Genomic DNA, 56139 nt, shown 5'->3' with positions numbered 1-56139 from the left:
GTGAAGCGGTGCCCTGTGCTGCCGGACTTCTCTGCAGCGTGCAGGACGGAAAGGTTTCGCTCGCTGTTTTTGCCTCCGACAAGGCAGTCAAAGAGCTTGGCATTGATGCCGGAAAACTTATTCGTGAAGTCGCCCAGCATGTGCAGGGCGGAGGCGGAGGCAAACCCGAGTTCGCCACCGCCGGAGGAAAGAATCCGGATGGAGTTAACAAGGCGCTCGAAGCTTTCACCACCGCGGTCAAAGCTCAGCTTGGGTAGAGAGCAATATTTATAATCAGGTGCAGCGGTTAATTGTTATGAAAGGTTGGATGTTCAAGCCCCGGAGGGGCGAAATATTGGTAGCGCAGTCCCAACGAAGTTGGGGCTGGGGCAGAATAGCGAACACCACCAAATCCCGACGCAGTCGGGACGGAGTAAATTAATAGCTGTACCCTTATGCGCGTTTTTGACTGTCTCTCAGGTAGCTGCACTCGGCCTTCGTGTGACGGCTGTATCTTCCGGCCTGTCCGTTCACTGCGCATAGCGCTCAAGTCGCGTGCGATCGAGAAAAGTGATGAGACCGCCGACGCTCCGGTCGGGAGTTGGGAGCGCTCTGAACCGGTAACCCCGATTCAGAGGCCAACGCCCCAGAAAGAGGCTTCTTCGAAAAAACGGAAGCGGCTGCTTGCTCCGAGAGAGGAGATAGCCTGGTTTCCCGTCATCAAGCCGGAACTCTGCAACGGCTGCGGCGACTGCAAGGTGCTCTGCAAACCCGGCGTCTTCGAGCTTGGAGAGCCCGACCCCGCTGGCATCCACCGCCCCAAACTGATTGTCGCCCATCCATACAACTGCCTCGTCCTCTGCAACCGCTGCGTCCCGATCTGCACCTCCGGCGCCATTATTCTCCCCCCGAAGGAGGAGTTTGAGAAGTACATAGAGTATATTGATTGACGTAGGGGCGATCCTGCGTGATCGCCCTTCTGAAGAAAAAGAAAGTGGACTGAGTGGACGGGGGAGATGGTGGACAGAAGTGGACGTGTGTGGACAAGAGGAAAAGATTTTTGATTAATCTTCGTCATTGCTGTCCCTGATGTCCTTTTAGTCCTTTTTATTCTCTCCGGGGCAGGGCATGACAGACAGAATAATTCCTCTTTTAGCCCCGGAGGGGCGCAATGCTGGCAGACAGGATAGAACGTGAATAAACCAAAAAAGCGCAGGTTGCTTGTTCCGAGAGAGGAGATTGCGTGGTTTCCGGTGATTGATACGGAGGCGTGTAACGGTTGCGGTGACTGCGAGAGCTTCTGCCGCCCCGGAGTCTTTTCGCCCGGTGAGAAGGTCGGCCCCAAGCGGCCGAAGATGACCGTCTCCAGCCCCTATAACTGCGTTGTGCTCTGTGAACGGTGTGCGCCCAAATGCACCTCGGGAGCCATTACACTCCCTGACTCTGAGGATTTTGAGCGGTTTGTGGAGTACGTGGAAGCGTAACCGAGAGGTCGTCGCGGTCCCTGAATCCCATCAGATAGAGAATGGCGTCAAGTCCGAGTGTTGATATCGCCTGCTTTGCGCTCTCCCGCACAATCGGTTTTGCCCTGAAGGCGATACCGAGCCCCGCCTTGCCAAGCATCGGCAGGTCATTGGCTCCGTCACCGACCGCAATCGTCTGTTCCAATCGAATGTTCTCCTTCTGTGCAATCAGTTCAAGCAGATCCGCCTTGCGCTTGCCGTCAACCACCTGCCCGAGCACCTTCCCCGTCAGTTTGCCCTCGATGATCTCAAGGGTGTTGGCATAGACGTAGTCGATGTTGAGCTTTTTCTGGAGGTAGTGGCCGAAATAGGAGAATCCGCCGGAGAGAATGGCGGTTTTGAACCCCAGGTTGTGCAGGTTGTGAAAGAGCGTTTCCGCCCCTTCGGTGAGCTGGAGCCGTTTGGCTATGGTCTCAAGCACATGCTCGTCAAGCCCGTTCAGCAGTGATACCCTCCGCTGGAGGCTGCCGGTAAAGTCGATCTCCCCGCGCATTGCCTGCTCGGTTATGGCTGCAACCTCTGCTCCTACTCCCGCTTCAATGGCCAGCTCGTCAATCACTTCGGAGGTGATGAGGGTGGAGTCCATATCAAAAACCACAAGGCGGCGGTTGCGGCGGAAGATGTTGTCCTCCTGGAAGGCGATGTCGATACCGAGGCTGTCGGTAATGGCAAGCATCTCTTCGCGGAAGCGGTTTTCGTTCTGCACGGTTCCGCGCATGGAGAACTCCACGCACGCCTTGGTGTGTCGGTCGGCTTCAAGGGGAATACGCCCCGAGAGGCGGTTGATGGTGTCAATATTGAGGCCGTGGGAGGCGATGATGGATGATACCCGTTCAAGGTGTTCGGCGGTAATGCGTCTGGCGAGCAGCGAGAGCAGGTGGCGCGGCTTGCCCTGTTCATGCACCCAGTCGTTGTATTCGATGTCGGTAACGGGGGTAAAGGTGATCTGTATGCCGAGCGTATGAGCGCAGAAGAGCAGATCCTTCAAAACGGGAGAGGATGCGGACTCCTTGGGTACTTCAACCAGCATGCCGAGCGAGAGGTGGTTATGGATAACCGCCTGACCGATATCGAGCACCGGCACTTTGTAGCCGGAGAGGATCGCAGTGATTTTCGACGTCAGACCCGGCTTGTCCTGGCCTGTAATATTGATCAAGAGAAGCTCGCTCATTGTAGCCTGGTAAGGTTATGCGCACCGGTCGCGGTATCAACAAAACATTATATCGCAATACGTTGATACTCTTGCCCGACACTCAGCAAAAACATCAATCAAGATAGTGTTGTTTTCCGAACCTTCAAAAATAGGGGGAGATAGCTGGCGCGCAATTTTAGGGGTGGCATTCCAGGTGCTCCGGTAATATTTTCGAGTGAGGGAGTTATGTGCGCAAAATTTACGTATTTATTGGTATCCCTGCGTTTTTGGCACAGCAGGAGTTTCTGGAATGGTTGCAGAATGTTATCATAAATGCTAACTTTCTGTTCATGGCTTACGATATCGAATATTTCCATCCGAAGATCATGGAGGATATTGCTCGTTGGCCAACGAGCATTCGGGCGGACTATGCCCGTATAATCGAATTATTGCTGGAGTTCGGGCCGAATCTCAGAATGCCTCATTCAAAAGCTATGGGAAATGGTCTGTTCGAACTCAGGGCACGGGGAAAAGATGGCATCGGAAGATCATTCTATTGTTTTGTAAAGGGCAAGCGGATAGTGATTCTTCACGCATTTATCAAAAAGAGAGAGGCTACGCCGAAACAGGAACTGGAAACAGCTCGAAAACGCATGAAAGAGGTTCAACATGGATAATCTGACCTACAAGCCGGTTGCACATGATCACGAGAAGTTTCTTCGTGAAGCAAAAAAAGATGAGGTTTTTCTAAAAGAGTATGAAGCTTTGGCTCCTGCATATGCTTTTGTCAGGGAGCTGCTGCTGGCTCGTCAGCGCTCCGGGCTGACCCAGGAAGCGATTGCCAGCAAAATTGGCACCACAAAGAGCGCAATATCCCGTCTGGAATCGGGGGGTAAACATATCCCCTCCATAACCACGCTGAGAAAATATGCAGAAGCTCTCGGTTGCGAGCTCGAAATTAAGCTCGTCCCGAAAAAACAGAGCACGAGCACCTCCTGAACCTTGCCCCGCCGTGCCTTCCGACCAGTCTGAATCACTCCATCTTTTACTGCCGGGTCACTTCCCCGGTTATTCTTTCGGGCCATTCGGATTTGCCGAAGAATATTTACTGAGTCATGAGCCCACCCAAACTCCCCCCGCAATTATCGTTGTTTTCCGAACCTTCAAAAATAGGGGGGGATGAGCGACAATTGATCTCTTTATCTTGAACTTTTTGTATTTGCGGGAAATACCTATAATATTACAGTAATTAAGGGAGGTGTTATGCTGATGGAACTTTCCTGCTATTTCTGAACCAGGTCGATTAGTCTAAACTTTAAAATTTGTCAGATCAACACGAGAACTCTTATGGATACCAAGGTGACAGAAGAAAAAGCAGAAAAAGAAACGCGCAAAAATAAGCAGCGGTTAAACCAATCTGATGTACCAGCGTATTCACTTGAACACGCACTTCGAGTACCTAGCGCGCTTTTTGAGAATTATGCTTGTAAGTCAACGAAACCTATTGATGTGGCTGCCGCCATGGATCTGCTTCCTACGTCCTCACAATTTAGGATGCTCACTGGTTCAGCAATAGCGTATGGTCTTACAGACGGAGGTGCGCAGTCTCAGGAAATAGGCCTGACGGACTTATCAAAAAAGATTTTGCAGCCGCTGGAAGAAGGGCAGGATCTTGCAGCAAAAAGAGAATCGCTACTAAAGCCTTGAGTGATTGGCGAATTCTTGAACAAGTATGATGGGGCTCCTCTTCCAAAGGATCAAATTGCTCAAAATGTACTTAACAGTATGGGTGTTCCTAACGACAGAGCTTCTGATGTCCTATCCATGATATTGGAAGGAGCGGAAGGGTTGGGTTTAATTACTGAAATAAAAGGCAAGAAATACGTGAATTTAAGCCCGTCAAAGCTGTCATTTAAAGCATCGCTTCCCGTTGTTGATGAAGCTCATTACGAAAATGATGAAGACGATCATATTGAAGAACTGGTTAAGCAAGATCGTGTATCTCCTCAGAATCCCATCCCTGTTACACCAGCACAAAACAATAAAAAAGTGTTTATCACCCATGGCAAAAATAAGACTTTTATCGAGCCAATTAAAAAGCTACTGAGCTTTGGAGAGATGGAGCCTGTTGTCTCAGTCGAAAAACAGTCAGTTTCTCAGCCTGTCCCTGAAAAAGTAATGCATGATATGAGGGAGTGTGGTGCTGCAATCATTCATGTAGAAGATGAGCTTACTCTTCTTGACAAAGATGCCAAAGAGCATGTGATGCTAAACCCAAACGTATTAATAGAAATTGGAGCTGCCATGGCCCTATACAAAAAACGATTTATACTTATCGTAAAAGAAGGTGTTAAGTTACCGAGCAACCTACAAGGCCTGTATGAGGTTCGGTATTCAGGTGAAGCTATGGATGGAGAGGCAACTATAAAACTTCTTGAAGCAATTAACGCAATGAAAGCAGAAAAATAAATTTAACAAGTCCATAATGCTAAACTGTGAAGTATATCGACTATGGTTCGTCAGTTGTAAAAAAACATAACAGCAAAATTATCGCCGAAACCTCTGAAGGTGAAATGGTACTTCACAAATAAAATATTACTAATTGGCGAGTTATGGATAAAAATATCTTGCTGAGTGATTAATGAGGGCTTTGGAAACACTCATACAATGATGATAAGTGGTGGGGCAAGTATGGAAAGCAAAGGGGCTCTGATAAAGGAGAAATAAAAAAAGATTGCCCAACATTCATTGCACTCTAAGGTTTCGGGTCGCTGCTCACTATTTCAACTTATGCCATTGGATCTGTATTCGATTGTTCTCCGATTACTTTGAAAGTTGGGGATGTGATAAATGCAGAACCTGAACTGACAATCGTACCCCCCTCTCACTTTTTTTGTGTTTATCCGAAATATCTGGTTACGAAAATGTATTGCAGGGCAGTTTTCAATGCAGTTCGCAGTCTTGTTGATGGTTTTCAAGGAGCATCTTACAGGGATTGCAACTCAATAATTCGCAGTTTAGGCGGATCAATCTAAATATTGTTAGAATTTATCCCCACAAACACATCTTTCGAAAATTATCCGTTGAGTATTCAATATGCGCAAACAAGTTATAATCGTCGAAAACCATCATGAAGTACTCGATGCCTGGTCTAAAGAAAATAAACAAAATGTTATCACCCTCGATTATCATACTGATTCACACCCTGCTTTTCTGAATTTCTCATATCATCGAGCAATAGCACAAGTAAAAGATACTGATCCTCAGTTTTTAAGCCTAAAAAAACAAATAATAGCTGGAGCTTTTAGTACATACATGACAACCCGAGACATATCCCAAGTCATTACTCAATTAAAACATGACGAGCATATTGATTTTGCAACAACCACTGGAATTATAAATAAGTCTTTCTGTTTGGCAAAATGTGATGGCAATAATGCCGCCATAAATAATAATATTTTTAATATTGACACTAATTCTTCAGCATACGATGATCAGAAAATTATCGAGTACACTCCAACTTGTACTCCAACATGTACACGAGCACCTCATAATGATTATTGCATTATAGATATTGCGAGAGATTCTGTGTCTAATGCAGTTCTAACTGATGCTATCGACAAATTTAACAAAATAGAACCAAATTTACTCAGTCAGTATATTCTTGATATAGACTGCGATTACTTTACCTCTGCTGCTTCACTTTGGGATATAAAATCTCCGGAACTTAAAGTGTTAAAAGAAATAATAGAGGGCGCAACCATTATCACAATCGCAAAGGAATCCAGATGTGTCGAAGCGTGTCGCATTGAGAATGACAATATAACCAGTAAAGAAATATGTAGCTGGTTAAACGATTTGATAAATAGCATTTAAATATCACGCATAAATAAATTATTATAGTAATTCTAACTTTTCGTTGCACCTGACAAACCCAAAGTGAGCGGCTGAAGGCCGTTCACTTTGGGTTTGCAGGTGAACTTTGCGTTAGGGGCCGATTGGCAGTTTCTCGGGCTTTGCGATAAATATTAATGATTATTTGGGACGGGGAATACGGGACATCCTATATTAAAACTACCAAACACAAAGTTTCCCCGTTTACACAATAGCCCCACCGGTGCTGTCTACAGCACAAAATAAAGAGGCTGGTTGCTCACTTCTGTAGAATCTCGTACCTTATCGTTATCTGGTATCCGACATGCTGATGAACGGCTGTCAAGCATCCTTTGTCCAGGTTACGAGATTCGAGTGAGAGTCTCGTAACAACTTCCGGGACGTTGTTTAATAACGATAATAACTCCTTGCCCCTCTTCCCTTCGTTTTCGCGATAACTCCAATCCGTTTAATCCGATAACCGCTTTTTCTCAGTTCGGAGACGTTGAAGACAAAGTCTACTTAAGACCACATTTAAGCCTTCCATCGTTATCCGGTTACCCTGCAATCCATCCTGTGAATGGATGCTAAAATAGATGTAGAATATGAGCCGACAGTTGTTCTTGGCTTTCGTTTTTTTTGAAATAGCGTGAAATATTAATATTATAATAGTGAAAAGTCGATCCAATTTACTGCGGGGTTTGTAGACGGATTACAACTCAATAATCCGCAGCATGTGCAGGATGGATCGGATGCATTTAAACAATGTATACTCCATAACCTTTTGACAATGCCAAATTTCAATCGTAAGGAGTAATGAAAATGAACATCGATAGATTGTCTCAATTTGCACTTGCACTATTCATCACCATTTTTTCCATATCGTCATATGCCAATAGCGAAAGTGAAGTTCTTTTGGGGTTGAATCAAACACCTAAAACTATTGATATACGCGTTGCAACAGGAGGATGCACTCAAAAAGAAGATTTTAAAATCGATGTAAAAAAGGGATTAACAGAAAAGTCCCCTTACTCGATTACGATTTACCGAATTAAAAACGATTACTGCAAAGCTTACCTTCCAGAGGGAGTTCTTCTTTCTTTCACCAAGGAAGAACTGGGTATAAATGGTCTGACGGAATTTATTGTAACGAATAGATTTGGCAACACATCACAACATCTTATTGTTGGCATACAAGAGGATCACAACTTCCTCAAAAAGGTACTCCTTGATGCAACAATACAAGCAATCAACATGGATATCAAGCGTTACAAGGCTTGGATAGAACAGGCTTCAGACAAAGTAAAAAAGGCGGAGTACAAACAGGGACTTGACCGTCTTGTTCAGGAAAAACAGAAATACCAGACCATGAAGCCCATAGACTACGAGTTGCCAAAGAAGATCACGCTTGTAGGACAATACGAAGGTAGACAGATACTATTTAAAGGACAGAGCAAATTAGGGCCTTTTTACAATGTGGTTGCTTCGTCAAGCCCCTTGACAAAAGGGAAGGAGTATTCATTCGAGTTCTACCTCGTATACCCACGGGAATACCAGTTTCCAAGCTACTATGTTTACGTTACAAAGGCGGGAAACGAATAACAGAAGGGGGAATCGGGGAGGGTATATTAAGTTCATGCTTTGAACGGGTTAAAATCGGCAGAATTTGCCGCTCAATTTGAGGAGAATTTCCAAGAATAAGTGTTACAGTAAACGAGCCAAACGCAGTATTTGCCAAAATATAAACACATACACTGTTAGTATAAATGAAAGAATATAAAGGCTCAAGATATAATCATTTTGTTCGCCTGCAAGGTGGTATCTTTGATTATATCGCAGGAAATGCATACTCTGGAAATATTATGCTTGCAGATAATGAATTGATTGACTTATTGCAAAATTGCGACCAAAAAGGGTTGAAATATGTGAGGAAATATAATCGTGATTTATTCGCTTACCTTATTGAGAATGGTTATCTTGTGGATGCGGCGATCAATGAATTGGACCTTGTTAGGATCAAATTTGGTGCCTCAAAGTATTCTAAAAATAATATGCATCTGACTATAGTTCCTACTGATAAATGTAATTTGGGATGTATTTATTGCTACGAGAATAAAAGTGTTGGGAGCCGGATGAGTAAAAATACAATAGAGCGTATAAAGCGTTTTGTTAAGGATGGTATTAATGATCTTTCTTCTTTTGAGGTTACATGGTATGGGGGTGAACCTCTACTCGAAATAGAGGCGATTGAAGAGATGTCAAAATATTTTATTGATCTTGCGAATACTAATAACGTAACATATTCTGCTAATATGATTACTAACGGTACTCTTCTTAGCGAAGAGTTGGTAAATATCTTATTGCGCCTTAAAATTAACTATTTGCAAATTACTGTTGACGGTATTAAAGATATTCATGACTCGAGAAGATTTTACGGATTGAACAATGAGGGTAGTTTTTGTGATATTATTAATGCACTTAAAATCTGTTTAGGTAAAATTAAAGTAGGTATAAGAGTTAATGTAGATAAGACAAATATCACTCGTTATCATGAGTTGATGGATTATTTTTATCAGGAAAAGATAATTGGCCCAAATTGCGAAAATGTAGTGTCTTTAGGTTTGGTGAAAGATTGGACTGGTTCAGTTATGATGAATAAGGATAATATGTTTTCATTTGATGAATTCCGGTTTTGGAGTAGTGATCTTAAGAAAATTCTTTCGCGAAATAATATGGCTCAACATAACTGTGCTGAATTTAATCCGAAAAGCCCATGTGGTGCAGTATCTGTATCTAACTATCTTATAACACCAAGAGGTGATTTAAAGAAATGTTGGATTCATGTGACGGGCAAAGATGGTATAGTTGGTAATTTAAATAAAGGCGTAGATTTGGGGAGATTAGATGCAGTAAAATGGCTATCATATGACCCTACCAGTGATGAGAAATGCTCAGAATGTTCATTATTGCCAATATGTGCAGGGGGATGTCCTTACGACATGATGACGAAACCTGATCGTAAAGAAGAATATTGTAAATATATTGCAAAATATTATGAGGGTGTTTTGGCGGATGCGGTGTTACTAGATAACAAATAAGAGGAGGTCAAAATGGAACACAAAGAAATCAAAAAGGGAGTTAACGTCTCAAAAGGGTATTGCGGAGGCGATGCAAAATTTAGTTGTACTAAAGTATTTCCCTCTGATGCATGTGCAAAGCCTTCTAATTTATCATCATGCAGTTCTGCTGAAAACCTTAAAACAAAAGGAGATATTCCGGGAAAAGCGTGTTGTGGTGGAGGTACACTTCAGGCGGCAACAGTGGGGACAAGTTGTGGTGGTTCCACAAGTCTTTGTAATAACACGGGAGAGACTCTTAAATAATATATGTATAGTTTTCATCTAAATTACAAGGGCTACTTGCCGAAGTGGCCCTTACGAGTGGAATTGGGGACATCCTGTAAGCGCCGAGGAAAACCGGCAAAAAGCAGAGAATGCAAGTTACTCACATGAAAGGCATAGCCAGCCATCATGACCCCGAGTCATGCCTCAATAGCCCGCAATGGAATGGGGAAGCGTTAACAGGGGAAAACGCAGGCACCCTATTGATCTCCAACTCCCATACCGCTGTTCCAAAACCCCAATAACACCATTCAAAACAGTCCGTTAGCCTCTGTTTCAACAACGCGGGGACGTTCGTAACAAACTCTACTTGTGTCGGCATTTCAGCCTTCCACCGCTTCCAATTACCCAACAAACCAACCTGCAAGTCAGGAATGAGACATTAGTAGACATGAACCACCAATCGCCCCCTCCTCTTTTTCTGTCATTTTGTGTTTATAGGAAATATCAATAGCTTTACAGTAATTCAGGAAAGGAGTTACACAGAAAGAAGGTATTTGCTTTTTCTGAATCATCCAGATCACTTGAAACAATGTTAGGTTGCACAAACCGTGATCGAACTGCTACTCCTCCTCGCTGCTGTTTTTGCCATTGGCTTCGCTGCCGGTCATTACTACCGCGTCTATTCGCTGCAGAACCGAGCTGAAGCTAATTTGGCTGCCAGATTGATTGAGAACTTCACCGCGCCGAGCTATCACCTCATGAACAATGTGACACTGAGGCGCAACGATGGGACAAGCCAGGTCGATCACATTCTCATCGCACGTTCTGGCGTTTACGTGATCGAGACGAAGAACTACAAGGGCTGGATATTTGCGAACCCAAGGCACTCCATGTGGACCCAGGTTCTATTCAAGAGCAAGTTCAGGTTCCTGAATCCCGTCCATCAGAATTTTGGTCATGTTCGTGCGGTTCAATCACTCCTCGACTTCTTACCACCCGAGACGATTTCGTCTGCTGTGGTCTTTACGGGTAAGGCTGAGTTCAAGACTGAGTTACCGGTTGGTGTATACTCAACGGCAAGCTTCATCAATCACATACGAAGCCAGGTAACGGAAGTGATGTCGGAGAACCGCATGCAATTCTGCATCGGCAGATTGGAGGCCAACCGCTTGGCCTTGACACAACAAACCGATGTGGAACACCGGCAATATGTTCAGCGCAAGCATGGAGGGGTGTAACCCTGCCTCCGACCGGACGCTATGTTCTTGTTCAACAATTTCCGGGACGTTGTTGAATAACGATAATAACTCCTCGCCCCCACTTTCTCTCATTATCAAGTTAACTCGAATATATTCAATCCGATACCCGCTTTTTCTCAGTTCGGGGACGTTGACGACAATCTCTACTTGTTTCCGCTGATAATCATTCAGTCGCAATCCGTATACCCAAAAAATCATCCGTCAAGGCGTTCTGTAATATTGATCAAGAGAAGCTCGCTCATTGTTGCCTGGTAAGGTTATTCGCCCCGGTCGCGGTATCAACAAAACATTATATCGCAATACGTTGATACTCCTGCCCGACATTCAGCAAAAACATCAATCAAGATAGTGTTGTTTTCCGAACCTTCAAAAATAGGGGGTGTGGAGCGACGGCTTGCGAGCAAGAATCGGGCGCTCACTGAATACATGCGTGTGGTGGCGTAGTTACTTGCTGTTTACTGTCGTGTTTTCTTGATAGCCAAACAATATTTTGCTATTATTTCAGTAATCTATTGTTGTGACGTTAGTAAGCATGCTGGTTGTCATACGTTCAGGCATTCTTATGCAACTCATTTACTCGAAGCTGGGTATGATATTCGAACCATTCAGGAATTAATGGGGCATAAAGATGTCAGTACCACGATGATTTATACGCATGTTTTAAACAAAGGTGGTCATGGAGTAAAAAGTCCTGTTGATATGTTTATTGTCGGTTTAGACGGATCTGTATAAACCAGACTTATAACAAGAGGTGTTTTGTTGTAAATCTTTTTTAAATAGGCTGTTAGTTTTACTGTTTTGAATAAGTCGGAAGTCGTCTTATACAGAAAGAGGCTTCTGCGTTTCTGAATTAGGCAGATCAGTCTAAACATTGTTATGCCGCTTCTGGAGGATTTGCGTATGCCCGGTAAATTTCTCGGTGTTGATGGTCAGTACCACTCTGCTGGCTCATTCCTTGGTACCGATGGGAAGTATCACCCAAAAGGTTCTTTCCTAGGCCAGGATGGGAAATATCACTCTGCGGGTTATTTCTTAGGCCAAGATGGGAAGTACCATCGGAGTGGCGAGTTCGTTGGCCAAGATGGAAAATATCACCCTCAGGGCCAGTTCGTTGGCCAAGACGGTAAATACCATCCACAAGGGTCATTCCTCGGCCAAGATGGAAAGTTCCATCCGCAAGGTTCTTTCCTTGGGCAGGACGGTAAGTACCACCCTCAGGGTTGCTTTCTTGGCCAAGATGGTCGGTATCACTACGCTGGCTCTTTTCTCGGTCAAGACGGGCGGTACCATATTCAAGATGCATTCTTAGGTACCGATGGGCGCTACCACCCTGCCGGTTCATTCATTGGTGCTCATGGCCGTTACGAGGAACCTGAGCACCTCGCAGAAATGGAGCGTCACACCCAAAATGGCGTCAACTGCTAAGTGGCTAACCCAGAAGTCCACATGTACGCTGCGCGATAAAGCCGCGCAGCGCCGGTGGCTTTTACGTTCGGTATTGCAGACCTGAGATCCTATGCTTGATCAAGCAATTGGCATTCTTGGAATTACGTTCGGAGTCATTACGGCTGCCGCGCAGTGTTGGGAGAAAATTTAGGTAGTAGGGGACTCCCTTTAATATTACAACAGGATATTATGAATCGTGCCCATCTAAGCTCAAGCACTATATAACGGTATTCATTTCAATCAGTTCATGCATTGAACGGGTTAACACCGGCAGAATCTGCCGCTCAGTTTGAGGAAAATTTCCAAGAACAAGTGGTCTTATAGATGGGGGCACGTCCTGCCTCGATAACCAGCAATGGAATGGGGAAGCGTTGACAGGGGAAAACACAGGTGTCCTATTGAACTCCAACCTCCATACCGCCTTTCCTAAACCCCAATAACTCCATTCAAAAAAGCCCGTTAGCCTCTATTTCAACAACGATGGGACGTTCATAACAAACTCTACTTGTTTCCCACAGTTCAGCCTTCCACCGCTATTCGTTATGTGTTATCCAGTTGCGTAAGTACCCGGATATTTGGGAGTTCGGTATTTTCTGGTTGTTCAAAACAGTAAATTAAAAGGCATAGAAAGTATCTCCGTTCCCGAAACATCATAGTCGGGATATTAGAGGGAAAAATTGTTGCATTGTTGATTAACGCAGAGGTCCTTCTCGTTGTAGTCTTGCTGGGATATTAATATTTGGAAAAGAGAAAATGTTTAAGCCTCGGTTGAGAGTAAAACTTCATCGCAATGTGATTCGGCGCTTTTCTCTTGCAACGGCGATGACCCTGTATATACTTGCAGCATGGGTTGGTACCCAAGCCGCTGAAATACCCCAAAAAACAGTATACGTATTGCAGTATAACTTGAATGAGGCAGTTAAAACCTTGCAGTGTGCCGGGGTGAAGGATGTAAGCAGTATAGACAAGTATAGTGGCAGTGATAAAGAGTTGGGTGTGCGTTTTTTTAACCAGTTTATCCATGGAAAACTATATCCTCCTGAAAAAGCGGCCTATGTCTCGACTAATCGAAAGGAAGCGCTCTCACTGACAGCAAAGATGAAAACAATAGCCAAAGGTTATCTGGAAAAGGCTATCGCGCAGCACATAAATCTGGAAACGCCTGATTTGCAGATCATTGCATCTGCACCAGAAGCTGATTATGTGGGATCAATTGAGCGAGCGCGACGCTTATTTGATTCGTGTTGGAAGAGGGAACTGAGTTATCGCATCCAAAATCTTAAGAATGATCATGAAACAATACCCATCGATTTGGTATTCGAAGGTTCACAACTTCAAATTGAGCAACCGTCTTTAGTGCATATCCAGCTTAAGGCGAAAAGAGCCATGAGAAGTGAAAAAGGATGCAAAAATATCATCTTTGAAATGCAGTGGAGCTGTCTGAATTCTAACGGGCTTGATGGTGGAAACGCTGGTGCCAGGTCTCGATTATATCTGATAGATGGAGAATCAGCAGTGTATCAGAACGAATATGACTATGCAGGGCTGGTTTGGTTCGAAGTTGATCCCGGTCAATGGCGAATCATTCCTTGGCGGCTGGTCTCCTGGCAACGAGTTCAAAATGATAAAGTTACGGAAACGATAGAACTACAGGCTTTCCTTCCTTCGGTTCGTAGTGGATACGGTACTGTTTCTAACTTGCTTTACAATATCAGCATAAAGAGGTGATGAGATGGAAGAATATAAAAACGGGAAATAGGGTACATCCTGTAAGCGCCGATAAAACTGGTAGAAAGTAGAGTATGCAAGTTACTCACATGAAAGGCATCGCCAACCATCATGACCCCGAGTCATGCCTCAATAGCCAGCAAAGGAAAGGTGAAGCGTTGACAGGGGAAAAAACAGGCGTCCTATTAAGCTCCAACCTCCATACCGCTCTTCCTAAACCCCAATAACTCCATTCAAAACAGTCCGTTATCCGCTATTTCAACGACGAGGGGACGTTCGTAACTAACTATACTTGCGTCGGCAGTTCAGCTTCAGAATTTGCTTCCGGTGGTTATTGATCTCTCCTACCAGTTTCATTCTTAGCGATATCCATACCGTTTCCGTAATTTATTTCTGCTGGCGATGGTTCACGATCTCTTGCGAAAGATCGGTGCCTGATTTCGAAACTCAAGAAATGCGTGGGTGTATGACAGAGCAGGAACTTCTCATGGTTTTGGCCGAAGGTGAAGGCTATCGCATTGAATTCAAGGAGCAGCTCTCCAACCTTGACAAGGAGTTTGTTGGATTTGCTAATGCTTCAGGCGGGTTCATTTTTCTGGGAATCGCAGACGACAAGAGTGTCAAAGGTTTTGATATAACCAATAAAGTCAAGTCGCAGATACAGGATATTGCCCGCAATTGTGATCCGCCCGTACAGATTCTTTTTGAGGAGTTTCAGAACATTTTGATCGTCGAGGTTCGGGAAGGAACGGACAAACCATATCGCTGTACATCTGGTTTCTATAATCGAACCGGCCCCAATGCTCAGAAGATGAATCGGGATGAGATTCTGGAGTTTGTGAAATCCGAAGGCAAGGTCCGCTTCGATGAGTTGATCAAGCGTGATTTTAGTGCTGATGATTTCGATGAAACAAAATTCGATCAATTTTTACGTAAGGCTGGAATTTCCAGGGTTATGGAAACGACTTCCATGCTGAGGAACCTGCACGCGGCAGAAATACAGCAGAGCCAATGCTTCTATTACAACACCGCTGTGCTTTTCTTTTCGAGGAACCTTGCGGATCACTACTTTCATACCTGTGTAACCTGCGCTATATATAAAGGTGTGGACAAGGTGACCGTGCTCGATCGTAAGGATTTTAACCGTGACATTGTCGAAAGCATTGATGAGGCAGTGCTCTATCTCAAGCAGCATCTTAAAGTTCGCTATGAGTTTGACGGATCTCCGGCGCGCAGGGAGATTCCGGAAATTCCTTATGAAGCTCTTCGCGAAGCGATCATCAACGCAGTGATCCATCGGGACTATTTTGAAAAAGGTGCCAATGTCATGATTGAAATTTATGACGACAGGGTGGAGATAACCAGTCCGGGAGGGTTGCCCAAAGGTCTTAAGGTTGAAGATTTTGGCAAGGTGAGCCTGCTACGAAACCCTAACATCGCCAACCTGATGCAGCGGATTGAGTACATAGAAAAGATGGGTACCGGTGTGATGCGAATGCAAAAACTGTTGGCGGAGGCAGGCCTTGAACCCCTGAAATACGAGTTCTCAGGCTTTGTGCGTGCAGTATTTCGTCGTTTTCCGGTTACCGAGCAAGTTACCGAGCAAGTTACCGAGCAAGCTACCGAGCAAGCTACCGAGCAAGTTGGGGGGGAGAAGCTGCACGCCATATTGGATTTTTGTTCTGAAGCCAGAAGCAGAGAAGAGATTCAGGTATTTTTGGGGTTAAAGCACCGAGAACATTTCCGGGCAGAGATTCTGGCACCTTTGCTCAAAGCTGGTTTGCTGGTTCCAACGATACCTGACAAACAGAACAGTCCCAAGCAAAAATATATTACAGTGAGGTCGTTGTGGAATGAGTAAGTACAATAACCCGAAGGTACTCATGGCCTGCTCTGCCGATAGCTAACATAACATTTACAGTTCGATAGCCGTTCAGGGGTGGGATGCAGGACATCCTGTAAGCGCCGATAAAAACTGGTAGAAAGTAGAATATGCAAGTTACTCACATGAAAGGCATAGCCAACCATCATGCCACCGAGTCATGCCTCGATAATTAGCATTGGAATGAGGAAGCGTTGACAGGGGAAAGCGCCGAGTGACCCAAATGATGAGCTTGTGCTTGAATTAGCGGTTGCGACAAGTTTGGTATTCAGGCAATCACCCCGAAAGAGTTTTTGGGGATTTTACGTGAGGAGAAAAAATGAGCGCATTAAGTTTACGTTTACCCAAATCATTACACGAGCAGCTCCGCGAAGTGGCGCAGGAAGAGGGTATATCCATCAATCAGTTTGTTATGCTTGCTGTTGCTGAAAAAGTGGCTTCTCTTTCAGCGGTTGAATATTTGGAAAAGCGGGCGAAAAGCGGCAGCCGCGACAAATTCCTTGAAATATTAAACAAAGTTCCTGACGTGGAACCCGAAGCATTTGACAAGCTGTAACCGCGTTTGACAGAGCTTACATGGGCGGGCGTTGACAACTCAACGTGCCTCAGCATTTCAGTTTTTCTTCCATATCCGGCAGCCGAGCATGTTACCGGGCAAGTCGGGAAGAAGAATCGAGGAATTGGAATAATTCGCTTCGTCTATTTACCAATATCGCGCTCCTCTGGAGCTCTGGATAATCCCGATTTGTCGCGAATGATGCATTGGCCGAGCCTGAACTTGCCGCCGCGCGCAGCCCTCTTTTCAATATTGTCGGAAACATCCATACCTTTAAAGAAGCGGGGATGCGTTACTGATTTCGTTTGGCCCTTGTGCCATAAAAGCTCTATTGATACTACGTCTATGTCTGATCCTGCCACCAATACAGAATACTTGAAACTCTCCGTTTCCGAGCGTATTCAGCTCGTCGAGGATATCTGGGACAGCATTGCTGCTGAGGCTTCAGATGCGTTTGAGTTGTCACAAGCCCAGGTTGATGAGTTACATCGTCGGTTTGCTGCACACCGTGCAGACCCCTCCTCAGCCGTTCGGTGGGAACAGGTTCGATCAAAATTGTTTCAGGGTAGGCCCTGATGCTGGTTTTGCTCCGTCCTGAGGCTGAGCTTTAGCTTCTGGCAGCACTGCTTTTCATGATTAACCGAAATATCTGTACCTTTACAGTACTTCATTGAGACAGAGCGGTAATTCATGCCGCAAGTGTTTACCAAAAAACACATTATCCGATATGAGCACAATCTCTATTGCCGACATTCTTGTGCTTCCGGTTCAGGAGCGCATTCGTCTCGTTGAGCTTATCTGGGATAGCGTTGCAGCCGTGCCTGAAGCGCTGGAGATTTCTCCTTCGCTCAAGGCTGAACTTGACATGCGACTTGCGGAGTTTGAGGCCAATCCGGAAGCTGGCTACTCCTGGGAGCAAGTGAAATCCCATCTTAAAGACGGCTCATGGCGTACCGCCTGAAATTTTCTGCATGAGCGTTACGTGAAACAGGCGAGGCTCAATATTGGTACGAATTGCAGAGCCCCGGCCATGGTAAAGAATTTATTACTGCACTGGAGTTACAGCTAAAACGGCTTGAGCAAGCCCCTTTGCTCTACACTGAGGTCATTACAAATGTTCGCCGTGCTCTCCTTCCCCGCTTTCCTTACGGTTTATTTTATGTGCTGCAGGGTAATGCTGTACATGTTTTGGCAGTTTTACATGACGCACGTAGCACGTCCAGTTGGCCAAAAAAACGCTGACCATCATTATCGATTTTCAAATCAGTTCAACTTCCGGGACCTTGTTCTGTAACCCCAATAACTTCTCGCCCCTTTTCCTCTGATTATCCTGCTAACTCCAATCAATTCAATCTGATGCCTGCTTTTTATCGACGAGGGGTGAGTAGGCCAGAGGAGTTTCACCTTCAGCCTCTCGCAGAACCGGACATGAACCTCCCGGCTCTTGCGGCTCCCATTATGGGGGAAAGTCGAAGCTGCCAACAATTTCAACTTCCGCAATACGCTTTTTGCCTGAGCTTGAAAATGCCTTCTGCGCTGTAGATAATTACGCTTTTAATGTGTATTCTGGAGTTTAACCTTGCAAATCACGGAATGACTATCCATAATTGCGCAGATGATTGCCAGAGATCTACATAACAAGCTTGTCGACACCCTTCAGCATTTTCCGGCAGTAGCGCTGCTTGGCCCTCGCCAGGTGGGAAAAACCACTCTTGCACTTGAAATCGGCCATTCGCGAAATTCACTTTATCTTGATCTGGAATCAGAACAGGACAGAGCAAAAATGGCGCAGCCCGAGTTTTATCTCTCTGACCATCAGGATAAGCTTGTCATCATTGACGAGGTTCATCGTGCTCCAGGTCTTTTTCCTGTTCTTCGGGGTCTTATTGACCGTAGTCGCCGTGCAGGAAGGAAAAACGGGCAATATCTCCTTCTCGGATCGGCCTCCCTTGATCTGCTCAAACAGTCCGGTGAGACTCTGGCCGGTCGTATTGCTTATCTGGAACTTACCCCGTTTACCGTGTTGGAAACGCCTGAATTTCCTTCCGATGAGTTGTGGGTGCGCGGTGGATTTCCCGATAGTCTGCTTGCCGATAGCAGCGCAGAAAGCCTTCGTTGGCGGCAGAACTTTATTCGTACCTACCTTGAACGGGATATTCCCCAGTTTGGGCCGCGCATAGCTGCGGAAACCTTGCGAAGATTCTGGATTATGCTTGCCCATAACCAGAGTGGATTATTGAATTCATCGCAGTTTGCCAGGAATCTTGGTGTTGATGTCAAAACAGTTAACAGTTATATCGACCTGCTGGTTGATCTGCTGCTTGTTCGTCGTCTAACTCCATGGCACAGCAACATTGGCAAGCGTCTGGTCAAGGCTCCAAAAGTTTATGTACGAGACAGTGGACTTCTTCACGCACTTCTCACCATACCAGACAAGGAAGCGCTTCTGTCTCATCCTGTTGTCGGACAAAGCTGGGAGGGATTTGTAATTGAAAATATCCTTGGATCTGTTTCAGACGATGTTCAGGCCTGTTTTTATCGCACAGCCGGAGGTGGAGAGGTTGACCTGTTGCTCTCCTGGCCGAACGGCAACTTGTGGGCCGTTGAAATAAAACGCAGTGTGACGCCAAAGCTGGAGCGAGGGTTTCACTCGGCCTGTACAGATCTCAATCCTTCTCGCAAGTATGTTGTCTATCCTGGAAGCGAACGATATAGAATGGCATTGGATGCAGAGGCAATTTCATTGATTGATATGGTGCGGGAGCTGAATGATATTGGTGAATGACTCGGCGAAGGGACGTTGCCGATAAACTCTACTTGCCTCCTCCGATCAGCATCTGACTGCCTGGTTCAGTATCGATCGCTTCATCACAATCCCGTCTTCAGGAACTACTATTCCGGTTTTCGAGTTGTTCCCCTCAGTGGTCTTCCTGAAAATCTGAACATCTTATATCCGGAACTCCGGACTTGATGGAGTGAGTGGATGAATGTTGAGACCATCCACAAAGATCCGGATCCCTCTCAGGAACTCTTCAATGCAATAGTGAACGTTTCATGGAAACCAGATGGATAACTCCTTGACCGCTCTTCCGGAAAACATTGTTATTTTTGACGGTGTGTGCAATCTGTGCGAATTTTCGGTGAATTTTATTTTTGAGCACGATACCGCCGGGCATTTCTCTTTCACGCCTGCCCAGTCTCCTCTTGGAGCGTCGTTACTCAAGCATTTTGGCATCAATACTTCGCGTCTTGACACCGTCGTTCTTGTCAGGGGTGACCGCGCCTTTACCCGAAGTGCCGCTGCCATTGAAATCGCCTCCAGACTCGATATGCCATGGAATCTGCTCACCCTGTTCCAGGCGGTTCCCGAATTCCTGCGGGATGTGATGTACGATCTGATAGCGCAGAACCGATATCAGCTGTTCGGGAAAAAAGATCAATGCATGTTGCCGTCCGATGAGTTGCGCAGGCGTTTTCTCGAACAACTGCCGGGATAGCCAGCCATCGCAAGCGACATCGACCTCTTCATCGGAAAAGAATAAAAACCATGTCAGACAACACAGCGGGTCGTTTTTTTGCATATCTGAACTGGCTTCTCAATCCATTCCATGGTTTGGAGACGACGGAAGTCTATGATCTGATTGGTACCACTTCTCTTACCGAGCACAGGCTGTATCTGAATCTTGGTTACTGGCGGGATGTGGATACCATCGATGATGCCAGTGAAGCGCTTGCTCTTCTGGTGGCGAAACGGGGCGGCATGGCTGCAGGTGATATAGTGCTGGATTGCGGGTATGGCTTTGGCGATCAGGATATCCTCTGGGCCAGGACTATGAAACCCGAAAAAATCATCGGGCTGAATATCACAAGGTCTCAGGTGGAACGGGCGCGGATGAATGTTGCCGATGCAGGGGTCGGGAGGTCGATAGATTTAAGGGAAGGTTCGGCAACAAAGATGCCGATTGCAAATGAATCCATCGATCTGGTCGTTTCCCTGGAAAGTGCTTTCCACTACAGGAGCCGTGAGGATTTTTTCAAGGAGGCGTATCGGGTGTTGCGACCGGGAGGAAGGCTGGTGACAGCGGACATTGTCCCGACAGAAAACTCCGATAATCTTTTCAGGCGGATGGAGCAATGGATTTCATGGAGGCTTGTAGCCGGCAAATTCAATATTCCGCAGGAAAACTACTATCTGATTCCCTCCTACACCAGTAAGCTCATGAGTACCGGCTTCGTTGCTATCGATATCAAATCAATACGTGACGATGTCTATCAGCCTCTTCATGAGTATCTGTCAAGAGATCAAAAGTTTGTCAGGAAGCTGCCTCCGGTTGCCATGATTCTCGCAAAATCAGCACTGCATCGCTCTGCAGAGAGTGTCTACGCCGGCCTGGACTATATTCTCTCTTATGCTGAAAAGCCGGAGAAATCCGGGTGACATCCTGAATCGATGAAAACAGAGTGAAGACCATAACTTCCGGGACGTTCAACGGTTCGGGGACTATGACGACAAACTCTACTTGCCTCGGCAGTTCAGCATCATAATCCACCAACCAACGAGTGAATTCAGTGGATGCAAGTGGCTGCGGTGTGGATTAAGGTAGATTCGGTAAAATAATCTAATGCCATAAGGGTATATGGAGAATACAGAGATATGAATAATCACCCGAATAATCCATTGCATGGAGTAACTCTTGAAAAAATACTCTGTGATCTTGTCAATCACTACGGCTGGGATGAGCTCTATAAAATGATAGAAATTCGTTGTTTTTATAATGATCCAAGTATCAAGTCAAGCCTGAAATTCTTGCGAAAAACAACTTGGGCCAGAGTAAAAATTGAAGAAATATATATAGACTTGATTGGTCAAGAAAAGAAAGAAATGTGAAGGTAGGCGTTGCGAATTACGTTCCGGCAACTTCCGGGACGTTGTTCTGTAATCACAATAACTCCTCGCTCTTTTCCCCATCTTAACCAGCTAACCTAAATATTTTCAATCCGATACACGCGCTTTAAGCGACGAGGGGACGTTGAAGACAAACTCTACTTGTTTCCGCATTTCGGCCTTTCATCACTCTCAAATTGGGGGACAGGAATAATTCGCCTCATATGTCTACCAATATCCCGCTCCGCTGGAGCTATGGGAACTCCCGATATGTCGTGATTGAGGTATTGGCCAGCCATTAACTGACCGCCGCACCTCTCTCTTTTCCGTATTGTCGGAAATATCCATACCTTTAATGAACCCAGGTATTTTACGACTTCTTTCAAGGCGATTAAAGCATTCCCCCTAAGCTTTGCTTCGTGGAAGAATCGATTGCATAATGCATTAATACTTCGTAGCTCTGCTGCGAGGATTTTTTATTACAACTAACGGGAGGATGATGTATGTCAGTCAACCAGGTGAAGAACGGCGGTCTCCAACGTCTGGTCATGATGTTGTTTTTGTTCATTACGTTTTTTGCCTTTGGAAGTTCAAAGGCGGCGTTTGCCGCTCCTGCTGTTCTTGAAGTCGGAGTAAGCACAAGCCAGACCGATTGGGTGTTTAATCCGCCGCAGCAGAACCCGGAGGTGAAATTCTGGATGCGGGTTCAGAGGCAGGGTAATCTTAGCCGATTTGGCACGTTCGATTACTATTTCAAAGTTCAGGTGCTCCGTCCAGATGGATCGGAGGTATGGAATACCAGGTATGGCTTCAGTGAAGAGGGATATTCGGAACAGGTGTTCAGTCTGCCGATTCTTTTTTACGAACGGAGTGCTGACCGTGCGCATCCCTCATTTGGTACATGGCGGATTCGCGTTGCTATGACAGAGAAAGATTCTGGTAACGAGGTGTCGGCAAAAGAGTATCTATTCAACTTTAGTGACGGCAGAAACAGATGACGCCATAAATATAGGTTCGGGGGCATAGCCATCCGCCATGCCCCCGAGTCATGGCTCGACACTCCCAAGAGTCTGTATATGGGCAATCCCCGATACAGGATATCCCGGCCTCTCTTGACCCCCGAACTCCCCACAATCCGCTAACCGCTCCATACGCATCCCAACTTCTGTCCGCTTCTGGGGCGTTGTTCTGTAACCTCATAACTCCACACTCCTCTGGAGCTTGGAAATCCCGATTTATAGTGACTGAGGTATTGGTCAAGCATGACTTGACCGTAGTGCCCGACTCTTTTGTGTTTACAGGAAATATCGATAGTTTTACAGTATTTTATCGATAGCTAAAACTGATCCGCCTAAACAAACACAAGCGACTATAAGGGTATAAGGAGAACCGAATGCATACATATAACCGTTTGAGTGTGGTCAGGCGAATCGGGACCGGCCTCTCCTTCGTCATTTTTCCGCTTGTCTTCGTCTTTGCCTTTTCGGTTCATCCAGGTTTGCTGCACCCTCGCCTGCTTGGTCCATCGGAGCTTATCCTGAGAGCGCGGGGAGATGGCTTGCTTCAGTTCGCCCATGCCCTGGTGACGCTCAATACGACGCTGCTTATTGTCACCGCGCTGCATTTCATGAAGCTGCTTGATCGCAGTTCCGGCGCATGGGCGGGGTTCATTGGAGGAGCACTGGCGATATTGGGTGCGGTGGCGCTGGCCGCCGACAAGGGAGCATTATGCCTCACCATGAGTGCTCTTGACAAGCTCCCTGATGCAGAGTTCGCGAACATGATGCCCGGTCTGAAGCTCATCTTTTCCAAAAGCGGCTGGTTGGTCCTGCTCTGGGGAATATTGCTGCTGCCGGTCGGGTTTGGGATTCAGGCCATAGCCCTGCTCAGGAGCAGATCCCTTTCGCGTTGGCAGAGCCTTCTCTTTCTGGTCGGAGTGCTCCTGATCGGAACTCCTGACAGCGTTGAAGTCATCAACCTCGCCGCTGCACTCCTGCTGACCATTGCATTTGTTCCCTATGGCATCCAGATCATCCAGAGAGCTTTAAACCCGACACCTGCCGACGAGAATTGACAACTGATTATTCTTGCTCCAGCAGTTCAGTATTCCAGTGCTATTCGGTTATCCGGCATCATGCCAGAAAAAATCCTGGTCATGATGAAAGATACCCCTCGCCTGGGATATCACCATCTTAGGGTAAGGGAGCTGCCGGTCTGAACCGTGTCATTGAAAGTTCACTATGAAAAGTTGCACAAAGATATCAAATTTGGTATATTTTTCGCATGAGATACAATGTTGAAGTGATGTCGCCAGCAGTGGATTTCATAAACTCACTTTCTCCGAAACTACGGGCGAAAGCATTGCGGGCAATTGAACTGCTCAAAGAGTTTGGCTTCAGGCTTGGTGAGCCTCATTCCAAAACACTCGCAGGTACTGATGGGCTTAAAGAGCTTCGGATAAAGGTAGGCTCCGATATCTGCAGGATATTTTACTTCCATCACAAAAACACCCTCTATGTTGCAACATCAGGCTACATCAAAAAAGAGATGAAAACAGATCATGGCGAAATTGAGAGGGCTCAAACATTACGTGAGATTTTTGAAAAGGAGATGTTACAATGAAGACAACAAAATATGAGGATCTGCTTGCAGAGAATCTCAAAGACAAAGAGTTCAAAAAAGAGTATGAAGCTCTTGAAGAGGAGTTCGAAGTTGCCATAGAGATTATCCGTCTCCGATTAACTGCCGGTATGACTCAGAAAGAGCTTGCAAGGAAAGCTCATACATCGCAGGCAGCAATTTCACGGTTGGAATCAGGAAATTACAGAAACGTCAGTCTGGCATTTCTTCGCCGCGTCGGAGCAGTTCTGGGAGTAAAGCCTCACGTAAGTTTTCAGTAGTCAGTTCTATCCGAAACCAGCCTGCGAAGCGTTTACGATGATATTAGTTCAGTATGCTGTCTTTACCCGGTACCCGAGCATGCCAGCTAAGAAAAAAAATTATCACGCAGAAAGTGACCCTGAAAAACAGACAAAGCCTGCTCGAATACAAATGCGAGCAGGCTTTGTCATTTGATATCTTTCCGCATGTCGCTCATGACGTAAACGAACAAATCAGGGTGTAGGACTGGAGAAAGGCTGCCATATCTGGTTTAACGGAAGCTTGTTTTTAAGATGAAGCAGGCATGACCCGTCGGCGCATTAATACCATAGACTCAGGTCAGCCATTTTTTTTTGAAAATCATGAATAAGATTATTATACTCATATAGTACGCCATAAAATTTTGTGTTTGATTGAATAGCTACAGTCAACATTACACACATGAAGTCATCATTCCCGACCACAGCGATACCTTGAACTCTGTTTTGTATCGAGCCTGACCTAGGCTTTGTTGATCATCAGTATCCATTGTTTGTCATCCAGCTATGCAAGTTCCTGATCATTCCGGATACGAGTGTTTTCTGGTTGTCCAAAGCATAAGGTCTGGTGATATAATTTAGATTGAATTCAGCTCAATAAGTGAAAAGGAGAAATTGGAATGACCGATATACATGAGATTGTGCACAATGAAAATAAAAGTGATTTAGAGAATTATAGGGATAGTATCTTGAAGAGATTTCCGAAAATATTTGTGTTGTTAGCTATCGGTTTATTCGTGTTTTCACTCACACAAGATTGTTATTACACTAATGAGCGCGTTCAGTCAGGTCTTTATGGTTGGGAATTATTATTGATTGGCTGGTTTGATATTTTTTATGGCTATTTCGCTTGACTTGCAAATCCGGTTTTATTGATAAGTTGGATTTTTGCAGTAACGAAACAATTTCGCATTGGCTTAATCATTGCAACAGGGTCTATGTTGATTATGTTAAGTTTTCTTTTTCATAAATCAATTGTGATAAGTGAGGCTCCAACGTATTCAAAGATATTTGGATATGGACTTGGGTACTGGTTATGGATTGCTATCGCTGGTTTTTCAATTATTGCCAATTTATGTAGAGTGATGCGACAGTTGAATTATGATTTAAACGTTACGTAAACGAATTTTTGCGTTGAATTCGTTTATGTATTTATAGAAATCGTCAAAATAATTGATTTAATAACCAATCTGAATTAAGGTCGTTTTGTGTGATGGTACTACTGATAAACTTGATGGTAAAAATAGTCAGTTGATTATATAAATGTTAGTATTTATGCCCATGAATATGACTGGTTAGGAATTAATAATGGTGTTTCAACTTCATTATGAGAAAATATTATTCACAAAATTATATTTACTCTTCAATTCCATTTATTTTTTTTGTATGTAGTGTTTTTCTGTATTCGGTTTCATTGTCACAAGATTCCATTTATTTGGAGGGTGGTCAGCAAAATACATCAGGACTTTTCTTGTTATTATTTGGCTGGATTGGACTATTGATTGGGTATTATGCTTGGATTGCCAATCCATTGTTATTGGTTAGCTGGCTATCGTTTTTGTTTAATAGTTACTCAATAGGCTCCATGGCCTCTATTGGATCTGTTGTGTTTATGTTCAGTTTTCTAATGATTAATACAATGCCATCAATTGAAACTTCGATAAAATATCAAATTACTGGGTATGGTCCCGGCTACTGGTTGTGGGTTGCCAGTGCTGTTTGTTCTGTTGCAGCTAATTTGATTGCTTTAGGGAGTTGGTGGCGATGTATAGGGCTAATGAAAAGGGATATAAAGTGATGTTGCTGAGTTTTATAGATATAGGGAAAGACAAAATCCCATATTTCTTTTTTAAGATAATATTGTGCGTTGTGATGGCATTCGTTAGTGTTTCTTTATTATCCTCTTGTAAATTGAAGTTGTTGCCAGTTGAGCGGGACGACTTTTCTGTATTAGGCAAAGATATATTTTCTGACTTTATACGGTATGGTCGGTATGAACGGGGAGATGCAACTCTTGGGAGATCAGTCGGCGTATCCATGATTGATCCGGATAAGATAGCTAGTTTGTCTCGTGTTTATTTTTTAGGAAAAACAAAAAATGAAATAATTGAAATATTTCAGCTAAATGGAGGAGAGTGCTCCGGTTTTAGTGTTCAAGACAATAAGTTGCAATGTAAAATAAGACGCAAATGGAAACTGAAAAATGTGGGCGCGGCATTTGATACTAAGTACTGGCCTGAACCTGCTGTTGTTTTGCTGTATACATTTACATTATCACCAGATTTAAATATAACTGATTTAAATGTTGTGGTTGTTAATGTTACAAAGCCGAAAGTTATTATAGAGAAGCCTGCCAATAATTAAGTTATATACGGAGTTGTGTGTGAATGATATAAATAAAAATGTTTGTATCTTGGAGAATCGGGTAATTCAGAATCCAGATAATGGCAAGCGTGTGATAATGAGCAGTGTCTTATTGCTGTGCAGTGTTATCCTGTTCTTGTTATCATTACTCTTCGATTGTGTCTATTTGGAAGGTGAAAAACCATTAACTCCTGGATGGTCATTACTGATGACAGGATGGCTTGGAATTATTTATGGATATATCTCTTGGTTGGCCAATCCGATAGTGTTTGTTGGTTGGATAGTGCTGTTAAAAAAAGATTTTGAATTAGGTTTGCTATTTTCGATATGCGCTCTTTTAGTTATGTTAAGTGTTCTTTTTTATAAATCAATTATTACCAGTGAGTATCCTGCGTATTCAAGAATTATAGGATATGGGGTTGGGTATTGGTTGTGGGTTTCAAGCGCAGGCATTTTGGCCGCAGCAAGTGTATGCGGCCTAAAAAAAACTATTGATGAGTCCGCATTAAATATTGATGATAAGTCGTGTATTCGCGTGGTTGATGGTTATCATTTTGATTTATTCGAATTATTAAAAAAAGGTTATAAGATTTTCAGTAAAAATATCTATGAGTATCTCGTTTTTTCGTTAATAGTTTTTATTGTAATTGCTTCAACTGTGTATTTATATTACTTGAATAAGTCTAATGAACTTATATTGATCTTACTTGTTATTGTTTATATGTTTGTCTTGTCTCCACTTTTTGCGGGATACTTTGTTAGTGCTTTTAGTGATATATCCGGTAAAAGATTTCAGTGGATTAATTTTTTTAAGGGTTTTGATTTCTTGATCCCATTGCTTCTTGTGAACTTATTAGTCATGTTTGTTGTCTTTATGTTTTGTGTATTATTTTTTATGCCAGTGTACTTCGTTGGTGTATTTATTCTTGATGGATTAATAGGTATTAAGGGCGGAAGTGTTAATACTATTATTGTTTTAGTGTTTTCGTTTTTATGTAGTTTGGTGATCATGACCTATCTGTTTTCGTTTCCTCTTATGCTTAATTGTCGGGTATGTTTTTGGGATGCATTGGTGATTAGTGGACGGGTGTATTTTAAGTATTATTTCCCATTAATTGGGTTTATTATTTTGCTTGTTGTAATTAATCTTATCGGGCTTATTTTTTTCGGAGTTGGCCTTTTGGTTACAATGCCGGTGACTTTGAACGCGTTTGCAGTTGTCTATCAGTCTTTAATTGCTGTTAATAAAGTGCCTGAAGAAAGCGGTGAGTTTGGGGCTAATCTGTGATAAGATATATATGCGAGGTTGATTTATTTGCCTATTATTAATTGTAATGACTTTGATATAGGTGTTATGAATTTTATTGATATTGAGGTTTCGGCGGCTGGTGTTATTGCGGGAGCTGCATACGGTAAAATCAAACTCGGTGTTGATTATGTCTTATTAAAAACAGTTCACACTAATAGTGGTTTTGACGCGAGTGTATTTATCAATTCTAATGAAAAGAAAATATGGATTGGCGTTGCAGGTACAAATAAGTATTCAGAGGATATGTTAGCGTGGTTTAATTTGTTGTCAGATAATAGTTTAAATAATCAACATTATATTGATGCTATAAAATTTGGGGATAGCCTTAACAAAGAGATACAAGCAAATCCATTATACTCTGATTATTCGATTAAGGTTTCTGGTCATTCCTTGGGCGTATTCGAGGCTCAGATATTATCATATGTCTTCAGGTGGAGTGGGTGGGGAATTGATGGGCCTGGAGCCTATGGACTTATAAAAACTGACGGGTTCGGAAAAGCACTTCGTGATTTGCATATCATTCCGGAATAAGGCTCTGATTTTTACTCTTATGCTGTTACCTGGGTTGGAAATATTGGTGAAAATATTCCGGGAACAGTATGTGGAAGGGTGATTAATGTTGAGTCGGGTTTTACGCTTGGATTGAGTTATTATGATTCGGCATTGCCTGCATACAATATTAGTAGTGCCTTTTCTGGATTTCAGTATGGGCGACAGGATTGATCTCTCTACACTGGATGCCAACTCCGCTACGGCAAAAAATGATGCATTCAGTTTCATTGGCGGTATGTCTTTTAATAGTATTGATGCGTCGGGACAGCTTTGCTATGATGCAGTTTCAGGCATGCTTTACGGGAGTACCGACTCCGATATTGATCCCGAATTTGTCATTCAGTTGATAAATATCTCCAACTTAGTTACTCGGGATTTTATTCTCTGATAATGACTTGCAAGTATAGATGCGCTAATTGTTTAGACTGGAATTTGGTCGTGAACGGAAAGAACCCATTTCCAATTAAAGGCTTAGACCAATGAGAATAGCTGAACTTCATCCACAACCCGATTGGGTGTTGTCCATTGTTGCGGAAGATGGCCGTGTGGGCCGGTTTGATGTAACGCCATACCTTGAATATGAAGCGTTTGAAGCTCTGCGAGACCCTGATGAATTTATGAAGGTTATCAATGGAGGATATTTCATCGAATGGCAGTGCGGAGCTGATTTATCCTCAGACACCATAGAGGCGAGATGGGAGGTTGTTGGTGACGTCGTCCCGAAGATAACTGTATGAATGACGGAATCCGAAACCTTGGCGGTTACATTTAAAGGTGTTCATACAAAATGCTTCATAAACTAATCCAAGTCGTCCCCTTTACTTGAGTTCATGACCTTTTTTCCAGGGAATCCTGTTGCTGCTTTGCAATGCGATCGGCAGTAAGAGGATGAAAAAGAGGATGTCGCGTACAATCGGACCGATACCGATCTCCTCTTTCAATCCGTACCATTGTGAAAGAAACTCAAAGCAGCCGCACTCATGCTCGAGCCCTCTCATCACATTGTAGGTCATGGCGGCGATGAAGATCGCCATCATGCAGAGCATGACCGAGGAACTGATCCGCGAGAAGAGGTTGATGACAAGCATGATGCCGCACAGCAGTTCACACAGGGATACGAGGAGTGCTACGGCGGGTATGAGGAGTGAGGGCAGAATCTGGTATTCCGCGATGACAAGCTCGAAATAGTTCAGGTCCAGGAGCTTTTCCCCACCTGAAAGGATGAATAACATGCCGAGTATCAGCCTCAGCGCTGTAATTAGACCTGATGGAAAACAAATCCTTGCCATAGGCGTTCTTGTGTCTCCCTGTTTATGGCTTCTCAGCGCGCTGCTTTAAAGAAGCTTACCCTTCCATCGGGAAGCCGGCTTGAGACCATTCGACAAGACCGCCCGAAAAAACCCTGACATTCCTGTAACCGTTTTTCCTCAGCTTTTTGGCAACTTGCCGGGCTTTGCCGCAATTGGAGTCGGCGCAATAGACCACTATAGGGGTTTCAAGAGGCTGTTTTTTTCTGAAATCAGGGTACTGCTCGTCAAACCTGCTGGAAGAAAGAGAAGTGGCTCCTTTGATATGCAATTTGTAGTAGGCATACTCGGAACGAGCATCAACAAAGTATGCCGAATGCGTGTCAAAAATGGCTTTCGTAGCTGCGAGAGTGAGTTCACCGCTCTCTTCTTTCGCAAGCGCTGACGGTGCTGCTGCATGGAGAGGTGACAGGGCAGGCGAAACGCTTGCAAGCAAAATAACCGCTGTAAGTAGCGTTCTCAGTAAAGGTTTTCCAGGCATAGTGCTGAACGGCATGGTTATTTTTGTTTGACCATCAGGGCGTCACCGCGGTTACGATACCCCAACCCCGCAGGGCCGGGGTAATTTCTTCTCTGTTTAGAACCCGTAGCGTACTCCGAGCAGGAGATTGCTTGTTGAAATATCGACTACCCGGTCAGCCGCAAATCCTTCTGCGTTTGAAGCTGCAAAATAGCGGTACTCAAGGTCTATCGTGACCTTGTCGGAGGCATTAACGCCGACACCGGCGCCGGCCTGCCATGCAAACACTCCGTTGGATGTGCCGGTTACCGTTACGCCTGTGGCATCAGCAGGATACTGCTCTTTATTCTGAATATTTGCAATTCCGACACCAGCCATCACGAAAGGAGATATTTTGCTTTCAGTATTGAAATCTGCAAATCCATTTACCATATATGATTGAATGGAGTAGGTCCATTTTTCATCGCCGGATTCCGGTGTGCTGGTAAGGCCGTTATTTACCCCGTAACCCGTGCCCTTCAGGGTGAACTGGTCAACCTGGTTTGACTGATATCCGGCTGCCGCTTCAACACGGAATCTTCCTGTTTTGATGCCGAATGCCCCTTCAACAGCGGCACCCGCATGCATTTTATCGGTTTCAACCTTATCCTGCGCTGTAAATCTATACTCGACATTGTTCATCAGACCAACGCCACCGGAAGCCCGGACGTAAGGAGTTACTGCTGATGCTGAAGGTGTAGCCGAAAACATACCTGCACCCAGAAGTGATAAAATGAGAACTCTCTTTTTCATGGTTTTTCTGTTTTCGTTGGGAAAAAAAATACGTACTCCCGAGCCGAACACTTCTATAACTATTACTCCCACTCAATCGTTGCCGGGGGTTTTGAGGAGATGTCGTATGCTACACGGTTGATACCGCGCACCTCGTTGATGATGCGGTTGGAAACCCTCGCAAGGAAATCATGCGGCAGCTGCGCCCAGTCGGCAGTCATGCCATCCGTTGATTCGACAGCCCGGAGTGCCAGAACATTTTCGTAGGTGCGCTTGTCGCCCATGACGCCGACCGACTGCACCGGAAGCAGCACGGAGAATGCCTGCCATACCTGCTGGTAGAGGCCGCTGGATTTCAGCTCCTCGATATAGATTTCATCGGCTTCACGGAGTATGTCGAGCCGCTCACGGGTGAGTGAGCCGAGCACCCTTACAGCAAGGCCGGGGCCGGGAAAGGGGTGGCGCATCAGGATATCCTCGGCGATGCCGAGTTCACGTCCGACGGCACGAACCTCATCCTTGAAGAGCTCGCGCAACGGTTCAATAAGCTTCAGTTTCATCCGTTTCGGCAGACCGCCGACATTGTGATGCGACTTGATGGTTTCCGACGGACCTTTGACGCTTACACTCTCAATGACGTCGGGATAGAGGGTTCCCTGCACCAGGAACTTCTCCTGATTCATATGCTCTTCGAAGACCTGGATAAAGGTTCTTCCGATGATCTTGCGCTTCTTTTCCGGAGAGGCTACACTTTTCAGGCGATTGAGGAAGAGATCGGAAGCATCGGCCAGGGTTACCCTGAGCCCGAGCGGTTTGAGAAAGCTCATCACCTTCTCCGCTTCATTTTTTCTCAACAGGCCATTATCGACAAAGACGCAGTGAAGCTGTTTGCCGATTGCCCGGCTCACAAGCACTGCTGCTACCGTTGAGTCGACACCGCCGCTGATGCCGCAGATGACGGTCTCCTTGCCCGCTTTCTGGCGGATATCCTCAATCTGATGCTCGATAAAGCTTTTTGATGACCAGTCCGGCTTGATGCCGGCAATATCAATCAGGAAATTGGAGAGCAGCTGCTTGCCGTAGAGGCTGTGCTGCACCTCCGGATGAAACTGCAGGGCATAGATTTTAAGCGCACCCTTGCTTCCGGAGCTTTCAAACGCGCACATCTCGGAGTTTTCGCTGCTTGCCGTTATCCTGAATCCTTCGGGCAGACGAACAACCTTGTCGCCATGGCTCATCCAGACATCGGAATCGGGAATGTTGCGAAAGAGCATACTTTCGTGATTGTCGTCGCGCTTGACCAGGATTTTGGCCCGTCCGAACTCCTGCTTCAGTGAGCTGGCGACCTTTCCTCCGAAATGTTTTGCAATGGCCTGCAGGCCGTAGCAGATGCCGAGTATGGGGATGCCGAGTGAAAAGATGCCATCATGAGGCAGAATGGCGTTTTCATCATAGACGCTGGTCGGTCCGCCTGAAAGAATTATTGCACCGGGGTTGTGCTCCCTGATGGTTTCAGGGGTTGTGTTATAGGGGAGAATTTCAGAATAGATACCCAGTTCACGTGTGCGACGGGCGATCAACTGGGTGTATTGCGACCCGAAATCAAGTACTAATACCGATTGCATAAAAAAACGGTTGTGTTTTAGGTGAACGGGGAGATCAGAAGGCTCCCGCCGGTTTTGGTTTCGATTTCGGGGGCGGGTTTACTGCCTGCACCGGACCGGGATTTTTTGGAGCCGGGGGTGGCAGCGCATTTCCGGCTCCTTCCTGTGCTCCGGCGCTCTCTGCCGGAGCTACGGCCGGCGGGCTGGAGTGCTGAACAGGATGTGACTGATAGTATTTGAAACCTTTAGGTGTGTAGTATTCAATGTAGACATCGCTGCCGAGAAGCTCGGAGGGCGTATTGGTCTGGTTTGAGATCGGTACGGCAATAACCGTTTCAGGAATATGGAAGTACCTGTTTTCCAGTTTGAGTGACGGGTCGCTGTAGCAGCGCTTCATAAATCCTGCCCAGACCGGCAGCGCAGCTCTTGCACCCTGGCCATACTCCATGGAGGTAAACTTAATACGCTCGTCGTCAAAACCTGTCCAGACAACAGCGACAAGCTGGGGTGTAAATCCGGCAAACCAGGCATCCCGCATGCTCTGGGTCGTACCGGTTTTTCCGGCAGCTTCAGCTTCAAAGCCGTAACGGGCGCGTACCGCAACACCGGTACCCTTGTTGATGACATCCTTCAGCATTGAGACCATGACGAAGTTGGTTGTCGAGTCAATGGCAAAGCGGTGATTCGGGGCGTATTCCGATATGAGCCGGCGATGCTTGTCCTCAACCTTCAGGATTGAAACCGGTTCGTTCCAGATACCGTTATTGGCAAAGGTCGAGAATGCGCCTGCAAGTTCAAGCGGAGTGACCTCGGCAGTACCGAGTGCGATGGAGAGGTTTGAGGGCATTGGTGAGGTGATGCCCATCCTTCTTGCATAGCTTATGATTTCGGCGGTTGTCAGATGCTCATAGGCAAGTCTGACGGTTACCTGGTTCAGTGATCGGCTCAATGCACTTCTGAGCGAGGTCATGCCGCCTGATGAGCCGTCGGAGTTTCTTGGCGACCAGATGCCGTTACCGCTGTTGAGCGCAAGCGGCTGGTCGAGCACCAGGAAGTTTGAGGGCAGCCCCTTGTCGATAGCGGCGGTATAGACAAAAGGCTTGAAGGTTGAACCGGGCTGCCGTTTTGCCTGCCAGACATGGTCGAACTGATATTTGTAGTCATCGGGAGAGAACTTGTTGCCGCCAACCCACGCCTTGACATGGCCGTTGGTCGGGTCGATAGCCACCAGGGCCACCTGTATTCTTGTTTTGGATCTCAGCAGTTCGTTGAGCCATACCGTGTCGGCTTTGAGTCTGGCCATTGCCTGCTGGTCGGTAAGTCCCTCCTCCTTGTAGCCTTTGAAGCGCTCGCTCTCCATGATCATCTGGTTCTTCAGCGCTTCAGGCCATCTCCATGCACGGTCAAATGATGCCTGCAGATCAGCAAGGTGTTCTGCAGCCGCCAGCTGGGCATAGTTCTGCATACGGCTGTCGAGGGTGGTCTGGATGGAGAGCCCGTCGCGATAGAGGTCGATGTTTCCGAGCATCGAGGCCGGTTTGATGGTCTGACGGATATACTCGGTAAAGTATGGCGCAAGACCTGAATGACTTACCGGTGTATAGTGCAGTACAAGCGGGGTCCTTCTGGCAACGGAAGCCTGCTGGGGTGTGATGAATTTCTCTTTCTCCATCAGGGAGAGAATGAGATTTCTTCTTCCGACAGCGCTGACCGGATCCTTTGCCGGATTATAGGCGGTAGGGTTTTTCAGGGTAGCAATAAGTGATGCGCTTTCCGGCAGAGTGAGCTGCCAGGCCGGTTTGCCGAAATAGGTATGGGCCGCCGCCTCGATGCCGTAAGCTCCCGAGCCGAAATAGACCGTATTGAGGTAGAGCGCAAGAATTTCGTCTTTTGTATAGGTTTTTTCCAGTTCGATGGCGGTAATCAGCTCCTTCACCTTTCGGCTGACGGTGCGCTCCTGGGTCAGATAGAGGTTTTTGGCAAGCTGCTGGGTAATGGTACTTGCTCCGTGCCAGCGGGTTCTCCCCTTGATGATGTTTTCACCCATCACCAGAGCCAGTCGCCTCAGATCGACGCCCCAGTGGTTGTAGAACTCCACATCTTCAGTGGCAATAAGGGCATAGCGTGCAGAACGCGGTATCGATTTCAGCGGGATGAAGGTGCGGTTTTTAAGGAAGAATTTGTGCAGCAGCACGCCATCCTCTGAATAGACAAGAGAGGCCAGTTCCGGGTTGGGGTTTTCAAGCTCTTCAAGGCTTGGCAGGCCGAGAAATTTGCCAGCTGCCGACACTTCCGACGTTGTCACGGTGATGGCAATGATGGAGGCAAAGAGGAAAAAAAGGAGTTTGGAAAATAGTTTACTCACAGTATCAATTAATCGTTAAAGTTTATCATGTGCTCTTGATATACCAATCAGTGCAGGATAGTATGTTTTTTTCAGTCAACCATCTCCTGCGGACTCTTTTTATAAAATTGTTCTGCAAATTCAAAATGCTTTTTGAGCTCGGTGGCAAATTCAACGGTCTCTTCGAGCATCAGGAGATGACCGAGTTCACTGAATTTTGTCAGTCGGGTTGGTGCTGCTGACTCTACCTTGCGCTTTTCATAGAGCGTCAGGGTCCCTTCCGGAGGAATGGTGTGATCGGCCATGCCGACACAGCAGAGTACCGGTGAGGCGATCTCAAGGACATGGCGGGTATAGGCTCTGAGTGCTTCGGGGTCGATGGAGAACTTTCCGACAGCATTGGTCGCCTCCTTGTCGGACTGTGTGAAATCCTCAATAATGATGTTCTGGTACTCCTCGCTTATCTCTTTGGTTGCCGCCCGTTTGATAAAGAGGCTTCTGAGCGGGTCAACAAGGAAGATGTTGCGGAAATTCATGGAGAAATCGATGAGCCCGCCAAGAAAAAAGAGTCCGAGAGAGGTGAATGCGGTCTCTTCGAAAATACCGCATGCGATAATAGTGGCTGAAAGCAGTGCATCACGGAATCGGATACAGAGTTCTGTTGCGACCATCCCCCCCATTGAGTGGCCTACAATATGGAGGTTTCTTGATTTATCCAGCCCGAGATGCTCAATGAGTCCGGCAGCCTCATCGGTAAAACCCTCGATGGTAAAGGTTGGTTGATAGCCTTTGATGACGGTTTTGCCTGTACCGCTCTGGTCATAGGTAATGCAGCGGTAGTATGGCGAGAGTTGCTCAACCAGCGGCTTCCAGTAGCGGGAGGAGATTGCCCACCCGTTTACAAAAATCACGGCAGGATAGGTCAGTTTTGATGGATCGGACTCTGCTGTGTCTTCATAGTAAAGGCGGCAGCGTTCAGACGCTAAATAACTCATGGGATCGCATTGTGCTTTTTAATCGAAACAAACCCTAATATAATAACAATAATACCTTTTCTTCACTCTTCACTCTCGATGGCGGTATGCGGCCCGGTTGCTACTTTCAGGCTCAATGAGTACATTACACCGCCTGAAACCCGGGCTCTGTTTTATCAAAGATCATCATCTATATGGATAACTCCCTCGGCGGCTCGGTTGCTTTTCTTATCGATTTTATCCTGCATATCGATCTGCATCTCAAGCTTCTTGCCGCTCAATACGGCATCTGGCTCTATGCCATTCTTTTTGTCATTATTTTCTGTGAAACAGGACTGGTTGTTACCCCTTTTCTTCCGGGTGACTCGCTGCTCTTTGCTGCCGGTTCCCTTGCGGCAATTCCCGGCTCATCGCTTGATCCTCATCTGCTTTTTCTGGTCTTTTTTGTTGCTGCGGTGCTCGGCGATACGCTGAATTACGCTATCGGCCACAAACTCGGGCCGAAAGTGTTCAACTATAAGAGGTCCCGTTTTTTCAACCCCGAACATCTTATCCGTACCAATGACTTTTTTGACCGGTACGGGGGCAAGACGATTATCATCGCCCGTTTTATTCCCATTATCAGAACGTTTGCTCCTTTCGTTGCCGGCATCGGCACCATGACCTACAGCCGGTTCATCCTTTTTAATATTACCGGTGCACTGCTCTGGGTTGCTCTTTTCAGTTACAGCGGCTATTATTTCGGACAGCTTCCCTTTGTTCAGGAGAACTTCAAGCTCCTGATTCTTGCCATTATTGCCATCTCTGTTCTGCCGCCGGTTATTGAATATCTGAAGCACCGGTTTGCCAGACGGAAGAGCCGCGATTAATGGGTGCCCGATAATAAAGAGCGGCTTCCGGATGTTAACGGAATGTTGATAACTTGTGGGCGGGTTACCCGGTGTCTCATGGAGTACGACGGTCAGGAGCGCTGTTCCGGTGAGGCTCTGAGTCGTTAAATCTATACGGTTATTATAGTTATATCTTTTCTTCTTGTCGATGGGGATGTCTCCTGACTGACAGCCCAGACTTCGGGTTTTCTCTTCTTTATCTACAGGAATGTGGACAAAATCCGGAACCTGTGCTGCCGGGCGCTTCTGCAGCTCTTGTAACAGGGCCAGAAACCTGAAAAAAAGATTATATTAATCGTCAGATTTTTTTATAATTACTGCCTCATCTTTCGTTTCGGCGTATAGCGCAGCCTGGTAGCGCACTTCCTTGGGGTGGAAGGGGTCGTGGGTTCGAATCCCGCTACGCCGACTCTCTTACCCGAATTCATTTTTGATTTCTCCTTTTTTCTTTTCAGCGAATAACCGGAGATGATTATGGATTTCGAATGCTCGTTTTCTCCTGAGATCAAAGATCTCGTTTCCCGCCCGGCACTGACCATCAGAACCCGAACAAAAGTGAGCGGCATTACCCCCCTTTTCCAGGAGGGATATGGTGAAATTGCCCGATTCCTCAAAGAGCGAGGCACGCATCCGGCAGGCCCTCCCTTCGCACTTTACTTCAATATGGATATGGATGATCTCGAGGTGGAGTTCGGATTTCCCGTTGAAGCACCACTTGAGGGATCAGGCCGCATTATCGCTTCATCCACCCCTTCCGGCAAAGCGGTCACGACGCTCTATATCGGCCCCTATAACGAGGTTGAACCGGCCTATGACTCGCTTATGAAATGGTGTACCGACAATATGCTTACTCCCACCGGCAGAGCCTGTGAGGTCTATCTCAACGATCCATCCGTGACTCCCGAGGAGCTGCTGAAGACAGAGATATCGCTGCTGCTGGCGGAGTAGTTCGGGCAATACATAAAGGTTAGAACTTCATAAGGCGTTCCCCGGTTTATCCTTTACGACAGGAGTGATAAACCGAAGGGAGAGCTATGGAACTGAAGGATCTGAATGTTGTTGTGATAGGAGCCGGAATCGGCGGTCTTGCCGCGGGAGCCCTGCTTGCTGACAAAGGCGCTCTTGTGACTGTTCTTGAAGCACAGGAGTATCCCGGCGGGTGCGCTGCTACGTTCTCACGCAACGGCTACCGCTTCGATGCCGGTGCGACGATAGGCTGCGGCTTTCATCCGGGCGGACCGATGGAGTTGCTCGGTCGAGAGCTTGGAATTGTCTGGCCGGCATCTCAGGAACCGGTTGCCTGGCAGTACCGCCATAAGGCGCTTCACCTTGATCTGACCCGGGACCGGCGTGAAATAATGGAGCGCTTTCCCCGCTCCGCAGCCTTCTGGGCTGAACAGGCCGGGCTTTCAAAACTCCTCTGGACTCTCGCAAAAGGGGGGCTCTCCTGGCCTCCGAAAGCTCCCCGTGATTTTGCGCGTCTTGCCTCCAAAGCTGTCGGGGGACTTCCGGGGACACTGCATCTTCTGAAATATGCTTCACGTACGGCTTTCGACTGGCTTAAATCGCACAGCCTCGACACCGATCCTGATTTCGTCCGATTCATTGACTCCCAGCTTCTGATCTCCGTGCAGACCACATCAAGGCATGCCAATGCCATTAACGCCGCCATAGCGCTTGACCTGCCGGTTTCCGGCACCTATGCTCTCAAAGGAGGTATCGGCACGGTTGCCGAACTTCTTGCCGCCTCTATTGTGAAGAACGGCGGTGCGGTGCTCTATGGAAAAAAGGTTGATCGGATCGACTCGGTACGCAGGCAGGTGTTCGGTCTTGAAACTTCGGACGGGAGTGCCCTTGCAGCAGATGTTGTGCTGGTAAACCTCACTCCGGCATCTCTTTCGAAGCTTTCAGAAGAGGCGATTGATCTGCCGGTGCTCAACAGCGAAAGCCGCGAGTGGAGTGCATTTGTGCTCTATCTCGGCATGGAGCCTGAGCTTTTCACTACGCTGCCGACCAATCATATCCAGATCATCGGAGAGGGAGAAGAGCTTGCTGAAGGCAACTCCATTTTTGTTTCAGCCTCGCCGCCGGATGATCCCGGCCGGGCACCCGAAGGGCTCTGTGCGGTAACCGTCTCCACTCATACCCGGCCGGAGCAGTGGTTTGAGGCCAAAAAAAGGGGAGGAGAGGCTTACATGGAGCTGAAGAGTCTCTATACCCGGCGCGTGCTTGATCTCTTTTCGGAACAGTTTCCTGCTGCCCGTGAAGCGGTCCGGAGTATGAGTGCGGCAACACCGGTCAGCTGGGAGCGCTATACCGGAAGGGTAATGGGGTGTGTCGGCGGATATCCCCAGATCTCGCTTTTCCGGGTGCGCGGGCCCCGCACACGGTTTGATAACCTCTTACTTGTCGGTGATTCCATCTTTCCGGGCCAGTCGCTGCCCGGTGTGGTGACCGGTGCCCGAAGAGCCGTGGAACTTGTTTCCAGGCAGGCGGCTAAAATCAGGATGTGAGGTTGAAGAGGGGAGATAAAGGACTATATTTCCTTCCATGGACACCCTTGCGAAACTACAGATTCTTTCAGGCGCGGCGCGTTATGATGCTTCGTGTGCTTCCAGCGGGAGCAGACGCGAGGGAGCGCCTCCGGGAGGTACCGGAAATACCTCCCAGAGCGGCATATGCCACTCCTGGTCGGATGACGGCCGCTGCATATCGCTCCTGAAGCTGCTACTCTCCAACGATTGCCGCTACGACTGTGCTTACTGCGTGAACCGCGTTTCCAATCAGGTTCCGCGAGCCTCCTTCACGGCAAGGGATGTGGTTGATCTGACGCTTGAGTTCTACCGGCGCAACTATATTGAAGGGCTTTTTTTAAGCTCTGCGGTGATGCAGAGTCCCGACCAGACGATGGAGCGCATGGTCAGGGTTGCCGAAACCCTGCGCATCGAAGAGCGGTTCGGCGGTTATATCCACATGAAAATTATTCCCGGATGCAGCAGCGAACTGGTGCGCAGAGCGGGGCTCTATGCCGACCGGATCAGCGTGAACATCGAGCTTCCCTCACAGGCTTCCCTGCAGCGGCTTGCACCACAGAAAGAGAAGGCCGCCATACTGGAGCCCATGGCGCTCATCGGGAGGGAGATTCAGGAGAGCCTGGTCGAGCGTAAAAAAATCCGGAGTGCTCCCCGATTCGCGCCTGCGGGACAGAGTACCCAGATGATTATCGGGGCGAGCCCTGAAACCGATTTCCAGATTCTGCGCCTCTCACAGGGGCTCTACAAAAAAATGAACCTCAAGCGGGTCTACTACTCGGCCTATGTGCCGGTCAGTGATGACAACCGGCTCCCCGTGCTTGCTGCGCCGCCCCTGCTTCGGGAGCACCGGCTCTATCAGGCTGACTGGCTTCTGCGCTTCTACGGCTTCTCGGCTGAAGAGATCCTCTCGGACGATGCACCCCATCTTGATGAATCGTTCGATCCCAAAACTGCATGGGCATTGCGCCATCCGGAGTTTTTTCCGGTTGAGATCAATCGTGCCGACTACGCCACCCTGCTTCGTGTTCCGGGCATAGGGGTTACCTCGGCCAAACGGATTGTTGCCGCCCGTCGCTTTTCGCTTATTACCCCAGAAGGGATGAAAAAGATCGGGGTGGTGATGAAGCGGGCCAAATATTTCATAACCTGTTCCGGCAGGCCGTTTGAAAAAACCGATCGTCAACCGGCACTTATCCGCCAGCAGTTGCTGCTTGGAGAGGGCAGTGACCTCATGTCTCCCCGTCAACTGGTACTTCCGGGTCTCTATGTTTAATTAATGAAATGATGAAACCTCTATTTATTGTCGTGAGCGGTTTGAGTGCGAGGCGGACGGAGCGCAGAAACCGGAATGTACACCTGGTACATGAGGATTTCGAGCACCGACTAACGAAGCAATCGAGTCGCGGAATAAATAAAGAGAGGTTTCTATGAAACGATATATCTGTGACGGCACCTCCGACGGACTCCTCTCCGCCATTGCCTCGATTCTTGAAGAGGAGCCGAAGCCTGAAGAGGTTACGCTCTCGGCGCGTGAGGATACCCTGTTTGAAGAGGGGTTGTTTATTGCTACCGATACGGTGCGGGCAGAAGATCTCTTCTCCCGTTTAAAAGAGAGGGCACCCGATGCTGCGCATACAATCTATTTTTTAATGCTTGCCGAAAAGGAGGGGATGGAGAACAGCCTTCTGCACTACATTGAGCAGGCCTTCATGCATGGCGACAAGGTAAACGGCTACCTCACCCATCCGGCGGTGCGCGATATCGTTACGGTCTCCCGCAAAGCGGCAAGGGAGCTGCACCGCATGAAGGGACTTCTTCGTTTTGAGAAGCTCCGTGACGGCGCCTATCTTGCCCAGATGGAGCCTGATCACAACATTATTCAGCCCCTTGCCTACCACTTCAGCCGCAGACTCAGGGCACAACACTGGTTTCTCTACGACCGGAAACGCCGCACCGCCGCAAGCTGGAACCAGGGATCGCTCCGCTTCGGTACCATCGAGCAGTTCACCGCCCCGGCGCTTTCGGATGATGAAAAAAAGATACAGGCGATGTGGCAGGCCTTCTTCAAAACCATAGCTATCCCCGACCGCAAGAACCCCCGCCTCCAGAAATCCAACATGCCGATGAAGTACTGGAAGTACCTCACCGAGAAGCAGGGGGAGTGAGCGAGTTGTGTAATAAATAACTGCGCTACAGTTATATTACATGAATCGTTTGCGGAAAATGTCGATACATGTTTCTCATGTAATCCGTTTGCCACGTGGTCATGAACAGCGAACCTCTCCTTCCAATACACGGTGGTTACCGCAATCTGAAAAGTTTTCAGAAACCCAACTCTTTCCCATATGACCCTTTCCGACACAGCTGAAAAGGCAGTTGCCGCTTATGGCGGGCGCGAGTTCTGGCAGAATGCCGGAACACTGGAGGTTGAGGTTAGTGCCAAAGGGCTTGCCTTTATACTGAAACGGCGGCCTTTTTTCAATCATGCCAGAATGGTGCTTGACGTTCACCGGCCCTACTCCACCTTGATCCCGATTGGTCTTGACCCCGCGATCACGGGTGTTCTTGACGGTCCGGATGTCCGGCTTGAAAATGAAGATGGAGAGGTCATTGTAGAGCGGAGAAAAGCGCGGGACTATTTCAAAGTCGGTCGGAGGCTCTTTTATTGGGATGACCTTGATATGAGCTATTTCGCCAACTACGCTTCATGGAATTACTTTACCCTGCCGGCGCTGCTGATGCGGGAAGATATCAACTGGCGGGAGGTTGAGCCGGGCTTGCTGGAGGCTCGCTTTCCTGACAAGATTCCCACCCACAGCCGGGTGCAGCGCTTCAGGTTTGATCGCAAGACAGGCCTTCTGATTCAGCACGACTATACCGCCCAGATCATCAGCCCGCTTGCCGCTGCATCCAATGTTGTGCTCCATCATGCAAAAAACAGTGCAGGTATTCTCTATCCTTCAGTCAGACGGGTAACCCCGACGGGGCCGAACGGGATGCCTCTCGGCGGACCGGTACTCATTCACCTCGATATTCATGATTACAGGGTGAACGGCAGGGAGCGGTGAGACTTTGGCGTGAGCGCCGGTTTTATTTTTCGGCGATGAGAAATATCCGGTAAAAAAGCAGGTCGATCAGACCGTCAGGCTCAACCTGCCGCTCAAAGGAGTCCCTGAGACCATTCAGAAAGGCATCTTTAAACCATTCAGGCAGCGGAGTGTTATAGTATGCAGGGTTGAGGTAGCTTGCCTTTGCGCCGGAGCTGAAGACATCAAAGACCTTTTCGGGCGTATAGCGGTTGCGGCTCTCTTCAAGGGAGCACTGTGTTACCCTGAAACCTGCTTTACGGAAAAGGGCCGAGTACTCCTCTCCTGATTCAAGCATGAACCAGGGTGGGCGGAATGCTGAAAACACTTTTGCGATTTCAGGGTTTGTACAGCACTCACCGATTGCCTTGAGGAAGAGCGGACAGTAGTTTTTCTTTGCAGGAGCCTGTATGCCGATTCTGCCATTCGGGCGCAAAGCTGAAAACGCATTTTCGAGGAAAAGGTCGGGCGTTCTGAACCACTGAAATACCGAGTTGCAGAAGATGAGATCAAACTCCTTTCGGAAGTTGATCTCAGTAGCGCTCATCACCTTAAAGCTGATCCTTGGGTCAGCATATACCTTTGAGGCTTCGCGGATCATCCCTTCGGAGGGGTCGATTCCGGTTACGGTTCCCGTGGTTTGTTTTGAGAGTTCCGCAGTCAGATTGCCGGTGCCGCAGCCGACATCGAGGATATCGGCATTGCCGGGAATTTCGAGCAGCTCCATCAATCGCCCGCCTGCCGAGGCCTGTACAAGGGATGTCTGGCGGTATTTGAATGCAATGTCGGAAAAGTTGGCCATCGATAGTTTGTTGCCTTGAGAAGTCCCTTTTCAAGGTAAATAAATGATCCTGAAAAATTATTGGAAGAAAACGGTTTTTCGTAGAGTACGATGAGTATTGGTGATGAATCGGTATTTTATCAGGAAGATGCTACCGAAGGCAGACCCATTATTTCAGCAACCATATAAAGCAGCCCGATGACAAAATATTTCATGCTCTTTTTCTTTTTGACAACCTTTTCCATGTCGGCATTTGCCGGGGAGAGTGCGGTTGATGCTGCTCTGCCTGCCGGTTCCATTAAAGCACGCTTCAGCAAAATCCGCAACACCAAAGGCGAGCTGATTGTCTCGCTCTTCAATAAAAAAGAGGGGTTTCCTGTGAAATCAGCCAAAGCGTTTGCCAAAAAGAGCCTGCAGGCAAACGACCCGAATGGTGAAGTGGTTTTCGAGAACGTTCCTTATGGAAGCTATGCCCTCAGCGTTTTTCACGATGAAAACAGTAACGGCAAAGTGGATTCGGTCTTTCTTATCAGCATACCCAAAGAGGGTGTCGGGTGCTCGAATAATCCGAAAAGCCGTTTCGGCCCGCCCTCCTTTAACGATGCGAAGTTTACGCTCGACAGCCGGGAGGTTGTACTCAACATTGACCTGAAATATTTGTAAACAGAGTTGCTCCTAAACTGGCAACTTGATATTAGAAGAAGAGTATGGCCATTCTTGCAATTGACCAGGGAACCACAGGAACCACCTGTATTCTCTATAATCATGAAGGTGAGCCGGTTGCCAGAGCCTATCGGGAGTTCAGTCAGATCTACCCCCATGAAGGGTGGGTGGAGCATGATCCGGAGGAGATCTGGCAGAGTGTGGTCAGCGGTGTGCGGGAGCTGAAAGCCGGTAGTGATGTTCCCGTTACGGCCATCGGTATAACCAATCAGCGTGAAACTACCATTGTATGGGACAGGGTAACCGGCCGGCCGGTCTATAACGCCATTGTCTGGCAGTGCCGCAGGACAAGCGAGCTGTGCCGGAATTATGAGGCTGAGCGGGAGATGATTACCGCCAAAACCGGCTTGCCGCTTGATGCCTATTTCAGTGCAACCAAAATTCGCTGGATTCTTGATCACTGCCCGCATTCCGACCTTGACACTCTGCTTTTCGGAACCGTCGATACATGGCTGCTCTGGAAGCTTACCGGCGGCAGGGTGCATGCAACTGATTTCACCAATGCCTCCCGAACACTGCTTTACAATATTCGGAAAAAGCAGTGGGACACGGAGCTGCTTGATCTGTTTGGTATTCCTCACTCACTTCTGCCGGAGGTAAAGAACTCCATGGATGATTTCGGCAGGGTGACCGCCCTTGAGGAACTCAATGATATTGCGATTGCCGCAGTAGCCGGTGACCAGCAGGCAGCCCTTTTCGGTCAGTGCTGCTTTCAGCCCGGTTCCATTAAAAACACCTATGGTACCGGCTGTTTTATGGTTATGAACACGGGTGATACCTTTATCAGGTCAGAGCACGGTCTTTTGACAACCCTCGTGCTTGGAGCTGATGGAAAGCCCTGTTATGCTCTCGAAGGATCGGTTTTTATTGGCGGTGCAGTGATTCAGTGGCTGCGGGATGAGTTGCAACTGCTTCGGGATGCCGGGGAGTCCGAAGCCATGGCAAGGGATGCCGGGGATAATGGCGGAGTCTATATTGTCCCTGCATTTGTCGGTCTTGGCGCACCGCACTGGCAGATGGAGGCGCGGGGAACAATTGCGGGGCTGACAAGAGGCTCCAACAGGAACCATATTGTCCGTGCGGCTCTTGAATCGATTGCCTATCAATCATATGATGTGTTCAGGGCCATGGTAGCCGATAGCGGGTTTTCTCCGGAGGCGTTGATGGTTGATGGCGGGGCGGTGAGCAATGGCTTTCTGATGCAGTTTCAGGCAGATCTTCTCGATGTGCCGATTCTTGTTCCGGCAAATGCTGAATCAACTTCACTCGGGGCGGCATACCTGGCAGGCTTGCAGAGCGGAGTGTGGCGTTCAGGCGATGAGCTGGTGAAGCTGCATCAGGCTGCACGTACCTATGTGCCGGATATGGCACCTCAAGAGAGATGTCAGCTTCTCAGCGGGTGGCAGAGAGCAGTGCGTCAGACTCTGACGCTGTAGAGGTTCAGGAATATTGGCGATTTAAACTTTAACGTCTACCAGACATGTCCCATGCAATCGAACATGAGAGCGGCACCCCGGAAGTGGTAACCTGCCCGATGTGCGGTAACGCTTTTACCTGTGCACGAGCCTCCACCTGCTGGTGCAGTACAAGGAAGGTTCCGGCTGAAGTGCGGGAGTATCTTGCTGAACGATACGAGAGATGCGTCTGCAGCAACTGTCTTGACCGGCTGACAGAGAAAGCGAATGCGGGTGAAAAGCTTTAGTGCACTTTTTGTGCATTCATGCAAACTTTCAGCACCTTTTTCTGCTTGGTGTAGCGTGAGGTTTCAGTTTATAATAATGCAATGGAGTTTTAACCCAGGGAGGAGAGTGATGAAGCGTGTTATAGCATCTGCACTGGCCGGCATGTTGAGTGTTTCCGCGTTTTCCTGTGGAGTTCTTGCCGCCGAAAGGCCTTCTGTTGAAAAAGGAAGGGAGTTGTTCAATTCCGTTACGCTTGCGGGTGCAACTTCCGGTAAAAGCTGTACTCCTGCCATCCGAAAGGGTCGGGGCTCGAAAAGGGCTGGAAACACCCCAATCTTTCCGGGCAGATCAACACCTGTATTGCCGGCCCGCTGCAGGGCACAAAACTTGATGTGAATTCAGTTGCTATGCACTCCCTGATCCTGTACATTAGGTCATTGAAACAGTAACCGCAAAACAGTGCCATGCAAAAGGAAACCATTACCATACTCGGGTGCGGCTGGCTCGGGCTGCCGCTTGCCAAAGCGCTTATCAAGGAGGGCTACGCCGTCAAGGGGTCAACCAGAAGAGAGGAGAACCTTGAACAGCTTCGCGATGCAGGCATCGAACCCTATCTCGTGGAGGTTGACCGGGAGGTGAATGGTGAGGAGATTGCCGATTTTCTGCAGAGTGATATTCTCGTCATCAACATTCCGCCCGAGCGTCGTGATGATATTATTGAGTATCATATCGCGCAGTTTTCCTCACTGATAGACGCGCTCGGCCAGTCGCAGGTTCGCTCGGTGCTCTTTGTCAGTTCCACCTCCGTCTATGCTTCGCTCAACCGGGAGGTTACCGAAGAGGATGCCGGAACTCCGGAGAGCCTTGCCGGAGAGGCTTTGCTTCTTGTTGAGGAGATGCTGATGCAGGAGAGGGGGTTTCAGACCACGGTTGTTCGTTTTGGCGGTCTTGTCGGCTACGACCGCAGTCCGGAAAAGTATCTTGGCGGCATGAAAGAGATTTCGAATCCCGATCAGCCGATGAACCTCATTCATCAGGACGATTGCGTGAAGATCATCTCGGAGATCATCCGTCTGCAGCAGTGGGGAGAGGTGTTCAACGCCTGCTCTCCGGTTCATCCTTCAAGAAAGGAGTACTACAGCAAAGCGGCGGCTGTTTCGGGAATTACACTGCCTCCAGTCGGGGCTTCTGATGAACCGGCCCCATTCAAGCTGGTCAACAGTGACAAGCTGGTGAATGCACTGCAATACACCTTTATGCATCCGGATCTGCCGGTATAAACAGCACAATGCAGATTGTGAACGTGCAGTGAAAAATTGCGGAAAAAAATTCTGTTATTGCTTATTTTACTTGCTGTGATGGTTTGATGCACCGTTCAGGTGCCGTCGTTCTTATTTCTTGTTGCCCAGGGAAAAAAGAACTCAAAACCATCAATATCCTTTGTGATACATAAGAGAGAGTAAAGGCAGGTGTTCTCATGACATCAATCCAATATCTGGAAAAGCAAATCAAACAACTTACGCCCACTGAACGGCAGGAGTTTCGCGAGTGGTTCCTCGAATGGGATGCCAACGAATGGGATCGCCAGATTGAACAGGATGCTCAGGCGGGAAAGCTTGACGCTTTTGCTGCCGAAGCCCTGGCTGAGTACAATGCGGGTATTTCAAGAAAGTAAAAAACGGTCTCTATCGAAGTGTTCGCATCGGCAAGCAATTCAGAGCGTTAGGTATTCCGGTTCCTGAAGGTGTTCAATGGTTTTGGATCGGGAGTCATGCTGATTATGACCGATTGCTTGGCTGATCAGGAGCTATAATTTTGAGATGTTGTCCGTGTTGTCCCTGTAGTCCTTTAAGTCCCTGAATTCACAGGATGAATTCAAGATCGCGCCCTTCGGCTTCTGTCTCTTCGACAAACTGTATGAGGGTGTCGAGAAAGGCAATAAATTTCGCGGCGTCAATATTCCGCATATAGGCTACCCCTATGGGCTGATCCTGCCATCCGAGCAGGATCGTTTCATTTTTTTCGGGGTTGATTTCTGCTCTGCACTCCCCGATTATCCGCTTCATTTCGTTCAGGCTGCTGTTGTGCAGAAAGGATTCATCCCAACTGTCAAGCCCGTTTCCGCTTTCCGAAAAGAAGGGAAGAGCGTTCAGCGCTTCGGCAGCAGTGTAGTGAAAAAAAGCCGCATAGTCGTGTGCTCCGATCTCCAATGAACTGTAGGCTTTGTAGGATGTATCCTCAAGGCGGACCCGGTTTATGGTACCGGTCCGGTAGATGGAAAGTTCACGGTGTTGCGGATTGCTGTCGTCAAGAAGGATGTATTGAACATTCATGGCTTGTCAGGGATTGAGCGAACCTTTTACCGGCCGTCAGAGTTTTCTCTCTTTATGGAATTGGTTTTAACTCGCGATCTTTATATAATTATTTAATACACAGATTTTTACCCTCTCCATGCAGGGAGATGATGAGAAAGGGTACCCATAATAATTTTACCGATACATACATAATGGAAGGAAATTTTTCAAATAGAGTTCAGGATGTTATCCGTCTCAGCCGGGAGGAAGCCCTCCGGTTAGGACATGATTATATCGGTACCGAACATCTTCTTCTTGGTCTCATACGCGAAGGAGAAGGTATAGGAGCCAGAATACTGAAGAATCTCAAGATAGATCTTTTCAGCCTCAAGCAGAAAATTGAGGAGAGTACGCATCCGAAAGTTCCGGCGACCCTTATGGGGAACGTGCCTTTGACCAAGCAGGCGGAGAAGGTGCTTAAAATCACCTACCTTGAAGCCAAAATTTTCAAGTCGAATATTATCGGCACGGAGCATCTGCTTCTCTCCATTCTTAAAGGGGATGATAACATTGCTGCCCAGATTCTTGAACAGTTTGGCGTGACCTACGATCTTGTCAAGGATGAGCTTATGAATATCTCAAGCAGTTCGGGTGATTCGGATGAGCCGCCGATGGAGGGCGCCTTCTCTTCAGGAAGCGGTGAACGTCAGCAAAAAAAGCCGGAACAGCGTAAAGGGGAGCGAACGAAGACCCCGGTTCTCGACAATTTCGGCCGTGATATCACCCGGCTCGCGCTTGATGACAAGCTGGATCCCATTATCGGCCGTGAAAAGGAGATAGAGCGTGTTGCCCAGGTTCTGAGCCGTCGCAAAAAGAACAACCCTGTGCTGATCGGTGAGCCTGGTGTCGGCAAGACGGCTATTGCCGAAGGCCTGGCCCTCAAGATTGTGCAGCGCAAGGTATCAAGGGTTCTCTATGACAAGCGTGTTGTTGCGCTTGATCTTGCAGCGCTTGTTGCCGGCACGAAATACAGAGGGCAGTTTGAAGAGAGAATGAAGGCTCTCATGAACGAACTTGAGCGTTCACGCGATGTGATTCTCTTTATTGATGAGCTGCACACCATTATCGGTGCAGGCGGTGCTTCGGGTTCGCTTGATGCGAGCAATATTTTCAAGCCGGCTCTTGCCCGCGGTGAATTGCAGTGTATCGGAGCAACCACGCTTGACGAGTACCGGCAGTATATCGAAAAAGACGGTGCGCTTGACCGGAGGTTTCAGAAGATCATGGTTGAGCCGACCTCTGTTGATGAGACCATCCAGATTCTCAACAACATCAAGTCGAAATATGAGTCACACCACCATGTAAACTATTCGGGGGATGCGATTGAGAAGGCGGTCAAGCTTTCCGAGCGCTATATCACCGATCGTTTTCTGCCTGACAAGGCAATTGATGTGATGGATGAGGCCGGAGCCCGTGTTCATCTGAGCAATATTCACGTTCCTGTTGAGATTCTTGAGCTTGAGAAATCCATTGAGGAGATCAAGACCGAAAAAAATCAGGTTGTGAAGATGCAGAACTTCGAGGAGGCCGCACGGCTTCGCGACAAGGAGAAGAACCTGCTTGAGTCGCTTGACCGGGCCAAACAGGAGTGGGAGGAGAGGGCTTCAGAAAGTGTGTACGATGTTACCGAAGCTGATATCACCTCCGTTATTGCTATGATGACCGGTATTCCTGTGGATCGGGTAGCTCAATCCGAGTCCAAGAAACTGCTCTCCATGGAGGCGGATCTTACCAAAGAGGTGATAGGGCAGGATGAGGCGATCAAAAAGATCACCAAGGCCATTCAGCGTACCCGTGCCGGACTTAAAGATCCTTCCCGTCCGATCGGCTCCTTTATTTTTCTCGGTCCTACCGGTGTCGGCAAGACCGAGCTTGCCAAGGCACTGACCCGCTATATCTTCGATACCGAGGATGCCATGATCAGGGCTGATATGAGTGAGTACATGGAGAAGTTCTCGGTCAGCAGGCTTGTTGGTGCACCTCCCGGATATGTCGGTTATGAAGAGGGGGGGCAGCTTACTGAAAAGGTTCGTCGCAAGCCATACTCTGTAGTGCTCATTGATGAGATCGAGAAAGCGCATCCCGATGTGTTCAACATCCTGCTTCAGGTGCTCGATGAGGGTGTTCTGACCGACGGACTTGGCCGGAAAGTGGATTTCCGCAATACCATCATCATCATGACCTCCAATATCGGAGCCAAGGATATCAAGAGTTTTGGAGCCGGAGCAGGTATGGGCTTTACTGCACCTGATGATTCAACAGGAAGTTACAAGGCGATGAAGTCCACCATTGAGGACGCCCTCAAACGGGTCTTCAATCCCGAGTTTCTGAACCGTATTGATGATATTGTCGTTTTTCACCCGCTCGAAAAGCAGCATATCTTCAAGATCATCGATATCACTGCCGGCAAGCTCTTCAAGCGGATTCGCGAGATGGGTATCGAGGTGGAGATTGATGAGAAAGCCAAGGAGTTTCTTGTTGACAAGGGTTATGACCAGAAGTATGGTGCCCGGCCGCTCAAACGGGCGCTGCAGAAATATGTTGAAGACCCGCTTGCCGAGGAGATGCTTAAAGGGCGGTTTACGGAGGGCAGTACCATCAGGATCTCGTTTGACGAGAAGGAGAATGAACTGCGGTTTCTTGATGGCGCGGCACCTGCAAAAAAAGCAAAGCGTGAAAAAGAGGCCTGAGAAGCAAAAATAGCTTGATTGTCATGCATGAAAAAACCCCCGGGGCCCGGGGGTTTTTTTATGGCTACATCTGCGGTGCTGCCGGGTGGTCTTTGACCGCGGCAAGAGAGCGTTGAAGAAGCTCTTCAGGCAGGGGATAGTCGCTGAGTTTGCCGGAGAGGAAAGCCTCATATCCCTGGAGGTCCATCAGACCGTGGCCGGACCAGTTCATAAGAATCACCTTCTCTTTACCCTCCTCTTTTGCCTTTTTGGCTTCGCGTATGGTCTGCGCGATGGCATGTGATGTTTCCGGTGCAGGGATGAACCCTTCGGTATGGGCGAAGAGCAGTGCGGCCTCATAACACTCCGTCTGGCCGATTGATGTGGCATCGATCAGTCCGAGCTGTTTGACATGGCTGACCAGCGGGGCCATGCCATGGTATCGCAATCCGCCGGCATGAATGGCAGGAGGAATAAACCCGTGGCCAAGGCTGTGCATGGGTAGTAACGGGGTCATTTTTGCGACATCACCCGAGTCATAGATATAGGGCCCTCTGGTGAGTGTAGGGCATGCTTCCGGTTCTGTAGCAATGATCTGGACCTCTTTTCCATGGATCTTGTCGCAGATAAAGGGGAAGCTGATACCGGCAAAATTTGATCCACCTCCGGCACATCCGATGACGATATCCGGGTAGAGGTTCACCTTCTCAAGCTGTTTGCGTGCTTCAAGGCCGATAATGGTCTGGTGCAGCATGACATGGTTCAGCACGCTGCCGAGAGCATAGCGGGTATCGTCACGCTCCACAGCCTGTTCGATTGCCTCGCTGATGGCAATGGCAAGACTGCCGGGGGTGTCAGGCATTTCAGAGAGTATCTTTCGCCCTATCGCAGTCTGGTTGCTTGGACTGGCAATGCAGTCCGCTCCCCAGGTTCGCATCATGATTTTGCGGAAGGGCTTCTGGTCGAAGCTTATTCTGACCATGAAGACCTTGCAGTCGATACCGATGAGTTTGCAGCTCATGGCAAGCGCGCTTCCCCACTGGCCGGCTCCGGTTTCCGTGATAAGATGTTTGATGCCGAACTGTTTGTTGTACCATGCCTGGGCTACAGCCGTGTTCGGTTTGTGGCTTCCTGCCGGAGAGACCCCTTCGTTTTTATAGTAGATCTTTGCCGGAGTCCCGAGTGCGGCTTCCAGCCGTTTTGCCCGGTAGAGCGGCGAAGGGCGCCAGAGCTTCAGGATGGATTGCACCTCATCGGGGATGTCAATCCAGCGTTCAGTGCTCACCTCCTGCTCAATCAGGTTCATGGGGAAAACTTTTGCCAAAGCATCCGGTCCTATCGGGGTGCCGTCAGGACCAAGTGGCGGAGGGAGCGGTGAAGGGAGATCTGCCTGAATATTGTACCACTGTCGGGGCATTTCATCTTCGGTCAGCAGGATCTTCGTGGGTTCAGAACTCATGATTACTCTGAATTTAGGGTGAAGTAGTACTGCAAGGGTGAGTGTAAAGGATAGCGAGGGTCATACCATAAAACCGGGAAACGGTTTCCTGAATGCATTACATGGCAGTTGAACTGCTGCAAGAGTGCCGAAGGCGGGAATCGAACCCGCACGTCCATTGCTGAACACGGGATTTTAAGTCCCGGGCGTCTACCAGTTCCGCCACTTCGGCCGGCCGGGTACCGGGGTACCGGACAGGTCGGGTAATTTACTATCTTCACAGGGTTTCCCAAAAAAATAAATCGCCCCGTTCACGCCACGTTTTGCTTCGGAAAAGCAGCCGATCACCGGCCAAAATGATCGAATCCCCTGATCGTGGCAAGATCAATCCTCATGCCGTAAATGTCCGATAGGAACACACCTGAATCCGGATCGGTTACTTCACCGATAACCGATATCTCCTTGTAGTCATCAATGAGTTCGTACTCCTCTTTCGGGATGGTAAAGAGCAGCTGATACTCCTCTCCTCCCGTCAGTGCCCATGTGATGGCATCGTCCTGCAGTTCATCGGCTACCCTGCGTGTTGATGCACTTATGGGTATGCGGCTTTCATGAATCAGGGCTCCGGTGTTTGACTGGCGGCAGATGTGGTGCAGCTCTGAAGAGAGTCCGTCGGAAATATCGATCATCGACGTCGGACAGATGTTTCTGGAGTGCAGGAATCTTACGATATCGAGACGGGCCGTGGGGAGCAGCTGGCACTGTATGGCTTCACTGTACTCCTTCAGGTCGGCCATAACGCTTTTGTTATAGGGTTCATTGTTTTCAAAATGGTCAAGCATGATGGCTTTTTCACGCATGAGGAGCTTGAGGCCGGCAGCGGCACCCCCGAGTGAGCCGGTAACGCAGATCAGCTCTCCGGGTTTGGCTCCGTTTCTTTTTGTGAGCTTTTCCGGTTCCACCTCCCCCATTATCGTAACGGAGATGATCAGCCCCGATCGGGATGAAGAGGTGTCTCCTCCGGCGATGGCAAGGCCGTACTCTTTTGCTGCATGGCTCATGCCCTTGTAGAGCTCTTCAACCATCTCTGTTGAAAATGAGGGGGGGATGGCAATGGAGACAAGCGCGAAGCGGGGAAAGGCATTCATGGCGCAGATATCGGAGACATTGACGCTTATGGCTTTGCTTCCAAGATGATTAAGCGGTGTTGTCAAAAGATCGAAGTGTACCTGATCGACAAGCAGATCGGTTGTAGCGACCTGAAGGAGCTTTCCGGAGGGTTGATAGATTGCACAGTCATCACCGATGCCTTTCAGCAGTTCAGGTACCGCTTGAAGGGTTGGTTCTGCGAGGGCGGCAATTTTGTCGATCAGACCGAACTCCCCGATCTCTCTGATGGCTTTATATGGCATATTTTTACGTAAATTAAAATTCACTCTGAACCATTCCTGGGATCGTTGCGTTGTCAACAGCCCGGCCGGTTCCCTACTCTTTCAATAACAGAGACAATATCTTCTTTTTATGGGTTTTTTTGACAAGTTCAAATTATCAAAACTGACGGAAGGGCTCGGAAAAACCCGCGATACCCTTCGGGACAAGCTTTCGGTTATTACACAGGGGAAAACGGAGATAGATGAGGAGTTTCTCGAAGAGCTTGAAACAATTCTTGTCGCGGCTGATGTCGGTGTAGAAACAACACTCGGGATCGTTGATGCTATTACGGAGCGCGCAAAACAGGAGACCTATCGCTCGGAAACGGAGCTCAACAACATGCTGATGGAAGAGATTCAGCAGTTGCTGCAGGAGAGCGGAGTGGATCACCCGGTTGATTTTGACGCACCTCTGCCGGCAAAACCCTATGTGATTTTAATTGTGGGCGTGAATGGTGCCGGCAAGACCACCAGTGTTGCAAAGCTGGCCCACAATTATGATAAAGCAGGCAAAAAAGTCATTATAGCAGCAGCCGACACCTTTCGCGCCGCAGCGTATGAACAGCTCCAGATATGGGCGGACCGGGCAGGCGTTCCCATGCTCGGCCAGGCACAGGGTTCCGATCCTGCGTCGGTGGTCTATGATGCTGTCAGCGCTGCGGTTGCGCGAAATGCTGATGTGGTACTGGTTGATACCGCAGGACGGCTGCACAACAAAAGCCATCTCATGGAGGAGCTGGCCAAGATCATGAGGGTGGCCAAAAAGAAAATTCCTGAAGCACCGCATGAAGTGCTGCTGGTGCTTGACGGTACAACCGGTCAGAATGCGGTGCAGCAGGCCCGGGAGTTTACAAAGTTTGTCAAGGTAACCGGACTTGTTGTTACCAAACTTGACGGGACCTCAAAAGGTGGAATAGTGCTCTCCATTTCCCGTGAACTTGGTCTGCCTGTCAAATATATCGGCGTAGGAGAGAAGATTGATGATTTACAGTTGTTCGATCGTGCGGAGTTTGTCGGGGCGCTCCTCGGTCGCAGCAGCAATTAGTCCCGGACCTTGACCATTTCCGGAATGGCGTGGTGAAGAAGGTCAAGAATTTGTTTCTGATCGGTGATCTTTAGCAGATGCGTGCTGTTTCGGGTATCTCCGGCACCAAGGTGCGGGGCTACTATTGATGTCGCATTGCTGGATTCAAGAAGTTCCGAAAGGTTGTGTTCAAGTTTCAGCGGGCTTCGCATGATGACGATATGGGTGATTTCCGCCTCGGGTAGATCAAGGAGATAATCGATATGCCACCGGATTTTTTTTCCGGAAGGAGCGCGGTTGCTGTTGCCGGCAAAGTCATTTCCGGAAAAGAGCTTCAACAGGGCGGGACGGATTTTGTGGGGCTTTCGCTCTTCGCTTCTTGATGCATGGCGGATCACTCTCCGGGCAAGCGGGCTTCCTGTGCTTTTCTCTTTTCCCAAAGCTGAGCCGATATAGAGGTACTCTCCACTGGGGATAGTGATCAGGGTGCCGCACTGAAACCGTCCGAATGCAAGCTTAACCGAACAGGATAGCCGTATCAGGAGGATATAGGAACCTATGCGGTATTTATTGCCGAAAATGGTAAACTGGCGAACGGACATTGTTTTTTGTTGTTTTTGATGCAATATTAGCAGCGACTCACTTCAGCATGATAGTTATTATTATACTGTAGTGAATGAGGATGCTTTCAACGCAGTAAGATAAGTAAGGGTTTTCGAAGCTAACGGGGCAATGTTTTTTTCGATGAAAGTTTCGGAAAAACATATGGAGCAGAGGCGCAGGGAGATGGTTGAGGCGCTGAAACGTTACGGGATAAAAAACAGAAGGGTGCTTGATGCATTTCTGGAGGTCAAGCGGCACCTGTTTTTTCCTGAGGATGCCCTGGAGTTGGCCTATGACGATGGAGCGTATCCCATCGGGTTCGGTCAGACCATTTCGCAGCCTTTTACGGTTGCTTATATGACAACTCTGCTCGTTGATCGATGTCTATCAGGAAAAGTGCTTGAAATTGGAACAGGATCAGGTTATCAGGCGGCAATTCTTGATGCGCTTGGTTATTCGGTTTATACGGTTGAACGGATCAATGAGCTGTTTCAGCGTGCTGAACGGCTGTTTTCGAGGCTTGGTTTGCCTATAGCATGTCGTAATGATGACGGCACTCTGGGCTGGAAGGAGGAGGCTCCGTTTGACGGGATTATTGTAACTGCAGGTGCTCCGGAAGAGCCGGCGCCTTTGCTGAGACAGCTGGCGGAAAACGGTTGCATGGTTATACCCGTTGGAGAGACGGTTTCACAGCAGATGACCGTTGTGCAGCGAG

The 56139-nt window shown here is 47.7% G+C and carries 59 protein-coding genes, 2 tRNA genes and 2 pseudogenes (2 of these 63 running past the window's edge); 50 read left to right on the top strand and 13 right to left on the bottom strand.

What is annotated here, in order from left to right:
• The 3 genes from alaS to CFERDRAFT_RS12045 form a co-directional block, all read left to right on the top strand.
• Positions 1–257: the final stretch of an alanine--tRNA ligase gene (alaS, locus tag CFERDRAFT_RS05050; RefSeq protein WP_040433194.1), read on the top strand. Its footprint begins 2404 nt before the window's first position; only the last 257 of its 2661 coding nucleotides appear in the window; its start codon lies beyond the left edge, outside the window; the stop codon is at positions 255–257.
• 177 nt (positions 258–434) lie between these two features.
• Positions 435–929, top strand: coding sequence for a 4Fe-4S dicluster domain-containing protein (locus CFERDRAFT_RS12460; RefSeq protein WP_006366126.1), 495 nt, complete (start codon positions 435–437; stop codon positions 927–929).
• 243 nt (positions 930–1172) lie between these two features.
• A complete protein-coding gene (locus CFERDRAFT_RS12045) occupies positions 1173–1463 on the top strand; it encodes a 4Fe-4S dicluster domain-containing protein (RefSeq protein WP_006366124.1) in 291 nt (96 codons plus the stop codon).
• Here CFERDRAFT_RS12045 and serB read toward each other — a convergent pair.
• Complete coding sequence (serB, locus tag CFERDRAFT_RS05040) at positions 1408–2673, bottom strand: phosphoserine phosphatase SerB (protein WP_006366125.1); 1266 nt, start codon at positions 2671–2673, stop codon at positions 1408–1410. The genes CFERDRAFT_RS12045 and serB overlap by 56 nt on opposite strands.
• 209 nt (positions 2674–2882) lie before the next feature.
• On the opposite strand from serB, the gene CFERDRAFT_RS05035 reads away from it, so the two are divergent.
• The 32 genes and pseudogenes from CFERDRAFT_RS05035 (at position 2883) to CFERDRAFT_RS04890 (ending at position 29487) form a co-directional block, all read left to right on the top strand.
• Positions 2883–3311: a type II toxin-antitoxin system RelE/ParE family toxin gene (locus CFERDRAFT_RS05035; protein WP_232209761.1), complete on the top strand. Its 429-nt coding sequence runs from the start codon at positions 2883–2885 to the stop codon at positions 3309–3311.
• Positions 3304–3633 (top strand): helix-turn-helix domain-containing protein, encoded by a 330-nt coding sequence (locus CFERDRAFT_RS05030; RefSeq protein WP_006366122.1) that lies wholly within the window; start codon positions 3304–3306, stop codon positions 3631–3633. The genes CFERDRAFT_RS05035 and CFERDRAFT_RS05030 overlap by 8 nt, the downstream gene beginning before the upstream one ends.
• Positions 3634–3981: 348 nt before the next feature.
• Positions 3982–4341, top strand: a complete 360-nt coding sequence (locus CFERDRAFT_RS05025; RefSeq protein ID WP_040433193.1) for a hypothetical protein — start codon at positions 3982–3984, stop codon at positions 4339–4341.
• A gap of 15 nt (positions 4342–4356) precedes the next feature.
• Positions 4357–5103 carry a TIR domain-containing protein gene (locus CFERDRAFT_RS05020; RefSeq protein ID WP_156778003.1) on the top strand — a complete coding sequence of 249 codons (747 nt, stop codon included), beginning with the start codon at positions 4357–4359 and terminating at the stop codon, positions 5101–5103.
• A gap of 627 nt (positions 5104–5730) precedes the next feature.
• On the top strand, positions 5731–6510 hold the full coding sequence (locus CFERDRAFT_RS05015) for a peptide arginase family protein (RefSeq protein ID WP_006366148.1): 780 nt from the start codon (positions 5731–5733) through the stop codon (positions 6508–6510).
• 813 nt (positions 6511–7323) lie between these two features.
• Positions 7324–8109 (top strand): hypothetical protein, encoded by a 786-nt coding sequence (locus CFERDRAFT_RS05010; RefSeq protein ID WP_040433192.1) that lies wholly within the window; start codon positions 7324–7326, stop codon positions 8107–8109.
• A 164-nt stretch (positions 8110–8273) separates the two neighbouring features.
• The gene (locus CFERDRAFT_RS05005) at positions 8274–9605 is read left to right on the top strand and encodes a radical SAM/SPASM domain-containing protein (RefSeq protein WP_006366147.1); all 1332 of its coding nucleotides are present in this window, start codon (positions 8274–8276) and stop codon (positions 9603–9605) included.
• 12 nt (positions 9606–9617) lie between these two features.
• Positions 9618–9890 (top strand): hypothetical protein, encoded by a 273-nt coding sequence (locus CFERDRAFT_RS05000; RefSeq protein ID WP_156778002.1) that lies wholly within the window; start codon positions 9618–9620, stop codon positions 9888–9890.
• Between the two features lie 569 nt (positions 9891–10459).
• Positions 10460–11089: a nuclease-related domain-containing protein gene (locus CFERDRAFT_RS04995; RefSeq protein ID WP_040433188.1), complete on the top strand. Its 630-nt coding sequence runs from the start codon at positions 10460–10462 to the stop codon at positions 11087–11089.
• Between the two features lie 549 nt (positions 11090–11638).
• Positions 11639–11842, top strand: a pseudogene (locus CFERDRAFT_RS12040) (tyrosine-type recombinase/integrase); the annotation flags it as partial.
• Positions 11843–11986: 144 nt separating this feature from the next.
• Complete coding sequence (locus CFERDRAFT_RS04990) at positions 11987–12535, top strand: hypothetical protein (protein WP_040433187.1); 549 nt, start codon at positions 11987–11989, stop codon at positions 12533–12535.
• 843 nt (positions 12536–13378) lie between these two features.
• Entirely contained in the window at positions 13379–14284 is a 906-nt protein-coding gene (locus CFERDRAFT_RS04985) for a hypothetical protein (RefSeq protein WP_232209760.1), read from the top strand.
• Between the two features lie 466 nt (positions 14285–14750).
• Positions 14751–16145 carry an ATP-binding protein gene (locus tag CFERDRAFT_RS04980; RefSeq protein WP_040433186.1) on the top strand — a complete coding sequence of 465 codons (1395 nt, stop codon included), beginning with the start codon at positions 14751–14753 and terminating at the stop codon, positions 16143–16145.
• 340 nt (positions 16146–16485) lie between these two features.
• Complete coding sequence (locus tag CFERDRAFT_RS04975; protein WP_006366118.1) at positions 16486–16722, top strand: toxin-antitoxin system HicB family antitoxin; 237 nt, start codon at positions 16486–16488, stop codon at positions 16720–16722.
• A 198-nt stretch (positions 16723–16920) separates the two neighbouring features.
• Entirely contained in the window at positions 16921–17298 is a 378-nt protein-coding gene (locus CFERDRAFT_RS12650; protein ID WP_006366117.1) for an addiction module protein, read from the top strand.
• A 151-nt stretch (positions 17299–17449) separates the two neighbouring features.
• On the top strand, positions 17450–17683 hold the full coding sequence (locus CFERDRAFT_RS04965) for an addiction module protein (RefSeq protein WP_006366116.1): 234 nt from the start codon (positions 17450–17452) through the stop codon (positions 17681–17683).
• 41 nt (positions 17684–17724) lie between these two features.
• Positions 17725–17964, top strand: a pseudogene (locus CFERDRAFT_RS12690) (type II toxin-antitoxin system RelE/ParE family toxin); the annotation flags it as partial.
• A 373-nt stretch (positions 17965–18337) separates the two neighbouring features.
• Entirely contained in the window at positions 18338–19507 is a 1170-nt protein-coding gene (locus CFERDRAFT_RS04955; RefSeq protein WP_006366115.1) for an ATP-binding protein, read from the top strand.
• Positions 19508–19787: 280 nt separating this feature from the next.
• A complete protein-coding gene (locus CFERDRAFT_RS04950) occupies positions 19788–20219 on the top strand; it encodes a thiol-disulfide oxidoreductase DCC family protein (RefSeq protein ID WP_006366114.1) in 432 nt (143 codons plus the stop codon).
• A 50-nt stretch (positions 20220–20269) separates the two neighbouring features.
• The gene (locus tag CFERDRAFT_RS04945) at positions 20270–21160 is read left to right on the top strand and encodes a class I SAM-dependent methyltransferase (RefSeq protein ID WP_006366113.1); all 891 of its coding nucleotides are present in this window, start codon (positions 20270–20272) and stop codon (positions 21158–21160) included.
• Positions 21161–21376: 216 nt separating this feature from the next.
• On the top strand, positions 21377–21610 hold the full coding sequence (locus CFERDRAFT_RS04940) for a VF530 family protein (protein ID WP_006366112.1): 234 nt from the start codon (positions 21377–21379) through the stop codon (positions 21608–21610).
• Between the two features lie 500 nt (positions 21611–22110).
• Complete coding sequence (locus tag CFERDRAFT_RS04935; RefSeq protein ID WP_006366145.1) at positions 22111–22605, top strand: hypothetical protein; 495 nt, start codon at positions 22111–22113, stop codon at positions 22603–22605.
• A 395-nt stretch (positions 22606–23000) separates the two neighbouring features.
• Positions 23001–23681 carry a hypothetical protein gene (locus CFERDRAFT_RS04930; RefSeq protein WP_006366111.1) on the top strand — a complete coding sequence of 227 codons (681 nt, stop codon included), beginning with the start codon at positions 23001–23003 and terminating at the stop codon, positions 23679–23681.
• A gap of 209 nt (positions 23682–23890) precedes the next feature.
• Positions 23891–24229 (top strand): type II toxin-antitoxin system RelE/ParE family toxin, encoded by a 339-nt coding sequence (locus CFERDRAFT_RS04925; protein ID WP_006366144.1) that lies wholly within the window; start codon positions 23891–23893, stop codon positions 24227–24229.
• Positions 24226–24507, top strand: coding sequence for a helix-turn-helix domain-containing protein (locus CFERDRAFT_RS04920; RefSeq protein ID WP_006366110.1), 282 nt, complete (start codon positions 24226–24228; stop codon positions 24505–24507). Before CFERDRAFT_RS04925 ends, CFERDRAFT_RS04920 begins: the two co-directional genes overlap by 4 nt.
• Positions 24508–25145: 638 nt before the next feature.
• Entirely contained in the window at positions 25146–25379 is a 234-nt protein-coding gene (locus CFERDRAFT_RS04915) for a hypothetical protein (RefSeq protein ID WP_040433181.1), read from the top strand.
• A gap of 473 nt (positions 25380–25852) precedes the next feature.
• Positions 25853–26323, top strand: coding sequence for a hypothetical protein (locus tag CFERDRAFT_RS12340; protein ID WP_156778000.1), 471 nt, complete (start codon positions 25853–25855; stop codon positions 26321–26323).
• Positions 26290–26889 (top strand): hypothetical protein, encoded by a 600-nt coding sequence (locus CFERDRAFT_RS04910; RefSeq protein ID WP_198002399.1) that lies wholly within the window; start codon positions 26290–26292, stop codon positions 26887–26889. Before CFERDRAFT_RS12340 ends, CFERDRAFT_RS04910 begins: the two co-directional genes overlap by 34 nt.
• Positions 26890–26908: 19 nt before the next feature.
• Positions 26909–28177, top strand: coding sequence for a DUF2189 domain-containing protein (locus tag CFERDRAFT_RS04905; RefSeq protein ID WP_156777999.1), 1269 nt, complete (start codon positions 26909–26911; stop codon positions 28175–28177).
• A gap of 66 nt (positions 28178–28243) precedes the next feature.
• Entirely contained in the window at positions 28244–28729 is a 486-nt protein-coding gene (locus CFERDRAFT_RS04900) for a hypothetical protein (RefSeq protein ID WP_232209759.1), read from the top strand.
• Between the two features lie 175 nt (positions 28730–28904).
• The gene (locus tag CFERDRAFT_RS04895; RefSeq protein ID WP_040433175.1) at positions 28905–29138 is read left to right on the top strand and encodes a hypothetical protein; all 234 of its coding nucleotides are present in this window, start codon (positions 28905–28907) and stop codon (positions 29136–29138) included.
• 91 nt (positions 29139–29229) lie between these two features.
• A complete protein-coding gene (locus CFERDRAFT_RS04890) occupies positions 29230–29487 on the top strand; it encodes a DUF2442 domain-containing protein (protein WP_006366141.1) in 258 nt (85 codons plus the stop codon).
• 81 nt (positions 29488–29568) lie between these two features.
• On the opposite strand, the gene CFERDRAFT_RS04885 is transcribed toward CFERDRAFT_RS04890, so the two are convergent.
• From CFERDRAFT_RS04885 to CFERDRAFT_RS04860, 6 genes are all read right to left on the bottom strand, one after another.
• Complete coding sequence (locus tag CFERDRAFT_RS04885) at positions 29569–30039, bottom strand: MauE/DoxX family redox-associated membrane protein (RefSeq protein WP_083791471.1); 471 nt, start codon at positions 30037–30039, stop codon at positions 29569–29571.
• Between the two features lie 55 nt (positions 30040–30094).
• The gene (locus tag CFERDRAFT_RS04880; protein ID WP_198002398.1) at positions 30095–30538 is read right to left on the bottom strand and encodes a rhodanese-like domain-containing protein; all 444 of its coding nucleotides are present in this window, start codon (positions 30536–30538) and stop codon (positions 30095–30097) included.
• 96 nt (positions 30539–30634) lie between these two features.
• Positions 30635–31309: an outer membrane protein gene (locus CFERDRAFT_RS11675; RefSeq protein ID WP_050770635.1), complete on the bottom strand. Its 675-nt coding sequence runs from the start codon at positions 31307–31309 to the stop codon at positions 30635–30637.
• A gap of 62 nt (positions 31310–31371) precedes the next feature.
• Positions 31372–32913 carry a glutamine-hydrolyzing GMP synthase gene (gene guaA, locus CFERDRAFT_RS04870; RefSeq protein WP_006366107.1) on the bottom strand — a complete coding sequence of 514 codons (1542 nt, stop codon included), beginning with the start codon at positions 32911–32913 and terminating at the stop codon, positions 31372–31374.
• 34 nt (positions 32914–32947) lie between these two features.
• Positions 32948–35257, bottom strand: coding sequence for a penicillin-binding protein 1A (locus tag CFERDRAFT_RS04865; RefSeq protein ID WP_006366106.1), 2310 nt, complete (start codon positions 35255–35257; stop codon positions 32948–32950).
• A 71-nt stretch (positions 35258–35328) separates the two neighbouring features.
• Entirely contained in the window at positions 35329–36231 is a 903-nt protein-coding gene (locus tag CFERDRAFT_RS04860) for an alpha/beta fold hydrolase (protein WP_006366105.1), read from the bottom strand.
• A 173-nt stretch (positions 36232–36404) separates the two neighbouring features.
• On the opposite strand from CFERDRAFT_RS04860, the gene CFERDRAFT_RS04855 reads away from it, so the two are divergent.
• The 7 genes from CFERDRAFT_RS04855 to CFERDRAFT_RS04825 all read left to right on the top strand — a co-directional run bounded on the left by CFERDRAFT_RS04855 (position 36405) and on the right by CFERDRAFT_RS04825 (position 42702).
• Positions 36405–37079: a DedA family protein gene (locus CFERDRAFT_RS04855; RefSeq protein WP_006366104.1), complete on the top strand. Its 675-nt coding sequence runs from the start codon at positions 36405–36407 to the stop codon at positions 37077–37079.
• 356 nt (positions 37080–37435) lie between these two features.
• Positions 37436–37509: transfer RNA gene (locus CFERDRAFT_RS04850), tRNA-Pro, on the top strand.
• A 65-nt stretch (positions 37510–37574) separates the two neighbouring features.
• Positions 37575–38048: a GyrI-like domain-containing protein gene (locus CFERDRAFT_RS04845; RefSeq protein WP_006366103.1), complete on the top strand. Its 474-nt coding sequence runs from the start codon at positions 37575–37577 to the stop codon at positions 38046–38048.
• Between the two features lie 86 nt (positions 38049–38134).
• Entirely contained in the window at positions 38135–39613 is a 1479-nt protein-coding gene (locus tag CFERDRAFT_RS04840) for a phytoene desaturase family protein (protein WP_006366102.1), read from the top strand.
• Between the two features lie 37 nt (positions 39614–39650).
• Positions 39651–40907, top strand: coding sequence for a putative DNA modification/repair radical SAM protein (locus CFERDRAFT_RS04835; protein ID WP_006366101.1), 1257 nt, complete (start codon positions 39651–39653; stop codon positions 40905–40907).
• Positions 40908–41061: 154 nt separating this feature from the next.
• Entirely contained in the window at positions 41062–41799 is a 738-nt protein-coding gene (locus CFERDRAFT_RS04830; RefSeq protein WP_006366100.1) for a TIGR03915 family putative DNA repair protein, read from the top strand.
• Between the two features lie 180 nt (positions 41800–41979).
• Positions 41980–42702 (top strand): hypothetical protein, encoded by a 723-nt coding sequence (locus tag CFERDRAFT_RS04825; protein ID WP_006366099.1) that lies wholly within the window; start codon positions 41980–41982, stop codon positions 42700–42702.
• A 22-nt stretch (positions 42703–42724) separates the two neighbouring features.
• Here the strand turns inward: CFERDRAFT_RS04825 and CFERDRAFT_RS04820 are convergent, their stop codons facing one another.
• Positions 42725–43522, bottom strand: coding sequence for a class I SAM-dependent methyltransferase (locus CFERDRAFT_RS04820; RefSeq protein ID WP_006366098.1), 798 nt, complete (start codon positions 43520–43522; stop codon positions 42725–42727).
• Positions 43523–43699: 177 nt separating this feature from the next.
• On the opposite strand from CFERDRAFT_RS04820, the gene CFERDRAFT_RS04815 reads away from it, so the two are divergent.
• The 5 genes from CFERDRAFT_RS04815 (at position 43700) to CFERDRAFT_RS04790 (ending at position 47581) form a co-directional block, all read left to right on the top strand.
• A complete protein-coding gene (locus CFERDRAFT_RS04815; RefSeq protein WP_006366097.1) occupies positions 43700–44164 on the top strand; it encodes a DUF2141 domain-containing protein in 465 nt (154 codons plus the stop codon).
• A 44-nt stretch (positions 44165–44208) separates the two neighbouring features.
• On the top strand, positions 44209–45660 hold the full coding sequence (gene glpK, locus CFERDRAFT_RS04810; RefSeq protein WP_006366095.1) for a glycerol kinase GlpK: 1452 nt from the start codon (positions 44209–44211) through the stop codon (positions 45658–45660).
• A 44-nt stretch (positions 45661–45704) separates the two neighbouring features.
• Entirely contained in the window at positions 45705–45926 is a 222-nt protein-coding gene (locus tag CFERDRAFT_RS04805) for a cysteine-rich CWC family protein (RefSeq protein ID WP_006366093.1), read from the top strand.
• Between the two features lie 444 nt (positions 45927–46370).
• Positions 46371–47186 carry an SDR family oxidoreductase gene (locus CFERDRAFT_RS04795; protein WP_006366091.1) on the top strand — a complete coding sequence of 272 codons (816 nt, stop codon included), beginning with the start codon at positions 46371–46373 and terminating at the stop codon, positions 47184–47186.
• Between the two features lie 197 nt (positions 47187–47383).
• On the top strand, positions 47384–47581 hold the full coding sequence (locus CFERDRAFT_RS04790) for a hypothetical protein (RefSeq protein ID WP_006366090.1): 198 nt from the start codon (positions 47384–47386) through the stop codon (positions 47579–47581).
• A 187-nt stretch (positions 47582–47768) separates the two neighbouring features.
• On the opposite strand, the gene CFERDRAFT_RS04785 is transcribed toward CFERDRAFT_RS04790, so the two are convergent.
• The gene (locus CFERDRAFT_RS04785; RefSeq protein WP_006366089.1) at positions 47769–48239 is read right to left on the bottom strand and encodes a hypothetical protein; all 471 of its coding nucleotides are present in this window, start codon (positions 48237–48239) and stop codon (positions 47769–47771) included.
• A gap of 173 nt (positions 48240–48412) precedes the next feature.
• Here CFERDRAFT_RS04785 and CFERDRAFT_RS04780 point away from each other — a divergent pair, with 173 nt between their 5' ends.
• The gene (locus tag CFERDRAFT_RS04780; RefSeq protein WP_040433213.1) at positions 48413–50950 is read left to right on the top strand and encodes an ATP-dependent Clp protease ATP-binding subunit; all 2538 of its coding nucleotides are present in this window, start codon (positions 48413–48415) and stop codon (positions 50948–50950) included.
• A gap of 64 nt (positions 50951–51014) precedes the next feature.
• Here CFERDRAFT_RS04780 and CFERDRAFT_RS04775 read toward each other — a convergent pair whose 3' ends face one another.
• From CFERDRAFT_RS04775 to thiL, 3 genes are all read right to left on the bottom strand, one after another.
• On the bottom strand, positions 51015–52388 hold the full coding sequence (locus tag CFERDRAFT_RS04775) for a TrpB-like pyridoxal phosphate-dependent enzyme (RefSeq protein ID WP_006366087.1): 1374 nt from the start codon (positions 52386–52388) through the stop codon (positions 51015–51017).
• A 125-nt stretch (positions 52389–52513) separates the two neighbouring features.
• Positions 52514–52599: transfer RNA gene (locus CFERDRAFT_RS04770), tRNA-Leu, on the bottom strand.
• A 112-nt stretch (positions 52600–52711) separates the two neighbouring features.
• Positions 52712–53779, bottom strand: a complete 1068-nt coding sequence (thiL, locus tag CFERDRAFT_RS04765; RefSeq protein WP_006366086.1) for a thiamine-phosphate kinase — start codon at positions 53777–53779, stop codon at positions 52712–52714.
• Between the two features lie 109 nt (positions 53780–53888).
• On the opposite strand from thiL, the gene ftsY reads away from it, so the two are divergent.
• Positions 53889–54842: a signal recognition particle-docking protein FtsY gene (gene ftsY, locus CFERDRAFT_RS04760; protein ID WP_006366084.1), complete on the top strand. Its 954-nt coding sequence runs from the start codon at positions 53889–53891 to the stop codon at positions 54840–54842.
• On the opposite strand, the gene CFERDRAFT_RS04755 is transcribed toward ftsY, so the two are convergent.
• Positions 54839–55423: a GIY-YIG nuclease family protein gene (locus tag CFERDRAFT_RS04755; protein ID WP_006366085.1), complete on the bottom strand. Its 585-nt coding sequence runs from the start codon at positions 55421–55423 to the stop codon at positions 54839–54841. The two genes, ftsY and CFERDRAFT_RS04755, sit on opposite strands and share 4 nt — an antisense overlap.
• Positions 55424–55565: 142 nt before the next feature.
• On the opposite strand from CFERDRAFT_RS04755, the gene CFERDRAFT_RS04750 reads away from it, so the two are divergent.
• On the top strand, positions 55566–56139 hold the 5' portion of the coding sequence (locus CFERDRAFT_RS04750; protein WP_040433210.1) for a protein-L-isoaspartate(D-aspartate) O-methyltransferase. It continues 86 nt past the right edge of the window; the window shows 574 of its 660 coding nt (coding positions 1–574); it begins with the start codon at positions 55566–55568; its stop codon lies beyond the right edge, outside the window.

The sequence above is a fragment of the Chlorobium ferrooxidans DSM 13031 genome, from assembly GCF_000168715.1.
Classification (GTDB): domain Bacteria; phylum Bacteroidota; class Chlorobiia; order Chlorobiales; family Chlorobiaceae; genus Chlorobium; species Chlorobium ferrooxidans.
Note: the sequence above shows the minus strand (reverse complement) of the source record. Positions and strands in the feature narration are given on the sequence as shown.

Excerpts from the sequence above, each read along its gene's own strand:
- CFERDRAFT_RS04890 (WP_006366141.1), top strand. The coding sequence starts at position 29,230 with ATGAGAATAGCTGAACTTCATCCACAACCCGATTGGGTGTTGTCCATT.
- thiL (WP_006366086.1), bottom strand. The coding sequence starts at position 53,779 with ATGCCATATAAAGCCATCAGAGAGATCGGGGAGTTCGGTCTGATCGAC.
- CFERDRAFT_RS04910 (WP_198002399.1), top strand. The coding sequence starts at position 26,290 with ATGTATAGGGCTAATGAAAAGGGATATAAAGTGATGTTGCTGAGTTTT.
- CFERDRAFT_RS04845 (WP_006366103.1), top strand. The coding sequence starts at position 37,575 with ATGGATTTCGAATGCTCGTTTTCTCCTGAGATCAAAGATCTCGTTTCC.
- CFERDRAFT_RS05030 (WP_006366122.1), top strand. The coding sequence starts at position 3,304 with ATGGATAATCTGACCTACAAGCCGGTTGCACATGATCACGAGAAGTTT.
- CFERDRAFT_RS04885 (WP_083791471.1), bottom strand. The coding sequence starts at position 30,039 with ATGGCAAGGATTTGTTTTCCATCAGGTCTAATTACAGCGCTGAGGCTG.
- CFERDRAFT_RS04980 (WP_040433186.1), top strand. The coding sequence starts at position 14,751 with ATGACAGAGCAGGAACTTCTCATGGTTTTGGCCGAAGGTGAAGGCTAT.
- CFERDRAFT_RS04895 (WP_040433175.1), top strand. The coding sequence starts at position 28,905 with ATGGGCGACAGGATTGATCTCTCTACACTGGATGCCAACTCCGCTACG.
- CFERDRAFT_RS04990 (WP_040433187.1), top strand. The coding sequence starts at position 11,987 with ATGCCGCTTCTGGAGGATTTGCGTATGCCCGGTAAATTTCTCGGTGTT.
- CFERDRAFT_RS04825 (WP_006366099.1), top strand. The coding sequence starts at position 41,980 with ATGACCCTTTCCGACACAGCTGAAAAGGCAGTTGCCGCTTATGGCGGG.
- CFERDRAFT_RS05000 (WP_156778002.1), top strand. The coding sequence starts at position 9,618 with ATGGAACACAAAGAAATCAAAAAGGGAGTTAACGTCTCAAAAGGGTAT.
- CFERDRAFT_RS05025 (WP_040433193.1), top strand. The coding sequence starts at position 3,982 with ATGGATACCAAGGTGACAGAAGAAAAAGCAGAAAAAGAAACGCGCAAA.
- CFERDRAFT_RS04830 (WP_006366100.1), top strand. The coding sequence starts at position 41,062 with ATGAAACGATATATCTGTGACGGCACCTCCGACGGACTCCTCTCCGCC.
- CFERDRAFT_RS04900 (WP_232209759.1), top strand. The coding sequence starts at position 28,244 with ATGAATTTTATTGATATTGAGGTTTCGGCGGCTGGTGTTATTGCGGGA.
- CFERDRAFT_RS04815 (WP_006366097.1), top strand. The coding sequence starts at position 43,700 with ATGACAAAATATTTCATGCTCTTTTTCTTTTTGACAACCTTTTCCATG.
- CFERDRAFT_RS04855 (WP_006366104.1), top strand. The coding sequence starts at position 36,405 with ATGGATAACTCCCTCGGCGGCTCGGTTGCTTTTCTTATCGATTTTATC.
- CFERDRAFT_RS05005 (WP_006366147.1), top strand. The coding sequence starts at position 8,274 with ATGAAAGAATATAAAGGCTCAAGATATAATCATTTTGTTCGCCTGCAA.
- CFERDRAFT_RS04915 (WP_040433181.1), top strand. The coding sequence starts at position 25,146 with ATGACCGATATACATGAGATTGTGCACAATGAAAATAAAAGTGATTTA.
- CFERDRAFT_RS12460 (WP_006366126.1), top strand. The coding sequence starts at position 435 with ATGCGCGTTTTTGACTGTCTCTCAGGTAGCTGCACTCGGCCTTCGTGT.
- CFERDRAFT_RS04820 (WP_006366098.1), bottom strand. The coding sequence starts at position 43,522 with ATGGCCAACTTTTCCGACATTGCATTCAAATACCGCCAGACATCCCTT.
- guaA (WP_006366107.1), bottom strand. The coding sequence starts at position 32,913 with ATGCAATCGGTATTAGTACTTGATTTCGGGTCGCAATACACCCAGTTG.
- CFERDRAFT_RS04955 (WP_006366115.1), top strand. The coding sequence starts at position 18,338 with ATGATTGCCAGAGATCTACATAACAAGCTTGTCGACACCCTTCAGCAT.
- CFERDRAFT_RS04985 (WP_232209760.1), top strand. The coding sequence starts at position 13,379 with ATGACCCTGTATATACTTGCAGCATGGGTTGGTACCCAAGCCGCTGAA.
- CFERDRAFT_RS04880 (WP_198002398.1), bottom strand. The coding sequence starts at position 30,538 with ATGCCTGGAAAACCTTTACTGAGAACGCTACTTACAGCGGTTATTTTG.
- CFERDRAFT_RS11675 (WP_050770635.1), bottom strand. The coding sequence starts at position 31,309 with ATGAAAAAGAGAGTTCTCATTTTATCACTTCTGGGTGCAGGTATGTTT.
- serB (WP_006366125.1), bottom strand. The coding sequence starts at position 2,673 with ATGAGCGAGCTTCTCTTGATCAATATTACAGGCCAGGACAAGCCGGGT.
- CFERDRAFT_RS04860 (WP_006366105.1), bottom strand. The coding sequence starts at position 36,231 with ATGAGTTATTTAGCGTCTGAACGCTGCCGCCTTTACTATGAAGACACA.
- CFERDRAFT_RS04935 (WP_006366145.1), top strand. The coding sequence starts at position 22,111 with ATGTCAGTCAACCAGGTGAAGAACGGCGGTCTCCAACGTCTGGTCATG.
- CFERDRAFT_RS05010 (WP_040433192.1), top strand. The coding sequence starts at position 7,324 with ATGAAAATGAACATCGATAGATTGTCTCAATTTGCACTTGCACTATTC.
- CFERDRAFT_RS04940 (WP_006366112.1), top strand. The coding sequence starts at position 21,377 with ATGAATAATCACCCGAATAATCCATTGCATGGAGTAACTCTTGAAAAA.
- CFERDRAFT_RS12650 (WP_006366117.1), top strand. The coding sequence starts at position 16,921 with ATGATGCATTGGCCGAGCCTGAACTTGCCGCCGCGCGCAGCCCTCTTT.
- CFERDRAFT_RS05015 (WP_006366148.1), top strand. The coding sequence starts at position 5,731 with ATGCGCAAACAAGTTATAATCGTCGAAAACCATCATGAAGTACTCGAT.
- CFERDRAFT_RS04945 (WP_006366113.1), top strand. The coding sequence starts at position 20,270 with ATGTCAGACAACACAGCGGGTCGTTTTTTTGCATATCTGAACTGGCTT.
- CFERDRAFT_RS04755 (WP_006366085.1), bottom strand. The coding sequence starts at position 55,423 with ATGTCCGTTCGCCAGTTTACCATTTTCGGCAATAAATACCGCATAGGT.
- glpK (WP_006366095.1), top strand. The coding sequence starts at position 44,209 with ATGGCCATTCTTGCAATTGACCAGGGAACCACAGGAACCACCTGTATT.
- CFERDRAFT_RS12340 (WP_156778000.1), top strand. The coding sequence starts at position 25,853 with ATGAGAAAATATTATTCACAAAATTATATTTACTCTTCAATTCCATTT.
- CFERDRAFT_RS04775 (WP_006366087.1), bottom strand. The coding sequence starts at position 52,388 with ATGAGTTCTGAACCCACGAAGATCCTGCTGACCGAAGATGAAATGCCC.
- CFERDRAFT_RS04930 (WP_006366111.1), top strand. The coding sequence starts at position 23,001 with ATGCATACATATAACCGTTTGAGTGTGGTCAGGCGAATCGGGACCGGC.
- CFERDRAFT_RS04920 (WP_006366110.1), top strand. The coding sequence starts at position 24,226 with ATGAAGACAACAAAATATGAGGATCTGCTTGCAGAGAATCTCAAAGAC.
- CFERDRAFT_RS04780 (WP_040433213.1), top strand. The coding sequence starts at position 48,413 with ATGGAAGGAAATTTTTCAAATAGAGTTCAGGATGTTATCCGTCTCAGC.
- ftsY (WP_006366084.1), top strand. The coding sequence starts at position 53,889 with ATGGGTTTTTTTGACAAGTTCAAATTATCAAAACTGACGGAAGGGCTC.
- CFERDRAFT_RS04795 (WP_006366091.1), top strand. The coding sequence starts at position 46,371 with ATGCAAAAGGAAACCATTACCATACTCGGGTGCGGCTGGCTCGGGCTG.
- CFERDRAFT_RS04790 (WP_006366090.1), top strand. The coding sequence starts at position 47,384 with ATGACATCAATCCAATATCTGGAAAAGCAAATCAAACAACTTACGCCC.
- CFERDRAFT_RS04965 (WP_006366116.1), top strand. The coding sequence starts at position 17,450 with ATGAGCACAATCTCTATTGCCGACATTCTTGTGCTTCCGGTTCAGGAG.
- CFERDRAFT_RS04840 (WP_006366102.1), top strand. The coding sequence starts at position 38,135 with ATGGAACTGAAGGATCTGAATGTTGTTGTGATAGGAGCCGGAATCGGC.
- CFERDRAFT_RS04805 (WP_006366093.1), top strand. The coding sequence starts at position 45,705 with ATGTCCCATGCAATCGAACATGAGAGCGGCACCCCGGAAGTGGTAACC.
- CFERDRAFT_RS04950 (WP_006366114.1), top strand. The coding sequence starts at position 19,788 with ATGGATAACTCCTTGACCGCTCTTCCGGAAAACATTGTTATTTTTGAC.
- CFERDRAFT_RS04925 (WP_006366144.1), top strand. The coding sequence starts at position 23,891 with ATGAGATACAATGTTGAAGTGATGTCGCCAGCAGTGGATTTCATAAAC.
- CFERDRAFT_RS04835 (WP_006366101.1), top strand. The coding sequence starts at position 39,651 with ATGGACACCCTTGCGAAACTACAGATTCTTTCAGGCGCGGCGCGTTAT.
- CFERDRAFT_RS04975 (WP_006366118.1), top strand. The coding sequence starts at position 16,486 with ATGAGCGCATTAAGTTTACGTTTACCCAAATCATTACACGAGCAGCTC.
- CFERDRAFT_RS04785 (WP_006366089.1), bottom strand. The coding sequence starts at position 48,239 with ATGAATGTTCAATACATCCTTCTTGACGACAGCAATCCGCAACACCGT.